Raw genomic sequence first — 43,671 nt, 5'->3', positions numbered from 1 at the left:
ATTTGGTCTGCGTCCATGACCGCCGCCTGGATCGGACGTCGACGGGTGCCGGTCTGGTCAGCACGAAAACGCTGGCGCAGCTGGCCGAACTCGAGTACGGCGAATGGCACGACAGCTGGCGACCGGACGGCACCCACGGCGATACCAGCCTGCTGACCCTGGACGCGCTGGTTTCGCTGGTTCTGGACTGGCAGAAGCCGGTAAAGATCTTCATCGAGACCAAACACCCGGTCCGGTACGGCTCGTTGGTGGAAACCAAGCTGCTGGCGCTGTTGCACCGCTTCGGTATCGCCTCACCGGCGTCGGCCGACCGGTCCCGCGCGGTGGTGATGTCCTTCTCGGCGGCCGCAGTCTGGCGCATCCGGCGCACCGCCCCGATGTTGCCGACGGTGCTGCTCGGCAAGAACGCCCGCTACCTGGCCAGCAGTGCGGCTACCGCCGTCGGGGCCACCGCCGTCGGGCCGTGGCTGCCGGCGTTGCGGGAATATCCGCAGCTGGTGGATCGCGCCGCGGCCCAGGGCCGGGCGGTCTATTGCTGGACCGTCGACGAGTACGAGGACATCGACTTCTGCCGGGATGTCGGCGTGGCCTGGATCGGCACCAATTACCCCGGGCGCAGCAAGGCCCGGTTGGAGGTCGGGCGCACTACCACCGGCAGCAGTTAGCGGCGGACCCGCTTCCGCCGATCTTTGCGGCGAGCGTCCGCAAATGTACAGAGAAAGGCCGTTCGGCCGGCATTTTGCGCGCGCTCGCCGGACGGGTTTCCGGTGGCGTGGCTGGCTAAGCCGACGACAGCGAGCCACCCGCGGCGCGTGGCGGGGCCGCTCCGGCCGGCGCCGCGCCGACCTCGCGGGCGATGAAGTTCTCCAGGTCGAACAGGTTGGCGCCAGCGCGATCGGCGACGCGCAGCAGAGTCGTCATCAACGCCACCTCTTCGATCTGTTCCTGCAGGAACCACTGCATGAACTGCTCGCCGAGGTAGTCGCACTCGTCGCGGGCTACCGCGGCCAGCCGGCTGACCTGCTCAGTGACACCACGCTCCTGGTCCAGCGCCAGGGCCAGCGCGTCGCGCGGCCGGTCGAAATGGTTTCGCACCGCGTCGACTCCCGGGATCTCCACGCGGACGTCCCGATCGAGCAGGTGTTGCACCAGCATCATCGCGTGATTCCGTTCCTCGACCGCCTGGTTATAAAAATGCCTCGCCAATTGCGGTAGATCGGAGCCGTCGAAATAAACGGCGATCGCTACATATTGCTGTGCCGCGGTGAATTCGTTGAAAATCTGTTCTTGCAATAATGCGTGAAATTTTGTCTTGGGGCCGTCAAAATCGCTCATGAAAAGCAGGCTACCGCAGGTAGAAGGGGGTTCGCAAAGAAGGCATTCCTTACTCAGGAAAGGTTTTCCTAACTAACTGTGGGATGCTGTATTGCATTAAATGAGGTCAGCTTTGCCTAAGTAAAGCGAGGCTATAAACGTCGTTACTGGTGCACGTCGGGCCCGGTGCTCGGCACCTGCGCATCGGCTTCCAGTGCGGCGAACAACTTGCGGGCCGCATCGTGGTTCCAGACGACCACCGAGCCGACGTCGCTGTCGGTGAACTCACCGATCGGAACGGTCACCGCGGTGGTCGTTCCGTGCAGGGCCCAGCCCAGCCGGGCCAGGTCCCATACGTGGTCACCGTGGTCGACGGTCAACGCGCCGGCGGCCGCACGCGGAACCGAGTACCAGCGCCACGGATTGAGCCACACCGCCGGACTGGCGGCGCGGTGCAACAGCGCCGACATGAACTGCCGCTGATTGACCATCCGGTCCAGATCCGCGCGCGGCGTGGCCCGACTCCGGACGTAACCCAACGCCGTGCGGCCGTCCATCTTCTGGCAGCCCGCGGCCACGTTGATACCGGCGAGCGGATCGTTGATGGGCTCGTTCGGACACACGGTGACCCCGCCGAGGGTGTCGACCAGGGCGGGGAAGCCGCCGAATCCGATTTCGGCGTAGTGGTCCATGCGCAGCCCGGTGGCCTGTTCCACCGTCTGGGTCAGCAGCGTTGCCCCGCCCATGGCGAACGCGGCGTTGATCTTGTCCTTGCCGTGACCTGGGATCGGGACGTACGAATCGCGCGGTATCGACACCATTGTCGGCGGCGTGCTCGATCCCAGCCCGGGTATGTGGACCAGCAGGATGGTGTCGGTGCGACTGCTGCCGACGTCGCCGCCGGTGGCCAGCTCGTGCTGCTGCTCGGCGGTGAGGCCCTGGCGGCTGTCCGAACCGACGATCAGCCAGTTGGTGCCGCGACTGCTCGCCGGCCGACCGGCATAGTCCGCCAGTACCGACTCCCGGTGCAGCTTCGCTTCGAGCCAAGCGGCCTCGCCGATGACGACCGCCAAGGCGAGTAGCGGGGTGATCAACAGCGTCAGCACGACCAGGCGACCCCAGCGGCGTTTGCGGCGCTTGTAGTGCTTGGGCGGGGCCGGCCGCGGCGCGGACCCGCCGGCCGCGACGGGCGGCGGAGGCGGGACCTCGGACGAGATCCGGCGCAGCGGCTCCGTCTGGTCGGCCTGCGGTCGCCGTGGGCCCGCGTCGCGGTGAATCACCTGTGACGGCTCCGACCGTGCGTCCCAGGGCGGGAGCGGCCTCTCAGACCGCGAAAATCGCGGCGATCGGTCACCGTTCACCCGCATAACGTACGTGTTCGGGGGCGATCAGCAATGCAGGCGGCGGAAATTGGACCCCGCCTGGACAGTCAGGGTTGTTACCGGCGCGCTCGCAGGCCGTTGAGAAATGGGCAGCCCATCAGCACCCGGATGGCCTGGCTCAGCCCGGTGATGTCGTCGACCGGCTTGTGGAACGGCAGCCGGATGTCGTGGTCGCCGTCGTTGCCTTCGACGCGAAACCGCACGCCGTACCGGTCCAGACCCAGCGGGCGGACCGGCCCGCGACGCAGTGGCGTCGGGAGCTTCGACACCAGTCGCGCGACCACGTCGTCGTGCGCGGTGGTCAAGTGCCAAAGCAAAGTCGATTCGATCTCGCAGAACGGGTCGGCCCGAGCCGCGAGCAGGTCGCCGACGCTGACCGTCTCGGCACCCGAGGCGTCGGTGACCACCACGGATGCGATCTTCAGTCGCAGCAGTGCGTACCGGGTTTCCTCCGATTCGCATGGCACTGATCGCGGTGTCTCGATTTGCAGCAAAGCCGGGTTCGGGCACTCGGTGGCGATCAGATCCAGCAGCTTGGTCACCGCGCCGGGGTGGATTTGGTGGAGGCGACCGCGGACCCACACCAGCGAACGGACCGGTTCCCGCATGGGCAACGGCGCGTAGTCGGTCAACTCCAGCAGCGCCTGCGATCCGGACACCCCGCAGTCCGGCCCGGCGCGATCGACCGGAACCGCCACGGCGAACGATCCGTCGTACAGCAAGTGGTGGACGGGCGTGGCCACCGGCTCTTCGCCGACCGCGTTCTCTGCGGCCAGCAGTGCGCCACCGGCCCGCACGCAGGCGCTGCGAATGCGTTCCGCGGTCGTCGGCGCGGGACTTGTGACCGGTAACACCATTACCTCCTGTAGATTAGGTAAGCCTAAGTTAACTTAGCGAGCTACGGGACCGCAAGGGCGGCAGGCGGCCACGCGCGATTAGGGTTGTGGGCGTGGCGCGCATCGCATACCTCGGTCCCGAAGGGACGTTCACCGAGGCGGCGCTGCTGCGGATCACGGCCGCCGGCCTGATCCCCCAGGATGCGCAAGACGGGCCCGATGCCGTGCGGCAGCTGCCCATGGAGAACACGCCGGCCGCGCTGGACGCAGTCCGTGCGGGCCGGGCCGACTACGCGTGCGTGCCGATCGAGAACTCGATCGACGGATCGGTGATGCCCACCCTGGACAGCTTGGCCAGCGGGTCGCCGCTGCAGGTATTCGCCGAGACCACGCTGGATGTGGCGTTCAGCATCGTCGTCACCGCCGGCCGCACCGCGGCTGACGTGCGCACATTGGCCGCCTTCCCGGTGGCGGCGGCCCAGGTGCGGCAATGGCTGGCCGCCCAGCTGCCCGGCGTCGAGTTGAGGCCGGCATATTCCAACGCCGACGCCGCGCGACAGGTGGCCGACGGCAACGCAGACGCCGCGGTGACCTCGCCGCTGGCCGCCGCCCACTATGGGCTCGCGGTGCTGGCCGACGGTGTCGTCGACGAGCCCAACGCCCGCACCCGTTTCGTTCTGGTTGGCCTGCCGGGGCCGCCGCCGGCCCGTACCGGGGCCGATCGCACGTCGGCGGTGTTCCGGATCGACAACGTGGCCGGCGCGCTGGTGGCCGCGCTCGCCGAATTCGGCATCCGCGGTATTGACCTTACCCGGATCGAATCCCGGCCCACCCGCACCGAACTCGGCACCTACCTGTTCTTCGTGGACTGCGTCGGCCACATCGACGACGGCGCGGTCGCCGAGGCACTCATGGCGCTGCATCGTCGTTGTGCCGATGTGCGATATCTGGGGTCCTGGCCGACGGGGACGGACGCCGGCCCAGCGGCACCGGTGCCGCCGCCGGTCGACGAGGCGTCGAACTGGCTGGCGCGGCTGCGACAAGGGAAGCCCGAGGAGTCCGGGCGATGAGCGGCCGGTTGGTGCTGCTGCGGCACGGCCAGTCCTTCGGCAACGTCGAGCGGAGGTTGGACACCCGGCCGCCGGGTGCCGCGTTGACGCCTTTGGGCCGTGATCAGGCGCTGGCGTTCGCCCAGGGTTCCGGGCCGCCGGCGCTGCTCGCGCATTCGGTGGCCATCCGGGCATCGGAGACGGCGGCGGTGATCGGTGCCGAATTCGAGCTGGCGGCCCATCAGGTGACCGGGATCCACGAGGTGCAGGTCGGGGAGCTGGAAAACCGCAACGACGACGAGGCGGTCGCAGAGTTCAACGCGATATACGAGCGATGGCATCACGGCGAGCTCGACGTGCCGCTGCCCGGCGGTGAGACCGCCAACGAGGTGCTGGATCGCTATCTGCCCGTGATCACCGACCTGCGCTTGCGCTACCTCGACGACCACGACTGGAACGGCGACATCGTCGTCGTCAGCCACGGCGCGGCGATTCGGCTGGCCTCGGCAGTGCTGGCCGGCGTGGACGCCAACTTTGCGCTGGACAACCATCTGGGCAACGCCGAGTCGGTGGTCTTGTCGCCGATCACCGATGGGCGGTGGAGTTGCGTGCGGTGGGGAGCCCTGACGCCGCCGTTCTACCCGCAGCCCGACGACAGTGCGGTTGCCGATGCGGTGGCCTCGAGCAGCGACCCGATGGGTTGAGTCAAACCGCCAGCGCGACGGATTCGGCGGCGCATTCGCAGCCGATGGCGTCGCAGTCGACGACGAACGTGTGGGGCAGCAGTTCGGGGCTCACACAGCCCGGCTCGGTGCATTCCGACCGGCCTAGTAAGCGGCCAACTGAATGGCGAATAACGGTGCCGTGGCAGTGATCTAAGCCCGCCCGGCAATCGCGGCAGCCCGTGCTCATACGCCGTTCATAGCACTGACGCCGGACGAATCCGGGATGCGACACCCGTCCGGGCGGCTTAACCCCAGCCCAATTCGTCTAACCGGTCGTCGTCGATGCCGAAGTGGTGGGCGATTTCGTGGATCACCGTGATCGCCACCTGCTCGACGACCTCGTCGTCCGAATCGCAGACCTCCAGCAGCGTCTCGCGGTAGATCGTGATGGCGTCCGGCAGTGCTCCGGCGTAGTCGGAATCGCGGTCGGTCAACGCCACCCCCTCGTAGAGCCCCAACAGCTCGTCGTCCTCGGGGTGGCGGTCGGCGACCAATATCACGACGTTGTCCATCGCGTCGGTCAGCTCGGAGGGGATCAGGTCGAGTGCGTCGGACACCAGCTCGTCGAACCGCTGCGGGTCCATCCGCACGGCCACCCGGTCAGGTCCCCGGCGGAGGCTCGGGCCCGGCCGGCGGTGGCGGGCCTTGCGGTGGCGGGCCCTCGGGCGGGGGCGGGGCCTGCGGTGGTTGCGGTGGCGCCTGCGGAGCTTGGGGGATCACCGCCGGCTGATGCGGCAGGTGCTGATTGCCCGGCGGAGTGTTGTCGGGGACGCTGGGCTGCTGCTGTGGGGCCGGCATCGGAGCTGCGACCGGCGGCAGCGTCTGCCGCTCCTCGGGGATGTCGGGCGGTGGTACCGGCGCCTGCCCGTTGATCAGCAGTGCTCCCTTGGCGCTGTTGACCAGCGTGGCCCAACCCCCGTTGCCCAGCGTCGCGCCGATGCTGCACGCGACCTCGCGGCTACCCGCCGACCAACTGGGCATCGACACGGTGGGGTAGATCAGCGTCAGGGTGGTGGTGCGCAACTTGATGGGCGCCAGGTACGCGTCGGTCATCTTGGTGCAGGAGTCCTTGATGAATCCGTCCTGCTCGGGCTCGGCGGGCACGCCATTGGGGAACTTCGCGGCCAGGTCGACCGTGCCGGTGACCTCCATCGCGTGCGGCGCGACACAGTCGACCGGCACGTCGATCGGCTGGTTGGTCGCCGGGTCGATGCTCAAGCAGGTACCGGCGGGCCAGACCTTGGACTGGTCAATGTCGGCGACCTTGCCCTTGTAGGCGATCTGCTGGTTGTTCGCACCGGGCAGCTGCAGGCCGCACAGGATGCGGCGGTCGCCGGACTGGCGCCATGCCCGGTCACCGGACCACAGCAGGCTCACGGTGAACTTGCTGTTGGGGTCGAACTTGGGCCCGAGGTAGTTGCGTACCGCGGACTCGCACTGTTCCTGGGTGATCTGCTGAATGCGGGCCGGCGACGGGGGAGCGGCGGTGGGTCCGTACTCCGAGCCGGGGAAAGTCCGCATGTCGACGGACTCGGCGACCTCGAAGCGGTGATCGTCGGCGCAGTTGACGGTGGCCGCGGAATCCGGCGCGCCATCCGGCCACATCAGGCAGCTGCCGCTGGTGGCGTGGCTGAAGGCGGAGTTGGTCCGGCCGCCGGTGCTGGGCACCGGATCGTTGTCGATGTAGCTGGCCAATCGGCCCGATCCGCTGGTGACCGAAGGAATCGCGGTGACCAGCCCGGCGATCAGCAAGCCGCCAAGCGCGGTGAGAAGCAATGCCCGCCTGGTCGCCGCCGGCGCCAAGGTATGCGGCCACTGAAACCCGTCCGACGGTTGTTCCGTCTCATCCTCTTCGGGGGGCGGGCTTTCTGGGGGGACCTGGTCTTCGAGGTCTTCGGGGTCCTCGGGCTTCTCCGGCATCGGCTCCATTCTGACATTGCAGTTCAAACTGCGTTACAAATGTTGCCGATGTGATGCATTGGGATTGCTCCGGGAGGGTGCTCTGCAACGCCGCTGCCCGGCAAAAAGTAATCTTGCGGCCGTGATCGACCTGAAGTTGCTCCGGGAAGACCCCGCCGCTGTTCGTGGCTCCCAAATCAGCCGTGGTGAAGACCCCGCGCTGGTGGATGGCCTGTTGACAGCCGACGCCGCCCGCCGGTCAGCGATTTCGGCTGCCGACACATTGCGGGCCGAACAGAAGACCGCCAGCAAGAGCGTCGGCGCAGCAACGCCCGACGAGCGCCCGGCGCTGCTGCAGCGCGCCAAGGAACTCGCCGAGCAGGTCAAGGCCGCCGAAGCCGTCCAAGCCGAAGCCGAGACGGCGTTCACCGCGGCGCACATGGCGATCTCCAACGTCATCCTGGACGGTGTCCCTGCCGGCGGGGAGAACGACTACGCGGTGCTCGACATCGTCGGCGAGCCCCCGCTTCTGTCGGACCCGAAGGATCACCTGGAGCTCGGCGAATCGCTGGGCCTCATCGACATGCAGCGCGGTGCCAAGGTGTCGGGCTCGCGGTTCTACTTCCTGACCGGGCGCGGCGCGCTTTTGCAGCTGGGTTTGCTGCAGCTGGCGCTGCAGCTGGCCGTCGACAACGGTTTCGTCCCGATGATCCCGCCGGTGCTGGTGCGCCCCGAGGTGATGGCCGGCACCGGATTCCTGGGTGCGCACGCCGACGAGGTGTACCGGGTGGAAGCCGACGACCTGTACCTGGTGGGCACATCCGAGGTGCCGTTGGCCGGTTACCACTCCGACGAGATCCTCGACCTGTCCGGTGGGCCGCTGCGGTACGCGGGCTGGTCGTCATGCTTTCGCCGCGAGGCCGGCAGCTACGGCAAGGACACCCGCGGCATCATCCGGGTGCACCAGTTCGACAAGGTGGAGGGCTTCGTCTACTGCGAGCCCGGGGAGGCGCAGGCCGAACACGAACGGCTGCTGGGCTGGCAGCGTCAGATGCTGGCGCGCATCGAGGTGCCGTACCGGGTAATCGATGTGGCCGCAGGCGATCTCGGCTCGTCTGCCGCCCGCAAGTACGACTGCGAGGCGTGGGTGCCGACCCAGGGCACCTACCGCGAGCTGACGTCGACGTCGAACTGCACCACCTTCCAGGCGCGCCGGCTGGCCACCCGCTACCGGGACAGGAACGGCAAACCGCAGACCGCGGCCACGCTCAACGGCACCCTAGGCACCACCCGGTGGTTGGTGGCGATCCTGGAGAACCACCAGCAGGCCGACGGCAGCGTTCGCGTGCCCGCGGCGCTCGTGCCGTTCGTAGGCTGCGAGGTGCTGGAACCCGTCTAGCCGCCTCGATCCGCTGCGCCCGGCTAAGCGTCGACTTTCGGCGACGCCGCGGCCGCCGCCTTTTCATGCCGCCGCTGCCGTTCCATGGTGGCGAAGTAGAAGGCGAACGGAAAAGCGAAGCTGGTGAAGAAGCTGGACAGGAAGAACAGCCAGGGGCGGCGGATGCCGCGCCGGAGCCCATCGATGATGGTAAACACCGGCATCAGAATGACGTTCGCGATCATGTAGTCCTGGTTGCCCGATCCGCAGGCCGGCGTGGCGAACTGTCCCTTCAGGAAGCTCGGATAGCTGGCCGGCCCCGAGATCAGGTTCCCCTGCCCGTGCGCGTCCATCACGAAGTGGATGTTGAACCAGTAGCCCAGCGCGATCGACGCGATGCCGGCGGTGTAATACACGCATTCCAGTGGCGAAAGCCACGGCCCGCCTTCGGGTTTGGCATAGATCTTCGGGTTGGACGCGATGATCCCGCCGATGCAGGCGAGTCCGAGCAGGAAGTGCACGATGATGGAGACCATGGGCGCAGTTTCACTCGCGCCGTCAAGTTTTGTCAATAATGTCAAAACGAGGCTATGTTACTGAAATGGTCAGGCCCGCGCAGACGGCCCGCAGTGAACGCACCCGAGAGGCGCTGCGGCAGGCCGCGGTGGTGCGGTTCCTGGCCCAGGGTGTGGAGGACACTTCCGCCGAACAGATCGCGGCGGACGCCGGAGTGTCTCTGAGAACCTTCTATCGCCACTTCACTTCCAAGCATGACTTGCTGTTTGCCGACTACACCGGGTTGACCTGGTTTCGTGCGGCGCTGGACGCCCGGCCGGCCGACGAGCCGGTCATCGATTCCGTCCAGTCGGCCATCTTCGCATTTCCGTATGACGTTGAGGCCGTGACGAAAATCGCTGCCATGCGGGGTGGCGAACTCGATCCGGGCCGGATCGTCCGCCATATCCGGGATGTGCAGGCCGACCTGGCCGACGCCATCCAGGCGCAGCTGCATCGCCGTAGCTGTACCGCGGACCAGACGCCGGATGCGCGGCTCCGCATCACGGTGACCGCGCGCTGCATCGCGGCCGCGGTCTTCGGGGCGATGGAAGCGTGGATGGTCGGCGACGACCGGTCGCTCGGTGAGCTGGCCAGGGTAAGCCACGTGGCGCTGGAGTCGCTGCGGGCCGGCTTCGCCGACACTTGGCTGGCTCATCCAGTTTCGTCATAATTGACAAAACTTTGCGGCCATGCCAGCCTGCACTTCTGGAGGTCAGGGAGATGTCTGAGACTGGGTTTGACGCGATAGTTATCGGCGCCGGGCATAACGGGCTGACCGCGGCGGTGCTGCTGCAGCAGGCCGGACTGCGGACGGTGTGCCTGGACACCAAGCTCTATGCCGGCGGGATGGCCTCCACCGTGGAGCTTTTCGACGGCTACAAGTTCGAGATCGCCGGCTCGGTGCAGTTCCCGACGTCGGCGGTGGTCATCGAGGCGCTGGGCCTGGACACCCTGCCGACCGTCGACCAGGAGGTGATGTCGGTAGCGCTGCGCGGTGTCGGTGACGATCCGCTGGTCCAGTACACCGACCCGATGAAGATGTTCAGTCATCTCAACGAGGTGCACGGGGCCGAGGCCGTCGCCGGGATGGGGGGCCTGCTGGCCTGGAGCCAGGCGCCGACCCGGGCGCTGGGCCGGTTCGAGTCCGCGACGCTGCCCAAGACCCTCGACGAGATGTATGCCTGCGCCACAAACGAATTCGAGCGCTCCACGATCGACGACATGCTGTTCGGTTCGGTCACCGACGTGTTGGACCGCTACTTTCCGGACCGCGAGAAGCACGCCGCCATACGTGGCTCCATGACGGTGCTGGCCGTCAACACCATCTACCGCGGGCCGGCCACGCCGGGCAGTGCGGCCGCGCTGGCCTTTGGCCTGGGCATTCCGTCGGGCGACTTCGTGCAGATGAAGAAGCTGCGCGGCGGCATCGGCGCCCTCACCGCACATCTGTGCCGACAACTCGAAAGTGGCGGCGGCGAAGTTCGGCTGCGCACCAAGGTGACCGAGATCCTGGTCGCCGACGGCAAGGTGACCGGAGTCCGCACCGAGGCGGGGGAAACGTTGACCGCCCCGATCGTCGTCTCCGGCATCGCGCCCGACGTCACGGTCAACGACCTGATCGACCCGTCGCTGCTGCCCGCCGATGTGCGGGAACGCTATGCGCGCATCGACCACCGCGGCAGCTACCTGCAGATGCACTTCGCGCTGGACGAGGCCCCCCACTTCGCCGCACCCTATGAGGCGCTCAACGATCCGGCCATGCAGACCTCGATCGGCATGTTCTGTACACCGGAGGAAGTCCAGCAGCAGTGGGAGGAGTGCCGCCGCGGGATCGTGCCGGCCGACCCAACCCTGGTGCTGCAGATCCCGTCGGTGCACGACCCGGACCTGGCCCCCGAGGGAAAGCACGCCGCGTCGGCGTTCGCGATGTGGTTCCCGATCGAAGGCGGCGCAGATTACGGACAGGCGAAGGTGGAAATGGGTCAGCGCGTGATCGACAAGATCACCCGACTGGCACCGAACTTCGAGCGCAGCATCACCCGGCACACCACCTTCACGCCCAAGCACATGGGTGTCATGTTCGGCGCGCCGGGCGGCGACTACTGCCACGGACTTCTGCACCCGGACCAGATCGGCCAGAACCGCCCGGGACCGAAAGGCTTTATCGGACAGCCGATTCCGGTCGACGGGCTATACCTGGGCAGTGCGGGATGCCACGGCGGACCGGGGATCACGTTCATTCCCGGCTACAACGCCGCCCGTCAGGCGCTGGCCGACGTCAAGGGCTGAGCTCTCAGGCGTCCAACCGGGCGAACTTACCGTTCCGGTACAACTTCACACACTCTGCGCGCCGGACCTTGCCGCTGGTGGTGATCGGAATCGCGCCCGGACTCACCACGACGAGATCGGAGACCGTCAGGCCGTGCGAGGTCGATATCGCGCCGGTGACTTCGCGCTTGACTTCGCCCATCCTGCGCGACACCTCCTCGGGGCTGGCGCCGCGCTTCTTGAATTCGATGATGGTGATCAGCTTCTCGACGCCGTCGTCCGCCGGGACCGCGATCGCCACGCATCGGCCGTGGGTGATCTCTTGGATCGTCGCCTCGATGTCGTCGGGGGAGTGGTTGCGCCCGTAGACGATCAGCAGGTCTTTGATGCGGCCGATGATGAACAGTTCATTTTTGGAGATGAAGCCCGAATCTCCGGTCCTCAGCCAAGGCCCTTCGGGGGTGCCCTCCGACGGGTTGGCGAGCGTTCCCTGGAAGGTGCGCTTGGACTCGGCGGGCTTGTTCCAATAGCCGATAGCGACGTTGTCGCCGTACACCCAGATCTCGCCGACGACATCGTCGGGACACTCGATATTCGTATCGGGGTCGACGATGCGTACCATCGGCGAGTTCGGCACCTCGTAACTGACCAAGGGTGTACCGCCGTCAGCGTCGCACCGCTTGGCCTGTCCACCGGACAAATCATCGGAATCGAAGTCGATGATTTTGGGCGGCTCATTCGACGGGCTCGTCGCCACGTACACCGTCGCTTCCGCGAGCCCATACGAGGGCCGGATCGTCGACTCTTTGAGATTGAAGGGCGCAAACCGCTCGGTGAACCGTTTGATGGTGGTCGGGTGAACCCGCTCGCTGCCGCTCAGGATCGTTCCCACCCGGCCGAGGTCGTATCCGGCCAGGTCAGCGTCCGACGTCTTGCCCGCCGCCAGCTCGAAGGCGAAGTTCGGTGCGGCCGAGAACGCCTGGCCCTCCCGCGCCATCAGTTGCAGCCATCGGGCCGGCCGCTGCAGAAACGCAACCGGGCTGGTGAGGATGGCCGGAAATCCCGCCATAATCGGTGCACAAACTCCTAGCACCAAACCCATGTCGTGATAGAAAGGCAGCCACGACATCAGAAAACCATCGAGCGGCGGGATTCCGCCGGTATGCGCAAAATAGCCGGAAATCAGCTGCCGAAAATTGCTCAGCAGATTTTGATAGGTGATCATTACTCCGGCCGGGGTACGGGTCGATCCCGACGTATATTGCAAATAAACGGCAGTTTGACGTCTATCATCTTCGATACCACGCGGTACCGAACGGTCCAGATCCAGCCGGTCAACCTCGATGATCGACGGCGCGGCTTCATACGGCTGCGGCGTAATATGCTGCGAAATTCCGTCTACCACAGCCGATGTCGTGAGAATGACGGTGGGCGAGGCGTCGTGTATCACCGAATTGGCCCGCTCGTCGCTGGCGCCACCCTGTGGAAGCGACAGCGGCACCGCGACGAGTCCGGCCTGTAATGCGCCCAGAAAAGCAATAATGTAATCGAGGCCCTGCGGAGCTAATATCACCGCGCGGTCACCAGGTGACGCACAACGAGCGAATTCCTGTGCAGCGTTTACCATTCGCCGATGCAGCTGCAAATAGGTAACGACTTCGGAGACACCGGCCCAGTCCTGCTCGTAATCGATAAACTCGAAAGCCGTGCCATTCGGCTTGAGATTGACGCACTGGTGCAGGATTGCGGGGATGGAAGGCTCAACCACAAGCCGACACCCTACCCCCGCACGTATGGGATGCCGCGTCCAATCAGCCTCGGCGCCCAGCACCCGCCCCTAGCGAACCGTCGCCGAAGACCCGGGCGGCAGCTCCCCACGCAATGTTGTCCAGCTGGCGGCCGACGGGTCGGTCGAAGCCGCAGCTTAGCTCCCTGACGTGCGCGTTCGCAGTCGCGAGCGGTGCCCGGGTGCCGTGCGCAACAGCGGGGCTGACTTTGCCGCGCGCCTCGATGGCCCGGGATTTTTTAGGACGGACGCACGATTTTCCGGACAGGTACTAAGCCCAGGAGTTAGGCTGCCGACAAGGAAGTTGGAGGGTTGACTTCGATGCCGGGGGCGGCGGTCTATCTGCAAAGTGGCAGTGTTCCAGCCCGGAATTATTCCGGTGGCGCCCCTTGCGGAGCCGGCGAGTAAGGAAGGGCGAACTCATCGTGGATGAACCGCGTGCTACTCAAGTTGCCGTGATCGGCATGGCGTGCCGGCTGCCGGGGGCGATCGACTCCCCGGAGAAGCTGTGGGAGGCCTTCCTGCGAGGCGACGACTTCGTGGAAGTGGCGACGAACAGGGACGGGTTCGACTACGACTTAGAGGATTTCTACGACCCGGAGCCCGGTGTGCCCGGCCGGACGATATCGAAGTGGGTCGCCCTGCTCGACGACGTCGCGGGGTTTGACGCGGAGTTTTTCGGCATCAACGAGCGGGAGGCCGCCGAGATCGATCCGCAGCACCGGTTATTGATGGAAACCGCGTGGGAGGCGGTGGAGCATGCCGGTGTCAATCCAGTGACGCTGGCCGGTTCGAGGACCGGTGTGTTCGTCGGGTTAACGCACTTCGACTACGCCTATTTGGCGGCCGACGCGGGTTACCTGGCGAGTCCCTATTCCTTCACCGGGACGAGTTTCAGCCTGGGATCGGGGCGCATTTCGTACGCGATGAACCTGCGCGGTCCTGCGGTGACCGTGGACACGGCGTGTTCGTCCGGCCTGACCGCGGTCCATCTGGCTTGCCGCAGCCTGGCTGACGGGGAAAGCGAACTTGCCCTGGCGGGCGGGGCGACGGTGATGTTGGAACCGCGCAAGTCAGCCGGGGGATCTGTGGCCGGCATGTTGTCCGCCACGGGGCATTGCCATGCGTTCGACGTCAAAGCGGACGGGTTCGTCACCGGCGAGGGCTCCATAGTCATGTTGCTCAAGCGGTTGCCCGACGCAGTGCGAGACGGTGACCGCATCCTGGCTGTGCTGCGCGGGACCGCCACCAATCAGGACGGCCACAGCGTCAACATCCAGACACCGTCGGGGGACGCGCAGGTCGAGGTGTATCGGGAGGCATTGGCCGCGGCCGGAGTGGACGCCGAAACCATCGGCATGGTTGAGGCGCATGGCACGGGTACTCCGGTAGGCGATCCGATCGAGTACTCGAGCTTGGCGCAGGTGTACGGCATCAGCGGGCCCTGTGCGGTGACATCGTCGAAGACGAATTTCGGGCACACGTCAGCGGCCGCCGGGGCTTTGGGGCTGATGAAAGCGGTCTTGGCGGTACAGAACGGCATCGTTCCGCAGAACCTGCATTTCACCGGTCTGCCCGAGGACATGGCGTCCATCGAGACGGAACTGTTTGTGCCGCAGGCGACTACACCATGGCCCACCAACGGCGGCCAGCCGCGCCGCGCGGCGGTGTCGTCCTACGGGTTGTCTGGCACGAACATGCACGCGATCGTCGAGCAGGCACCGGAGTCCGACGCTTCGATTGCCGAGACCCCCGAGGTGTCCAAGCAGCTGGTCTTCCCGTTGTCATCCACTTCCGCCGAAGAGTTGCGCCGGACCGCCGGGCGGCTGGCCGACTGGGTTGCCGAGCGGGGTGACTCCCTTCGGCTACCTGATCTGGCCTACACGTTGGCGTGTCGGCGCGGGCACCGTCCGGTGCGGACCGCGGTGATCGCCGGCAACCAGGAAGAGCTGATCGCGGCGCTGCGTGAGGTCGCCGACGGCGATATGCCCTATCAGCCTGCGGTGGGCCGAGACGATCGGGGCCCGGTGTGGATGTTCTCCGGGCAGGGATCGCAGTGGGCCGGGATGGGTGCTGCCCTGTTGGCCGGCGAACCTGTGTTCGCCGCGACCGTGGCCGAGGCGGAGCCGCTGATCCAGCGCGAGTCAGGCTTTTCGGTGACCGAGATGATGTCGGCGCCCGAGATGTCCACCCGTATCGACCAGATCCAGCCGACCCTGTTCACCATGCAGGTCGCGCTGGCGGCAACGATGAAGTCGCATGGGGTAACCCCGAGTGCGGTTATCGGCCATTCGATGGGTGAGGTGGCGGCCGCCGTGGTCGCCGGCGCGTTGTCGCTTGACGACGGGGTGCGGGTGATCTGTCGGCGGTCGCGGCTGATGGCGCGCATCTCCGGCGCCGGTGCGATGGCGTCCGTGGAACTGCCCGCCCTGAACGTGCTTTCGGAACTGACCACCCGCGGTATCAACGACGTCGTCGTCTCGGTGGTGGCCTCGCCGCAGTCGACCGTCGTGGGCGGCGACGCGCAAACGGTCCGCGAATTGGTGGCGTCGTGGGAGCAGCGTGAGGTGATGGCGCGCGAGGTGGCCGTCGATGTGGCCTCGCATTCACCCCAGGTTGATCCGATACTCGACGAGCTGATGGCGCAGTTGGCGGACCTCGCGCCCGCGCTGCCCGAGGTGCCGTGCTACTCCACCGTGTTGTACGACCCGCACGACTCGCCGGAGTGGGATGCGCAGTATTGGGCGGACAACCTGCGTCAGACGGTGCGGTTTGCTGCGGCGGTGCAGGCGGCGCTCGAGGACGGGCACCGGGTTTTCGCGGAGTTGTCGCCACATCCGTTGTTGACGGTGTCTGTCCAGCAGACCGCTTCGCCGCTGGATGTGCCGGTTACGACTCTGGCGGGGATGAGGCGAGAGCAGGAGCTGCCCTTCGGTTTGCTGCAGTTCGTCGCCGATCTGCATGGCGCCGGCGCGACGGTGGACTTCGCAGCGCTGTGTCCTGATGGCCGGCTGGTGGATGCGCCGTTGCCGACCTGGACGAAACGTCAGCTCATGCTCGACCTCAGCGGTAAGGCCATCACTTCTGATCAGGCCAACCGCGTTGCGGTGCACCCGCTGCTGGGATCACACGTGCGTCTGCCGGAGGAGCCCGAGCGCCACGTCTGGCACGGCGACGTCGGCACCGGCGCGGTGCCGTGGCTGGACGACCACCGGGTCAACAATGTGGCCGTCCTGCCGGGCGCGGCCTACTGCGAGATGGCTTTGGCTGCCGCACAAGAGGTGTACGGAAAAGCCTCCGAGGTGCGTGACGTCAGCTTCGAGCAGATGTTGATGCTCGACGAGGAGACACCGATATACGGTGTCGCGCAGGTGGTCTCGCCGGGCGTGGCCGATTTCACGGTGGAGACCTATGGGTTCGGCATGCGGCTGCGGCGGGCCGGTGCGGGTTTGCGCGCCGACGAAGAGCAGGACCAGCCGGCAGCGCGCGACATCGCTGAATTGCTGTCCGCCCACACCCAGAGCGTGGACGTCGCGGCGCTGCGGTCCGCGTTCGCGATGGTCGGTATCAACAGCGGACGCGCCTTCGAGGGGCTGGTCGCGGCGCACACCGCCGAGGGAACGAATTCGGTGTTGGCCGAGGTCCGGTTGCCCGCCGGGCTGCGCGCCCAGCAGGGCGGCTACGGGGTGCACCCCGCGCTGCTGGACGCCTGCTTCCAATCGGTGCCCGCGCATCCCGACGTCCAGGCCGCGGCCGTCGGTGGTTTGCTGCTGCCGTTGGGCGTGCGCCGGCTGAAGGCCTACTCGTCGACCCGCAGTGCCCGGTACTGCCACGTTCGCGTGGTCAACGCCGACGCCACCGGCGTCGAGGCCGACCTGGATGTGCTCGACGAGGAAGGCAAGCTCCTGCTGTGCGTGCAGGGGCTGCGGATGGGCGGTGGGGTCTCGCAGCGTGGGCGAGCGGCCCGAGTCCTCAACGAGCGGCTGCTGACCATCGAGTGGGGACAGCGGGAATTGCCCGAGGTCGAGCACGTCGACGCGGGCAAGTGGATGGTGATCAACACCGCCGAAAACGGAGACGCGCTGACCGCCGGCCTGACAGATGCGTTGAAGTCGGCCGAAGCGGAATGCACGACACTGATGTGGCCGCCGCAGGCTGACCACCAGGCCAACACCGAACTGCTGACCTCCTATCTCGGGGAGCAGCGGTTCACCGGCCTGGTCGTGGTGATGGGTCCGCAGAACGGCAACCCCGACGAGCAGTCGGGTTTGCGGGGTGAGGCGAATGTGCGGCGGATCGTGCGCATCGCACGACAGGTGTCGGAGGTCTCCGGCGAACCCCCGCGCCTATACGTGGTGACCCGGAAGACTCACACGGTGCTACCCGACGACGTGGCCAACCTCGAGCACGCCGGGATCCGTGGCTTATTGCGGGTGATCAGCACGGAACATCCACACCTGCGTCCCACCCAGATCGACGTGGACGGGAACACCGACGTCGAGCGCCTGGTGGGGCAGCTGCTCAGCGGGTCGGCGGAGGACGAGACCGCGTGGCGCGATGGCCAGTGGTACACGGCACGGTTGTGCCCCAGTCCGTTGCAGGCCGAGGAGCGGCACACCACCGTCGTCGACCACGAGGTCGGCGCGATGAAACTGCAGATCCGCACGCCCGGTGACCTGGAATCGATGGAACTCGTCGCCTTCGACCGCGTTCCGCCGGGACCGGGGCAGATCGAGGTGGCCGTCACGAGGTCGAGCATCAACTTCGCCGACGTCCTCAACTGCTTCGGCCAATTCCCGGCCTTCGAGGGCGTCCTGCCCGGGCTCGGAATGGACTTCGCCGGCGTGGTGACCGCGGTGGGCGAGGGTGTGACCGGGCACCGTGTCGGTGACCGTGTCGGCGGCGTATCGGGTACCGGCTGTTGGGCCACGTTCGTGCTCTGCAGTGCCGAACTGGCCTTCAAGCTGCCGGACGAGTTGAGCGACGACGACGCGGCGGCGATCACCACGGTGGCGGCCACCGCGTGGTGCGGCCTGCATGACCTGGCCCGGATCTCCGCGGGGGACAAGGTGCTGATCCACTCCGGGACCGGCGGGGTCGGGCAGGCGGCGATCGCGATCGCCCGGGCCGCAGGCGCCGAGATCTTCGCCACCGCCGGCAGCGACGACCGTCGACAATTGTTGCGCGACTGGGGCATTGAGCATGTCTACGACTCGCGCACGACCTCGTTCGCCGACCAGATCCGCGACGACACCGACGGCTACGGGGTCGACATCGTGCTCAACTCGGTCACCGGTCCGCTGCAGCGCGCCGGCATCGACCTGCTGACGTTCGGCGGACGCTTCGTCGAAATCGGCAAGAAGGACATCTACGGCGACACGCGGGTGGGCCTGTTCCCATTCCGCCGCAACCTCTCGTTCTACGGCTGCGACCTGGCTCTGATGTCCGCCACCCATCCGCACAAGGTGCGGGAGCTGCTGAAGACCGTGTTCGAACTGACGGCCGAGGGCAAGCTGCCGACGCCCCAGATCACGCACTACCCGTTGGACGAGGCGCACACCGCGATCCGGGCGATGGCCGGAGCGCAACACACCGGCAAGCTGCTGCTCGACGTGACGCGCACCGGGCACAGCAAGGCAGTGGTGCCGCCGGAGCAGGTTCCGACCTTCCGCAGCGATGGTGCCTACATCATCACCGGCGGCCTGGGCGGACTGGGACTGTTCCTGGCCGAGAAGATGGGCGCTGCGGGCTGCGGCCGCATCGTGCTCACCTCACGGTCGGAGCCCAGCCTCAAAGCGCAGGAGACCGTCCAGCTCATCCGTGCGACCGGCGCCGACATCGTCGTGGAGTGCGGCGACATCACCGAACCGGAGACGGCGAGGCGTCTGGTCGAGGTGGCGACGGCGACCGGGTTGCCGCTACGCGGGGTCCTGCACGCGGCCGCGGTCGTCGAGGACGCCACGCTGGCCAACATCACCGACGAATTGATCGAGCACGACTGGGCTCCGAAGGTCTACGGCGCGTGGAACCTGCATGAGGCCACCGCGTCGCTGCAGCTGGACTGGTTCTGCTTATTCTCGTCGGGCGCGGCACTCATCGGCTCACCGGGTCAGGGTGCTTATGCAGCAGCCAACAGCTGGCTGGACGCGTTCTGCCACTGGCGGCGGGCGCACGGCCTTCCGGCCACCGCGATCGGGTGGGGAGCCTGGGCCGAGATCGGTCGCGGGCAGGAGATCGCGGCAGTGGTTGCCGACGCGGGCGGTGCCATCGCCCCCGATGACGGCGCCTACGCGTTCGAGGCACTGCTGCGCTACAACCGGCCCTACACCGGCTACACGCCGATCACGGGCGGAACGCCGTGGCTGCTGGCCTTTGCTCAGCGCAGTCCGTTCGCCGAGCTGTTCAAGACCGCGGGCCAAAGTTCCGGGGGCAGCGCCAAATTGCGCGCGGAGTTGAATGCGTTGCCGCGCGAGGAGTGGCCCAGCCACCTGCGGCGCATGCTGTCCGAGCAACTCGGCCTGCTGCTGCGCCGATCCATCGACCCGGACCGGTCGCTGTCCGAGTACGGCCTCGACTCGCTGGGCAACCTCGAACTGCGCACCCGCATCGAATCCGAGACGGGAATCCGCATCAATCCCAGTGAGATCACCACCGTGCGACAGTTGGCCGACCATCTCTGCGAGAAACTGGCACCCGAAGATGCCCCCGCGGCCACGTCGGGAGAAGCCGTCGCGGTAGCCGAATCATGACGGACAGTGCATCGCGGCGTGCCAGACCGCACGGGCAACAGCACCGGAGGCCGGGTTGTTAGTAGGACCAGCACAGGTAGCAACCGTCGCCGAGTGGGTGCCGAGCCCGGGAAAGCTCGTATCTTGGGCGCCGACGGCCGCGTCGCGCGCCAAAGTCGGTGAAGCGCCGATAAGTGCCGTGCCGCCGAGCTATATCCAGGCTCGGCATCTGCGTAACTTCACCGACCAGGCCGCCCTCGGGCGGGATCACTCACGCCTGTTCATCGCGACCTGCGATGTGCTCGGGCAGTGCGATATCCGGGCGATGACGTACGTCGTCAATGTGCACCTGCGCCGGCACACCACCTACCGCAATTGGTTCGAGTACCAGGATTCCGAACACATCATTCGGCACACCATCGGCGACCCGGCCGACATCAAGTTCGAGCCGACCGTGCAGGGCGATCGCTCCGGTGCGGAATTGCGTGCCGAAGTAGTAGCTACGCCGGATCCCCTACAGTGGGATTGCTTCCGGTTCGGCATCATTCAAGGTCCGGATCGCTTCACCTTTTTTGCCAGCATCGATCACCTCCATGTGGACGGGCAGTTCGTCGGCGTCGGACTGATGGAGTTCCAGACGATCTATTCCGCGCTGGTGGCAGGTGGTCGTCCGATGCCACTGCCGGACGCGGGCAGCTACGACGACTACTGCCTGCGCCAGCGCGCGTACACCTCGTCGTTGACCAGCGACTCCCCGGAAGTAAAGGCCTGGACGGAGTTCGTCGAACTCAATGACGGCGCTTTCCCGGAGTTCCCGCTGCCGCTCGGTGATCTATCGGCGCCCTGCGCCGGCGACATGCTCACGGTGACGTTGATGGACAAACAGCAGACGGAGCAGTTCGAATCCGCTTGCGTGGCAGCGGGCGCCCGGTTCATCGGCGGCATCTTCGCGTGCATCGGCCTCGCGGTACACGAGCTGACCGGTGCCGACACCTACTGCGCGCTCACTCCCAAAGACACCCGCAGCCTTGGCGAGCTGACCATACAGGGCTGGTTCACCGGTCAGATTCCGGTCACCGTTCCCATCGCGGAGACAACTTTCAACGAGGCGGCGCTCGTCGCGCAGACTTCCTTCGATTCGGGAGCGCCCCTGGCGGAAGTGCCGATCGAACGCGTGGCGGAACTAGTGCCGTCGGTGCGCAGGCCGCAGCCCTTCTTTGCCATGGTGAATTTTTTCGACGCGAGCCTCAATGAGGCATTACCGTTGGTCAACATGCTGCTGGAACAGCATAACGTGACTAATCTCGGCGTCTACACCGACGCCAGGCTGACTTATCCGGTAAGCACAATGGTGGGCCGGCTCGATGCAACCGTTGTCACCGTCTTGTTGCCGAAGCATCCCGTCGCTCGCGAATCCGTCACCAGATATCTGGAGACAATAAAATTCATCTGCGCCCGGGTTGCCGATGGCGGCGGTTCGGAGCATCTATCAGATGTCAGTGAGCTTTTCGGGAAACCGGCGAGCTGATTTTCTACGAATTTCTAAGAATAGCGAGCTGGTAAGGCGATTTCGCTGATATCCGGACGTTCCAGGAGGTAGCGAATGTCACGGCAGACGGGGACGGTAAGCCCACCCGCTGGCGGCGGGGTCTTTGCGCGACTGAGTGCGCTGGTGGTGCGGTGGCCGTGGGCGGTGATCGGCGCTTGGATCGTGCTCGCGGGCGTGCTTTCAGTGACGACGCCAACCCTGGAAGATATCGCCCAGCGGCGTCCGGTGGCCATCTTGCCGTCCAGCGCGCCATCGTTGGCCGCGAGCCAGCAGATGAATGCCACATTTCACGAATCCGGTGCGGAAAGCATCGTGGTGGTCGTGCTCAGCGACGCCAAGGGGCTGAGTCAGGCCGACGAAGCCACCTATAAGAAGCTGGTCGACACGCTGCGCGCGGACACCCGAGACGTCGTGATGCTCCAAGACTTCCTCACGACACCGCCCCTGCGCGAGTTCATGACCAGTAAGGATCATCAGGCCTGGATCCTGCCGCTGGCCTTGCCCGGCACGTTGGAGTCCAAGCAATCGAAACAGGCGTACACGCGGGTCGACGATCTGATCAAACGCACCGTCGCGGGGTCCACGCTGAGCGTCAATGTGACCGGGCCGGCGTCCACCGTCGCCGACATGAACCGCACCGGGCAGCGGGACAAGACGCAAATCGAGTTGGCGATCACGATTTTGTTGTTCTTGATTTTGTTGGTCATTTACCGCAACCCGAGAACCATGATGCTGCCGTTGATCACGATCGGTATGTCGGTGGTGGTTGCGCAGCGCGTTGTCGCGCTGGTAGGCGTGGCGGGCCTGGGTATTGCCAATCAGACCGTGATTTTCATGAGCGGCTTGATGGTGGGCGCGGGGACGGATTACGCCGTCTTCCTGATTAGCCGCTATCACGATTATTTGCGGCAGGGTGAGGATTCGGATCAAGCGCTCACCAAGGCGTTGACCTCCATTGGCAAGGTGATTGCCGCCTCGGCGGCGACGGTGGCCATCACCTTTCTCGGGATGATCTTCACCGAATTGGGAATTCTGAAAACCGTCGGTCCGGTCTTGGGACTTTCGGTAGCTGTCGCCTTCTTCGCCGCGGTGACGTTGCTGCCGTCGCTCATGGTGCTGGCCGGGCGTCGTGGCTGGCTTGCCCCGCGGCGCGAACTGACCCGCCCGTTCTGGCGGCGTTCCGGAATCCACATTGTGCGCCGGCCCAAGACCCATTTGGTCGCCAGTGCGCTGGTGCTGATCATCCTGGCCAGTTGTGCGGGCCTGGCCCACTACAACTACGACGACCGCAAGAGCTTGCCGGCTTCTGTGGAGAGCTCGGTCGGGTATGCGGCTCTGGACAAGCATTTCTCGACCAACCTGATCATTCCGGAGTACTTGTTCATCCAATCGCCGCACGACTTGCGCACGCCGCAGGGCCTCGCCGACCTGGAGCAGATGGCGCAACGGGTGAGCCAGGTGCGGGGTGTCGCGATGGTCCGAGGCATCACCCGACCGACCGGACAATCGTTGGAGCAGGCCCGGGCGTCGTGGCAGGCCGGCCAGGTCGGCGGCAAGCTCGACGAGGGTTCCAAGTTGATCCAGGGCCGCGGCGGCGAGCTTGACAGGCTGGCCGGCGGAGCACACACGATGGCGGACAAGCTCGGCGAAGTGCGGGCACAAGTCAACCAGGCGGTGGGTACCGCGGGCGGTCTGATCGACGCTCTCTCGTATCTGTCGAACACCTTCGGCGGGGGTAGTAAGACGCTGGGCGAACTCCAGGGCGCGATGCAACTGGTCGGCAGCATGCGCAGCCTCGGCGACACCATCGGGGTGAATGCCAACTTCATCGCGAACAACTCCGAATGGGCAACCCCGGTGCTGGACGCACTGGACAGCAGTCCTGTTTGTAGTACGACGCCGCCGTGCGCCAATGCGCGCGCCGAACTGCAGCGACTGGTTGCCGCACGGGACAACGGAGCCCTGGGCAAGTTAGCCGAGCTGGGCAAGCAGTTGCAGGCGACGCAGTCCTTACAGACCCTGGCGTCGACCGTGTCGGGGCTGACCCGGGCATTGAGTACCGTCAACGGCGCGATGGGCTCGATGGGGGTGGGCAGTCCGGGCGGCATGAAAGCCAAGGTCAACTTCCTGCAACAAGGGGCCAACAGCCTCGCCGACGGCAGCAAGCAACTGGCCGACGGCGTGCAACTGCTGGTCGACCAGGTCAAGAAGATGGGTCTCGGGCTCGGTGAGGCTTCGGCGTTCCTGTTGGCGATGAAAGACACCGCGACGACGCCGGCGATGACCGGGTTCTACATTCCCCCGCAGCTGTTGTCGTATGCCACCGGCGAGACAACCGGCCCCGGAGCACTCCCGCCTGAGGCGCAGGATCTGTTCAAGGGGATGAACATCGAACAGCTGAGGCAATTTGCCTCGGCCTTCGTCTCGTCAGACGGCCGCGCGGTGCGGTATTTAGTACAAACCGATTTCAACCCGTTCAGCACGGCGGGAATGGACCAGGTCAAGGCGATCACTGCGGCCGCTCAGGGCGCGCAACCCAATACCACCCTGGCCGATGCTCACGTATCGCTCGTGGGTTTACCGGTGGTCCTTAAAGACACGCGGGACTACTCGAATCGCGATTTGCAATTCATCATCATCATGACGGTCTGCGTTGTGCTGTTCATCTTGGTCGTGCTGTTACGCGCGATCGTCGCGCCGCTCTATCTGATTGCGTCCGTGATCGTTTCGTATGTGTCGGCGCTCGGCATCGGCGTGATCGTATTCCAATTCATCGGGGGCCAGGAATTGCATTGGAGCGTGGCCGGATTAACTTTCGTGATCTTGGTGGCGGTGGGTGCGGATTACAACATGCTGCTGGTTTCCCGGTTGCGCGACGAGTCGGGGTCGGGAGTGCGTTCCGGGGTCATTCGTACCGTGACGTCGACCGGCGGTGTGATCACCGCGGCGGGCCTGATCATGGCCGCGTCGATGTACGGCCTGGTGTTCTCCAGTCTCACCAGTGTCGTTCAGGGCGCTTTTGTTCTCGGCAGCGGACTGCTTCTGGACACCTTCCTGGTGCGCACCATCTTGGTGCCGGCGATCGCGGTCTTGGTCGGGCGGGCCAACTGGTGGTGGCCGTCGAGCTGGAATATGTCGACGTGGTGGACCGCATTACGACTCAACCGCCGCCAAGCCCAGCGGCGCAAACGTAAGCCGCTGCTGCCGGATTCGGAGAAATTGCCGAGGTGGTCGGACGACGACCTGATCGGGTTCTCGCTGCGCGACGGGCTCCGGCTCTAGACCCTGACAAACCTAGAACGTGTAGCCGAACCGCGCGATGTCCTCAGCGAACAAGCGCGCCACGATATCCCGCGTTTCCGGCTGGTAGTAACTCCGGTAGTCGGGCCGGCGCAGGGATCCGTTCAGGCACCCCAGCGGAATGTCGATGCCCAGCGTTTTGCAAACGTGCGCGAAGTCGCTCTTTGCGTTCTCGAATCGTCCCACGTAGTCGACGATGAGCTCGCCGTCGGCATCGGTGATAAAGCCGGAGCAGCCGCCCGGCGAGAGCACCGGCAGCTGACGGACCCAATCTTCGAACCTGGGGCAGCGCTGCATCAGGTACGCCTCGTCGAATTGATTGCCCAGCGTGTGGTCCTCAGCGAGGCGCGCTTGGGTGTACGCGTATCTCGAGACGGCGCGGTCCCAGGGGTTGCGCACGAACGCGAACTTGAAATAGTCGTTCCAGGTGCTCTTGGGCAGTAGTTCGCGCAGTATCCGCCCGGCGACGTGGGGTTGTTCGTAGGTGGCGAGCGGGCTCAAGGGATTGAGACTTCGGAATTCCTTCAGCAGCCTTGCGCCGTCCGGATGACTGGCCAGCTGGTCCCACAGGCCGGCACCTAGCCACTCGGCCTGCTCGCCCGCCGGCAATGCCTTTGACAGCCCGTCCGTCATGGAGATGCCGGCGCACTTCGGGATGTGAATGAAGATGGCTCGCAGCGAGTGAAAGATCGGCAACGTGTCAGCCTCCCAGAATCGACTGCAACCCTAGGTGCGAACTACCACATCACGACGGCTGTCGCCCGCGTATTCACGGAAAATCATGGGGTGATTCATGCCGAAGGGCCGGGCCGCACGTAGACGCCGCGGTCGGCCGACCGCGAACTGCCTTGCCGTGCAACCGGATTGAGCGCGTGCGGCTACTTCGAGGCTTTGGACAGCACCCCGGCGAGCTTCAACAAGTTGCTCTTGGAACCGGGGCCGACCTTGGGAGCCCCGATGCTCTTGGAAGTGGCTGCGCCGGGGAGCGCGCTCTTAGCCCCACCAGCGCCACCGACGACCTTTGAGGCGAGGTTGGCGATGTTGAAGAGGGAGGAGGCGCCAGTGAGTGCGCTGGTGCCGGCGTTGACGCCCATAAAGGTGCTTTCGAGCGGGATGGTGATGGCCGGGATGATCTCCCCGGGTCGGGTACCGCTGCGTTGTCCGAACGGCCCTCCTGGCTCCTTCGGGCCGTAAGCGCTATCGATCATGGGGTGTAGCACGGCGCTGAGGGGCCCCACCGACTCCGGGGGCAGGTGACCCATCTCCACCAGCGCCTGAATGATCGGCAATTCGGTCGTGATCAGATAACGCGTCGTGGTGCCGCCCATCGGGCTGCGTGTCACGGTGATGTCTTCCGGCGGAACGGTAGCCGGGTCCGAGAACGCCGTTTTGGTGTGGGCGTACATCCCGATTCCCAGGAATGCATTGATATCCGCGAGCGGATTCCCGAAGCGGGTGGGCGGGTTGGAGAAAAGGTCGTAGCGGCTCGCAATCTCGATCGAGTCGTACTGACTGTCCACCGGGGGTGCGACCGTGTAGTTCAAGATCGGAACGTACTTGCCGACCTTGAACACCCGTCGCGCAAACCTGCCGGGGTCGCCGGCTTTGATGAACGTCAGGTCGCCCGGAGGAGGTGCGGCGGGATCGTGCGCCAGCCGTGCTTGTTCCTCATCGAGCACGAATGTGCCCTGGGACAGTCCGGTTACGGCGGTGGGGCCCTTCGAGCGCTTGATCGCCGCGTCGAGGTTGGTGGCGCCGGAATCCAGCGACTGACCGAGAGTCGGCGAATGCATGCCGGTGACCGGCCAAATGGCGCCCGGGTAAGGAACGACCGACCGGGGAGCATTGCGGTCGGGAAGATAGTTCTGGCCGATCCTCTTCGTCATCGAGGGCTCGTAGCGATAGAACTTCTTGAACAGCCCGCCGGCGGGCGCGGTTCCGGGCACGATCAACACCTGGTCGTTGTCGTCGGCTGCCGCGACGCCATCGTTGAAAAGTGCTGTCGTACTTAGCAATCCTGCGGCCACCGCAGCGACGAGCAACTTATTCATGACTCCCCCTCAGGGCCGATGTACGCCAGCCGCGTTCACGATGGGACCAGGGGCCCCACCAAGGCCGCGCGTTACCGACGGCCGCCACTGGATGTGTTAGGGATGCTACACGGGTCGGGCGGGTCCCGAGGCGAAAATGACGAGATAGGCACGGTATTCGCCGGGCGGCTGTCGACCGCTCACAGACCGCTCACAGACCGCTCAGAGACCACTGATGCCGAGCGCGAGCATGAAGCAACCCACCCCGGCGAGCAGGATCGCGACCTCGCGCCGGCTGCGAGACCGCAGCCACTCGTGCAGCCGGGCCATGAACTCACGGGTCTTGCGCGGCGCCACCAGAAAGCTGAGCAGCGGAATCTCCGCCATCGTGAAGGCGACGACGGTGAACATCAGGACGGCCAGCACCTGCGCGTCGGGCGCCGCCTTGGACGCGAGAATGACCGCGATCGCACCCAGGAAATTGGCCGACGGCAACGCGGTCATCAGCCCGCTCACGGCCGCCACCAGCAGCGAATCGCCCTGCAGGAAATCCCGCGCGCGTTGCCACTGTTTCCGCAGGCCGGTCGGTGGCTCGCCCTCCAGCAGGGCCACCCCGGCGTCGCCTCCGGTGGTGGCATTCGCGGGCACCCGGCTGAAGCGAGCCGAGACGTTGGAGGCCACCAAACCCGCGATGATCAGGACGATCACCCCGGTTGCCAGCTGGACGTTGGGGACGGTGAAGTGCGGGTTCCCGACCAACGGAGTGGCCCGAAGGACGAAGAGCGTGACCAGACCGACGCTCAACCCCATCGTGAAACCGCCGCACAGAAAGACGAGCAGCTGCAGCATCGGGCGTGGCCGGTTCAGCATGAGCACCGCTAAACCGAGCCGCACCGGCTCGAAGATCACCGAGATCGCCATGACGAGCACGGTGGTCCACATGATCGGGAACCGTACTCCACCAGCGCCGCTCAGGGGGGCTAACCTGCTTCCCGGCGCAGGCCGGCGAATTTAATACAGGTCGTGTCGTCGAATATTTCGCGATGCGGATAGCCTCGCGGAGCAGCCATCCGACAAGCCAAGATCGACCGGCGTCGGCGATGCCAGCTAGTTATACAAGCTGACTTGTTTCGCCATTAGCGCCCCATCTGGACGGTTGGGGGGTAATGTCACACGGACTACCTGATGGTTCTCGGGGTGTGGGCGCTAGGGGGCTCCTGTCGTCAGCGCGGACGCGCATGGGGTCGCCAGAAACTTCGGGCTGCGGCGGGGTGACTGACGTCGAACTGTCCTTTGGAGTCCACTGGCGTGGAGGTACAGGAGGATACGTGTTCGGCATAACAACACTTCACGACTGGGTGCCGGACTCCGGCAAAGTCGTCTGTTGGCACGCGTCACCCGCTGCGGATGCAAAAGCCCAGCAAGCGCCAGTCAGTGCAGTCCCACCCAGCTACCAGCAGACCCAACATCTTCGGCGTTTCGGCGAGCACCAGTCGCGTGGTCTCGATCTCTCCCGGTTGATGATTTTCACCTGGGATTTACCGGGTCGGTGCGACATCCGCGCCATGAGCTATGCCATCAACGCGCACCTTCGCCGGCACGACACGTACCACAGCTGGTTCGAGTACGGAAACGGCGACCACATCGTGCGACACACGTTCGCCGACCCGCAGGACATTGAGTTGGTCCCGGTTGAGCACACGGACATGACGCCGGAAGAACTGCGCGACCACATTGCGACACCACATCCGCTGCAGTGGGATTGCTTCCTGTTCGGGATCATTCAGAGCCGCGACCACTTCACCTTCTACGCGAGCATCGCGCATCTTTGTGTCGACCCGATGATCGTCGGGGTCTTGTTCATGGAGATCCACATGATGTACGGGGCCCTGGTGGCCGGCGACGGTCCGGTCGAATTGCCCGAGGCGGGCCGGTATATCGACTACTGTGCGCGGCAGCGCAAGGAGACGTCGGCGTTGACGGTCGACTCGCCCAAGGTGCGCGGGTGGCTCGAGTTCGCCGCCGAAAACGGCGGAACTCTGCCCTACTTCCCGTTGCCCCTTGGTGATCTGTCGGTGCCGTGGTCCGGAAAGCTGGTGACGGCAAAGCTTTTGGACGAGAACCAGAGCGAGCGATTCGAGTCCGCGTGCGTGGCGGCGGGTGCTCGTTTCAGCGGTGGAGTACTCGGCTGCGCCGCCCTCACCCAGCGCGAATTAAACGGTCTTGAAGCCTTTTCCGTGGTGACCACCACCGATACCCGCAGGACGCCAACGGAACTCATGACGACCGGATGGTTCACCGGACTGGTTCCGATCAGTGTCCCCGCCGGCGCAACGTTTTTCGAAGACGCTGCGCGTGCCGCACAGCTTTCCTTCGACTCGGGGGTAGAGCTGGCGACCGTACCGTTCGATCGGGTACTGGAGTTGGCGCAGCCTGAGATGAAGCTCGGCAGGCCGCGGCCCGGGAATTTTGTGATGTCGTTCCTGGATGCGAGCATCGCGCCGCTTTCCACCGTCGCGAACTCCGACTTGAACTTCAGGATCTACGACGAAGGCCGGGTTTCGCATCAAGTCTCGATGTGGGTCAACCGATTCCAGCACGAGACCACGGTGACGGTCATGTTCCCGGACAATCCGATCGCCGGCGAATCCGTCATGCAGTACCTCGCAGCGATGAAATCGGTGTATGCCCACGTCGCCGACGGCAGGCGCAACCGCGTCTTCGCGCACTCGGTCAGGTGCGCTTCTAATCGCGCTGACGTAGGAGCTCGTCCAGGAGTGCGGTGAATTCCTCCGGGCGCGCCGGCGTGAAGGAGGGACTGAACCGGTGCCCGGGTATTTCCAATGTGATCAACGTCGACTTGAACGGCCGGTGCACGTCTAACGGCAGCCAGCGACGCAGGTCTGACGTACCCCAGATGCGAAACCGCTGCATGAACAGGCCCAGCGACTCTGTCTGGTACCCGCGGATTCTGTCCAGCGCGATCACCTTCGACGTGCCGTCGGGAAAGTGGTAGCGGCGCAACGTGATCGCTTCTCGATCCAGTTGGACGAGGCCGTCGTCGTAGATTCCGGTCATGCGCGCGCGCTCCGCAGCTGATGACCGCGTGAGGTCAGGCAGCGGCCGTCATCCAGCCGCCACTGCCATCCGTGCAGGTTGCAGGTCAGCGTGTTGCCTTCCACCACACCGAATTTCGACAGATCAGCTTTGAGGTGCGGGCAGCGGCGCTGAATCTCCCAGCCGTCCAGGGTGATCGATGCGGAGTCATCGTGCGTCTCGGCGAACCAGCCGTCGGCGTAGGCGATCCGCTCGTCGGTCAGGCACTTGAAGAACGTGTAGAGGTATTCGTTGTAGCCGCCCACCCGCCAGGCCCGGAAGCGGGTGGACAAGAAGATGGTGTTCACCCAGTCCGGTTCCTGGTCACGCAGCACGGTGCGGACCAGCTCCGGCGCAATCTCAAAGCCGTAGCGGACCTTCTCGTCGGGAATCCGTTCGCGCACCGTCCGTTTCGGGAAGTCGAGAATCACCGTCTCGGGCCCGATCACCAGCTCGACGGGGTAGCCGATGCCGTCGCAGATCTCGTTGCTTTGCAGCATGATCGGCTCGAACAGCGCGCGCAGCGGCTCCAGCAGCGACTCCCCGGTGGCGGGGGCCCAGCTCGCCCGCTCGGCCGCCAGGACGGGCGCCATCCGTTCGGCGTAGTCGGCGATGTACGCCGACTTGCCGGTGGTGAAGATGGCCTCGACCTGTTCGGTGGGCAGTGGATGGCGCAGCGAATTCAATGTCGTGCCAGTGAAGTCCGCGGTCGAGCCGGGCATCATCAGCAGGCCCCGGTCGTGCCCGTGGGCGCGCATCTGGTCCAGGAACACCATCTGGTCGGGGAAGATATTGGCCGGGTCACCGCGATCGTCGTTCAGCTGACGCAACTCCGGGTCCAAAAAGCACGGCGGTCCCGCCGACGGCACCACCCAGGTGGCACCCACCTGGGCGATGTACAGGCGGGCGCGGTCCATCTGGCGTTGCCGTTTCTGGGTGGCGAAAGCCACCTTGGCACGCTCCGGCATGTCGTAGACCATCGGGTACCAGATCGCTCCGGAGTACTGCAGCAAATGGACGTCGACGTCGCCGAAATCCGCCGCGAGCACGTCCAGGTCGACCGGCCGGGCGTCGTTCATGTTGAAAACCGTTGTGTCGCCGTCGGAAACCACCAGTGCCGAGTCACCGATCGGGCCGTCGGCCGGCGCGCGCAGCGCGATCACCATGATGTCCAGCTCACCCTTGGGCCCGCCGAGCCGGTGCGTGACCGAGTCGGTGGTCTCGAAGAATCGGTGAAACCCTAACTTCTGCAGCTCATTTCGCAGGTCAGGTACCGGGAAGTCGGGCAGCAGCACCACCGCGTCCTTGTTGACGTGCGCGGCCAGGTGCTTGGCGTCGAAGTGGTCCCTATGAAGGTGCGAGACGTACAGGTAGTCGCAGTCGCCCAGGGCATCCCAATCCAGCGTGCTGTTGTCCGGGAACGGGAACCAGGACGCGAAGTAGGCCGGGTTTACCCACGGGTCGCACAGGATGCTGCCCGCGCGGGTCTGGATCAGAAAGCCGGCGTGGCCGACGCTTGTGACCTGCACAAATACCTTTCAGAGGACGTTTCTGGACTGGTTCGGGGTTGCATCGAGCTTAGCCTGAGGCTTAATCCTCGGCCTGCCACAGCCGCCGGTAGTAGTCCAGGCGCGCCGGGTCCGGCTCCACCCCGTAGGCGGTGAAGAACTCTTCCTCCGACGAGCGTCCGGGGTAATTCCAGTCCAACGACAAGGTGGCCACCGCGAGATCGGCCCAGCGGTCGGCCACCCCGAGAAGGTCGAAGTCGACATGCCCGCAGCAGCGTCCGTCGTCGTCGATCAACGTGTTGGGCGAGCACGCGTCGCCGTGGCAAACCACCAGTCGGTCGATCGGCGGCGGCTCACCCAGGCGTGCCCGACTTTCCGCCGTCAGCGGCTGCAACCGGCGACTGGCCGACCAGTCGAACGGGCATGACCGCACCGGCAACCGGTCGTGCAGGCTGCGCAGCCCGGTCCCGATCGCGCGCACCGACACGTCGGGTGACGCCAGCCAGCGGGGGTGTACCGCGGACAGCCCGGGCAGCCCGCCGGTGCGCAGCCACGCCCAGTCCCCGTCGACCCCGACACCCAACACCGGTGGCACCGTCACGAACGCAGCCGCCCAGCGCAGTCGGCGCGCCTCGTCGGCGAAGTCGCAGGCACTGGCCGTCGGGGCGACCTTGATGAATTCAGTGCGGACGATGAACTCCGTGCCCGAGCCCACCCGGAAGGTGACGCCGCCGAGTTCGTTGGCCCAGACAGCGCGCACTGTCCGCCCCGCAGCAAATCGGTGGACGACGGCGGGCACCGGGGGCGGGGATGACGGGACGGACAAGGTTGCCTCTTTCACCACTTCGGGCCACTTCGGGCCACTTAGGACAGGGCCGGGCCCAGAGCATTAGGCTGAATGGCTGTGGAACCGGTGTATGGGACTGTCATTCAGATTGTCCGTTTGATCTTTCGTATACAGGGTCTGAAGATCACCACTTCGGGCGTGGAGAATCTACCTACCAGCGGCGGCGCCGTCATCGCAATCAACCACACCGGCTACCTCGACTTCATGCTCGCGGGTTTGCCCACCTACGAGCAGGGCCTGGGCCGCAAGGTTCGGTTCATGGCCAAGCAGGAGGTGTTCGACCAGAAGATCACTGGTCCGATCATGCGCAGCCTGCGGCACATCCCGGTGGACCGGTCATCCGGGGCCGCCTCCTACGAAGCCGCGGTCAGGAATTTGAAGGACGGTGAACTGGTCGGCGTCTATCCCGAAGCGACGATCAGCCGCAGCTTCGAGATCAAGGAGTTCAAATCGGGTGCCGCCAGGATGGCGGTCGAGGCCGGCGTGCCGATCATTCCGCACATCGTCTGGGGTGCGCAGCGCGTCTGGACCAAAGACCACCCCAAGAAGCTGTTCCGACCGAAGGTGCCGATCACGGTACTGGTCGGCGAACCGATCGAACCGACACTGGGCATCGCCGAACTCAACGGACTTCTGCATTCGCGCATGCAGCATCTGCTGCACCGGGCGCAAGAACAGTACGGACCCCATCCGGCCGGCGAGTTCTGGGTGCCGCACCGGCTGGGCGGCGGGGCGCCGACCATGGCCGAGGCGGCCCAGTTGGACGCCGAAGAAGCAGCGATGAGGGCCGCGCGCCGCGATCAGCGGGCTGGAGCATCGGAACAGTGAGGAGAGCGTGGAGCCCACTTACCGCACGCTGGTGATCCTCGCCCGCTCGCTGGTTCTGGCAACCGGAAGCCGGATCAGCTACAGCGGTGTGGAAAACATTCCCGAGCGGGGCGGCGCCGTGATCGCCATCAACCACACCAGCTATGTCGACTGGCTGGCCGCCGGGCTGGCGATCAACCGCGCGCACCGACGGATCCGGTACATGATCAAGGCCGAGATGCAGCAGGTGAAGGTGGTCAACTTCCTGATCAAGCGCACCAAGACCATCCCGGTGGACCGTAGCTCGGGGGCCGGCGCCTATGCGGTGGCGGTGCTTCGGCTGCGCGAGGGCGAGCTGGTCGGGGTGTATCCGGAGGCCACGATCAGCCGCAGCTTCGAGCTCAAGGAGTTCAAATCGGGGGCCGCCAGGATGGCCGCCCAGGCGGATGTCCCGATCGTCCCGTTGATCGTGTGGGGTGCGCAGCGAATCTGGACTAAAGACCATCCAAAACAGCTGGGCCGCAAGAAGATTCCCGTCAGCGTGCGGGTGGGCGCGCCGTTACGGGCTGGCGCGGACATCGCGGCGACCAATGCGGCACTGCGTGAGTCGATGACCACGCTGCTGTACCAGGTGCAGCAGCGGTACCCGCATCCGGCCGGGCAGTACTGGGTGCCGCGACGACTTGGTGGCGGCGCCCCGACGGTGGCGGACGCGGCGCGGATGGATGCTGATGAGCTCGCGGCCAAGGCCGCCGGCGGACACCACAGCAGTAGGCGTGGAAGGAGCAGTTAACAGATGGCAGAGCCGTTCTTCCGGATGATGGAGTTCCTCGTCCCGTCGGTAATGACGGTGAACGGAACCAAGATCACGTACCAAGGCCTGGAGAACATTCCAGCGCGCGGCGGCGGTTTGATCGCCCTCAATCACACTAGCTACGTCGACTGGATTCCCGCGTCGATCGCCGCCTACCAACGTCGGCGCCGGCTTCGGTTCATGATCAAGGCCGAAATGCAAGAGGTGAAGGCGGTCAACTACGTCATCAAACACACCCAGCTGATCCCGGTGGACCGCACGGTGGGGGCCGAGGCGCTGGCCGTGGCGGTGCAGCGGCTGCGCGAGGGTGAAATCGTCGGTCTGCACCCGGAGGCGACCATCAGCCGCAGCTTCGAACTGCGGGACTTCAAGACCGGCGCCGCCCGGATGGCGCTGGACGCACAGGTGCCGTTGATTCCCATGATTGTCTGGGGTGCGCACCGCATTTGGCCGAAGGACCATCCAAAGCACTTGTTCCGCAACAAGATTCCGATCACGGTGGCGGTTGGCACACCGTTGCCGCCGCTGGGTACTCCCGAAGAGCTCAACGCGCAACTGCGCGAAGTGATGAACACGATGCTGTACCGGGTCCAGGAGGAATATCCGCATCCGGAAGGGGAGTACTGGGTGCCGCGACGGCTGGGTGGCGGTGCGCCAACCCGGGACGAGTCCCAGCAATTCCGCATCGCCGAATTGACCGAGCGGTTGCAAAAGCGCGGACACGACGGCGTGACGCGGTCGCCCCGCGGCGAAGGCGGCCAAAGCTGACGACACCGCCGGCGCTCATCGCGTGCGACGTCGACGGCACCCTATTCGACGACGACGAAACCATCAGTCCGCGGACCCGCGCCGCGGTGCAGGCCGCTGTGGGCGGGGGTGCGCACTTCATCCTGGCGACCGGCCGCCCGCCGCGCTGGGTGCGCCCCGTCGTCGAGGCGCTGGGCTTCGCACCGATGGCGGTGTGCGCCAACGGCGCCGTCATCTACGATCCGACGACCGACCGGGTGGTGTCGGCGCGCACCCTGTCCGTCGACGCTCTGGCCGAGCTGGCCGAGATCGCGGCCCGGGCCATCCCCGGTGTCGGGCTGGCCGTCGAGCGGATCGGCGAGCGTGCACACGACACCGCGACCCCGCAGTTCGTCAGCTCGCCGGGATACGAGCACGCCTGGCTGAACCCGGACAACACCGAGGTCTCGTACGAAGACCTGCTCAGCGCGCCGGCGATCAAGTTGCTGATCCGCAAAAGCGGTGCGCGCAGCGCGGACATGGCCGCCGAGCTGGCCAAACACGTGGGGATCGAGGGCGACATCACCTATTCGACCAACAACGGGCTGGTGGAGATCGTGCCGTTGGGGATCAGCAAGGCCAGCGGCGTGGCCGAGGTCGCCCGGCCGCTCGGGATAACCGACCGCGAGGTGCTGGCGTTCGGTGACATGCCCAACGACGTGCCGATGCTGCTGCAGGCCGGTCATGGCGTGGCGATGGGTAACGCTCACCCCGACGCGTTGAGCGCGGCCGACGAGGTCACCGCCCGCAACAACGAAGACGGTGTCGCGCGGGTGCTCGAGCGCTGGTGGTCATAACGGTTTTTGCTATCCGCACCGCGCGGCGATGTGAAAGACTGCCGGTCGTGCCTGCCTTTCGTCCTGTCTTCACGGTTGTGAAGTCCGTCGGCGTTGCGCGGGTCGCGATGACTGGACCCGGGGACGGCTAGTGGATTCGGAAGAAGACCCGCCGGCCGGCGGTGCCAAACACCGCCGCTCGAGCAGGGGACCCGGGGCCCCGAGGCCTGCGTCTGGCTCGGACGACGACACCACTTTTGCGGTATCGCTGCCGCCGGTCCCGAGCTTTGGCGAACAACCTCCGCTGGTCACACCGGTACCGCCGACTTTCGGTTCGGAGTCAGACGAGCCCGGCAAGTTTGCCTCTGGCGGCAGCGTTGGATTTCAGGACGCGGCAACCACGCGACCGCGTCCGCCGACGCCCGCCGAATTGCGCGCCCGCGAGAAGTTCGCCAAAAAAGAGCAGGAGATCGAGGAAGCGCGCCTCGCGGCGGAGGAAAAGCGCAGGAAGCGCAACCGCCGGCTGATCGGCGCCGGGGCCGGCATCGGGGTGGTCGGTGTCGTTGCGGGCCTCGGGTATTGGGCGTTGTCGGCGCCCACCGTCACCGCGCAATGCGTCCGGGACGACCCGAACGGGACGCCGGTGATCGTCCCGGACAGCTACTGCACCGGTCATACCTCGGGGCTCAACGGCTTCTTTTACTACGGCGGACACCAGTATCGCTACTACTACGGCAGCTCGGGGGGCATCGGTTCGCGGCCGATCGGTGGATCGACGGTGCGACCACCGGGCGCGACGATCAGGACCGGGTCGGGCACCACCATTCAGCGTGGTGGGCTCGGCGGCAAGTTCGGCGGCGGGAGCAGGGGCGGCGGCTCGTGAAGCGCTGCAAGACCCAGCCGCGTCCCAACTGGCGCTCGATCGTGGAATCGCAAGGACTGGTGTACGGGACGCCGGCCCGCGACGCGAGGGGAAGGGACCGCCCGTACTGGGACGAGTCGGTCTATTACGAATTCGACATGGACGAGATCCTCGCGCTGGAAGCCGATGTCGAACTGCTGCACTCGATGTGCCTCAACGCCGTCGAGCAAGTGGTCTTGATGGAGCGATACGCGGATTTCGGTCTGCCGGAATGGAGTTGGCAAGCCATCGGCGAATCCTGGCGCCGCTCCGACCCACATGTATACGGTCGCTTCGATCTGCGCTACGACGGGCGCAGGCCGGCGGTGCTGCTCGAGTACAACGCGGATACGCCGACCACGCTGCTGGAAGCCGCGATCCTGCAATGGTATTGGCTCAAGGACAAGTTCCCCGACGACGACCAGTGGAACTCGCTGCACGAGCAGTTGGTCGATCGCTGGAAAGTGGTCGGTGATTTGCTGCCCAGCGGTGAGCTGCACTTCACCTGGTCGGGTGTGGAGGCGACCGGCGAGGATCAGATCACAACCACCTACATGCAGGAGACCGCAGCCGAAGCGGGTTTCCAGACCGTCGGATTGATGATCGAGGACCTCGGGTGGGATTCCGCGCTGTCGCGGTTCGTCGACCTGGAGGAGGACTCGATCCACGCGGTCTTCAAGCTCTACCCGTGGGAGTGGGTGCTCGACGACGAGTTCGGCAAGAATGTGGTTTCCAGCCTGCCGGCGACGGCGTGGATCGAACCGCTCTGGAAGACGCTGCTGTCGAACAAGGCGATCTTGGCAGTGCTGTGGGAGATGTACCCGGGGCATCCGAACCTGCTGCCGGCCTACCTCGACGACCCGCACGAGCTGACCGAATACGTTCGCAAACCCAAGCTCGGCCGCGAGGGAGCGAACATCACCGTCGTTGGCGCCGGACTGGAGACCGCGACCGGCGGGGTCTACGGCGAAGAGGGCTTCGTCTACCAATTGCTGGACCCGTTACCGCAATTCGACGACATGCGGCCGGCGCTGGGGGCGTGGCTCGTGGGGGATTCGTCGGCCGGACTCGGCATCCGCGAGACTGCCGGACTGGTGACCGACGATGGCGCAGCTTTTGTCCCGCACCGGATTCCTTTGAGATGACCGCAACGAACGGAGACCATCGATGACGACAACCACCGTGGCGCTGTCGGGCTATTGGGATGCGGGTTACTGGAATGTGCTCGGCCGCGGGGTCGGTGCGATCGCCCTGTACTCGATCGTCGGCCTGGTGCTGATGATCCTCGGGTTCTACGCGATCGACCTGACCACCCCGGGACCCCTGCGCAAGATGGTTGACGAGGGGAAGCCGAACGCGATCGTCGTCGCTGCCGCGGGGATGGTCAGCATGGCGCTCATCGTGGTGCTGGCGATTTACGCGTCTTCGGGAAAGCTGTTGGAAGGGCTGGTCGGGTCCGCGATTTTCGGGATCGTCGGGATCATCGCGCAAGTGGTGATGATGAGGGTCGCGACCCTGGTGATCGGCATTGACATGGACGCGTTGTTCGAGGCCGACGAGTTCGGCTATGACTCGCTCATAGTGGCGGCCGCGCAGTTCGCGCTCGGCATTGTGGTCGCGGTCGCGATTCTCTAGCGAGCTGCGGGCAATAAGGCACATCCCGATTTCCCCAGGCGAACAGTTTCGGCAGAACACTCAATCGCTCAACCTGCTGGTCGTACCATTTGCTAGCCGGGTGGTCGGACTCTTTCGCCGGACCGCGGCGATATTTCCGGTAACGCCGAACACGGAGGTCGGGCAACAATGTCTTCTTTCACTTTCGCGGCCAGGGCGATCGCGATCACCGCATGCAGCGGCGCCGCTCTTCTCGGATCCACGGCCTATGGGGTCGCCGATCCCGGGGACACATTGATGGGAATGCTGCCCGACGGCTTCACCTCGGCTAATTGCCAAGAGAACACCAAGAGCGCTTCCTCGCTCGAACGGGTGACCTGCGACAAAAGCAGCGACCCCAGCGGACCATCGAGGGCCGTGTTCTTGCGATACGGGAGCGTGGATGACTTGGCAGCCCAATTCAAGAGCGCCGGCGACAACGGATACACGGTGGCGTCGTCCTGCCCAGGCGGCAAGGCTTCCCCTGGCACATGGAGTCCGGGCAGCTCCAATCAGACCGGTGGTCAGGTCGAGTGCGCGACCAACGTCGACGGCCAACCCGCGGTGATTTGGACGGACAACGCCAAGCTGAGGCTCGCTGTCGTCGAGGGTTCAGACATTTCCAGCCTCTATCAGTGGTGGGCCCACAAGTCCGGCTGACAGAAGGGATTACCGGCCGGCACGAGACCGCAGCGCTTTGGGTGGAACCGTGGCTGCGATCAGGGAGGCGGCGTCGATGGTCTGCGGCCGGTAGGGCAGCGTCGCCAACCGGGCCGACATGACCGAGACCGGGTCGGCCTCGAATTCGGCCAAGCCCGACAAGAACGCCCACTCGTGTTCGACGCTGCCGAAATAGACCACCGTGCAGAAGGTTTCGTGAAACCGCTGCCACGACCACTGCAGCGACTCGTTGCGCCACAGCGTCGGGCAGCCGGCCTGGAATACGACGACACCACCGATGTCGCGGCATTTTTCGAGAAAGTCGGCTTCGTATAACCGGTTGTGCTGCGCGAGCCCGGTGCGCTCGTCGGGAAGGTCGACAACCACGATGTCGTACGGCACGGTGCAGCGGTCCACGAAACTCCAGCCGTCGCTGTAGTGCACGCTGATCGGGCCGAGTCCGCTTTCCGCCCTGAGCAATTCGTCGGTCGAGTAGCCGTAGGGCAGATGCTGCGCGCACAGCCGGACGGCTCGGCGGTCGATGTCGACGTGATCGACGTGTGTCGCGCCGGCGGCGACCGCCAACTGGCTCACCACCCCCTCGCCGGAGCCGATGACGAGCACGCGCTGGATCCGTTCGGCCAGCAGCAGCGCCGGCACCAGCAGCGCCTCGTGATAGACGAGCTGGCTGAACTCGGTGCTCTGCCGCTCGCCGTCACCGAACAACGCGACACCCTGTTCGGTGCGGCCGATCACCAGATGCTGGAACTCGGTTCGCATGTCGCACAGCACCTCCGAGAGGTGCCAGCTTCGGGTGAGTCCGGGTGCCATCGGTTCGACGATCTCCCTGCCCTGCGTTTGGCCCGCGAAATAGGTTGGCAGCGGTTGAAATCCATTGAACGATACTGACGCATAGCTAGCGGTGTAGGCGCCGGCATCCTCGACTGTCACGCGATCGCCGGGCCGCAGCGTGACCGGAAGCGGATACCGCTGGTAGAGCACGTCGTCGCCGTCGCACGTCGGCCCCGCGACCACAGCGTCCTCGACAAGATCGTCGTCGCGGCCGGTCCGTAACCGGTACCGGATGTACTCGTTCTCGGTTTCCGCGAGGCCGCCGTAGCGACCGACGTCGAGGTACACCCAGCGCTGCCCGTCGGTGCCGGCGCGCACCGATACCACCTCGCAGCAGATGGCGCCCGCCGAACCCACGATCACCCGTCCCGGTTCCATCACGAGTTGTGGTGGATTCGTCCCGAAATGGCGTGCCAGCGCGGAGCTGATGGTATCGGCGACCAGTTCGAGCTCGGGCGCGCCGGTCGCATACGCAAGGGGGAATCCGCCGCCGATGTTGATCGTGGTCAGGTCGCCCTGAGCGTCGAAGATCGATGCAGCACAACGAATTCCAAGCCCCCACGCGGCCGGGTCCAGCTGCTGCGAGCCGACGTGAAAGCACAGCCCCTCCGGTCGCAGACCCAGCGCTCGGGCCTGGTCGAGCAGAGCCGGGGCGTCGGCGGGAGCACACCCGAACTTGTGGCCGAACGGCGTCACCGACGACGGAAAAGCCGGTGCGATACGGCATTCCACGCCCGAGCCGGGGGCATGTTCGGCGATGCCGGCCAGGCCGTGCTCGGTGTCGAACGCGAACCGCCGCACTCCCCGCGAGTGCGCGTGGGCTATCTCTGACGGTTTCTTGACGGTGTTGCCGAACGTCAGAAGCCGGCCGTCGATACCGGCCGCGGCGCACGCATCGATCTCACCGACCGACGCGACGTCAAAGGCCGCGCCCTCTGCCGCGAGCAGACGCAGGATGGGTTCGGCCGGATTGGCCTTGACCGCGTAACGGATCCGCGCCTCGGGAAGAGCGCCCCGCAGCGTCCGGAAATTCTCCCGGATCCGATCTAGATCGATGGTCAGATAAGGCGTCTCCGGCACACGTCGCAGCCTAGGGGACCGGGTGCGCGGGTAGCGAGAAGTGTTCGGGTGGGACGGTCGGACCGCTCGGTTGCTGGGTGGACAGCGACGTGGTGATCCCGTCGACGACCTCGGTGACGTTGCCGGTCAGCCGCTCGAAGTTCAAGGTTCCGTGCCCGAAGTTCTGCGTGATCTGCAGCGGCTCTTGTATTTCCGCGCTGGTCGGCAGGCCGAGGGGGCCGCGTTCAAAGCTCAGCGAGGCCCAGGCGTCGTAGATCGCGCCGGTGACCGGTTGGGCACCGGTCTCGGGCGACCAGTACATCGCGCCCTTGGCGAACGTGGCGTAGCGGGTCGCGCCCAGTCCGCTCGCCTCCGGCGACGTCGGCGCGCCCAGCACGCTGTTCATGCCGCCGATCGCCTGCCAGTGCTCGTAAATCGCGCCACCCTGCAGGGCCTTGATCAACTCCTCGGGCGGGTCGTTGAAATGCGATGCGATGTCCCGGATCTCGTCCATCAGCGCGTAGGCGGCATTGCCCGGGCAGTCGGTGTTGCCGACGTCGCGGTGGGTGAAGATGGTGGGCAACTTCGCCAGGGACCCGGCTGGAAAGGTGGTGAAGTGACTACCCGTCGACTCCAGCGCCACCGTCCCCTTGGGATCGATGTTGTCCATGCTCAGGCGCCAGCCGAGCAATCGGCCCACGGCTCGGATCTGCAGCGGCGTCGGCGGCACGTCGTCGAAGTTGCCGATCATGGCCACGCCCCAGGTGTCCCGGTTGAAGCCGCCGGTATGGAAACCCTCGACGGGTTTGGTGAGCCCGCCGGCCATGCCCTCGAACACCTGGCCGTATTTGTCGACCAGCGCGTTGTACGCGATGTCACACCAGCCCAGTGTCTTGCTGTGGTAGGTGTAGATGGCCTTGACGATCCCGGCCGACTCTTGCGGTGAATAGTCGTTGCTGCCGGCGGTGTGGTGGACGACCGCGGCGCGAATCCCTCTGCCGTACTGCGGAGTACCGCAGCGCAACGACTCGTCGGCGCCCCACTCGGCCCGGCTGATGATGCTGGGCGCCTGACCCGGCAGTATCACCCCGGTCGGCGGCGTCCACCGAGATCCGGCGGGTGCCTGCGGCGGGGAAATGAGTACCGCCGAGATGTTCTGGCCGAAGGGCTGTTCCTTGGTGGCGGGCTTGTATCCCAACCCGGCGCTATCGGGCGCCGATCGTCCTGTCGGTCCCTGCGTCACCGCGGCATCGACCGGGCGGGTGATCGCGATCTGCACAGTCGTGGTGGTCCCGACGAACACCGGATCTGTACTGCGGGGCCCCTGAGCGGGCGCCTCGGTGGGTCGTGGGTCGGGCGCTTCGGTTTCGTACTCGGTCTGGTACCAGGGCCCCCACGAACCGTCGTTCCGCTTCGCGCGCACCCGCGTCGAGGTGCCGGTCAGGTCGCCGGTCAGCGCGACCAAGGAGAACGGCGTGTCCTGCGTCAGTTCGCGAACCGTGACACCGCCACCGAGCCCGATCAGCGGCCGTTCGGCGAGTTGGGTGTCATGAGCCGGCGGCGGGGCGGGGGAGCTTTGCCGCGCCGGATCCACGATGCACGTGACGATGACGGCGGTCGCCGCGATAGCGGTGAGCAGCATCGTCGGCGCGCGGCTACGGGACGGCACCAGCTGATGTTACGCGTGTGTCTATTGTTATTTCTGAGTCGACACGGTATGTACCGGCAACAACCCTTCGACGGCACCGCAGAGGTTTGGTAGCTGGGCGGGGTGCTGGATCCCGGCTTCAATACCGCTCTGCGGTGCCGTCAGGTGACAGGTCCCCGTGGCTCCTAGCCGCCGGGCAGCGCTTCGACGGGCGCCGCGGCCAGGCCGGGCATTGCCGCAACAGGTGCGGCCGCGGCGGGTGCCAAGGCTGCGGCGCCCGCGGCCCCCGGTAGTGCGGCGGCCCCCGGTAGTGCGGCGGCGCCTGGCAGTGCGGCGGCCCCCGGTAGCGCACCGGCGCCGGGCAGTCCGGCGCCCGCCAGACCGGCGGGTATGGAGGGTGCCGGGATGCCTCCAGTCGGTAGGCCGGCACCCCCGGCGCCGGGTGCGCCGCCCTGAATGCCCTGCATGATCGCGGGCATTATCAGGCCCTTGAGCAGGTCGATGGCCTGACCGGCGCCCAACTGGTTGGCGGCTTGCATCAAGTCGTTGATCAGCCCGCCGCCACCGCTCGGAGCGCCCGCCGCAGCTGGGGAGGCTCCCGGCAGACCTCCACCCAGGCCGCCACCAGCCAGCGACGGGTCACCCAGGATCGGGTAGGTGCCGTCGGCGCCCGGGTCCAATCCGCCCGGGGAGGTGATCGGCACTTCGCCCGGGGCGCCGATCGGCGAGCCGATGGCCGGATTCGCCCCGGTGGGCGCGGTGGTCAAGCTTGGGGTCACGCCGGCCGGGCTGGTCAGCCCGGGGTTCGACAGCGCCGGGTTGAGCCCGGCCCCCGTCGTCGGCGTCAATGTGGTACCCGGCGCGGCCAGAGACCCCGGTGTCGCGCCCAGACCCGGGCTGCCCAGACCCGGTGTCGCACCCAGACCCGGGCTGCCCAGACCCGGTGTCGCACCCAGACCCGGGCTGCCCAGACCCGGTGTCGCACCCAGACCTGGGCTGGTCAGGCCTGCGGTGCCGGGAGTCGTCCCGGTCAGGCCGGGCACCCCCGGCAGGTTGATGCCGAACTGCGACAGCCCCTGAGTCAGGGCGCTCATCAGCTCGTTGGGCAGGTCGGTGATCGCCGCCGCCCGTTTGAACTCGTGATGTTCGGTCGGTTTGACGGACGGGGTTGCTTCGTAGACAAGGAAATATGCGCAAGGACTCGCGACTGCCAGGGCGGCGGCCGCGCTCAATGCTGTCGAAAGCTTGCGTCGGCGTCGGTTCGGCACGGAAGTCTCCTCAATCTGGACCCTTAATCGGGACTATGTTTTGTGCGGTCCGTCTCTGCCCGTCACGCATGGCATGAACCTCACACGTTCGATGGTACGAGTGAGGTTGGTGTGACTAGAGTGGCGATATCGAATCGTGAGGCAATCGCGACCTTGTTGGCAGCGATCGGTTCCGGACCGCGTCACGGCCATCC

General features: G+C 65.8%; 34 protein-coding genes and 1 pseudogene. 18 read left to right on the top strand and 17 right to left on the bottom strand.

What is annotated here, in order from left to right; genetic code table 11:
- Positions 1–665: glycerophosphodiester phosphodiesterase family protein (locus VML93_RS09050; RefSeq protein ID WP_325609796.1), on the top strand; the 665-nt coding region annotated here is incomplete at its 5' end.
- A gap of 115 nt (positions 666–780) precedes the next feature.
- On the opposite strand, the gene VML93_RS09045 is transcribed toward VML93_RS09050, so the two are convergent.
- The 3 genes from VML93_RS09045 to VML93_RS09035 all read right to left on the bottom strand — a co-directional run bounded on the left by VML93_RS09045 (position 781) and on the right by VML93_RS09035 (position 3,550).
- The gene (locus VML93_RS09045) at positions 781–1,335 is read right to left on the bottom strand and encodes a ferritin (protein WP_325609794.1); all 555 of its coding nucleotides are present in this window, start codon (positions 1,333–1,335) and stop codon (positions 781–783) included.
- Between the two features lie 143 nt (positions 1,336–1,478).
- The gene (locus VML93_RS09040) at positions 1,479–2,675 is read right to left on the bottom strand and encodes an LCP family protein (RefSeq protein ID WP_325609792.1); all 1,197 of its coding nucleotides are present in this window, start codon (positions 2,673–2,675) and stop codon (positions 1,479–1,481) included.
- Positions 2,676–2,752: 77 nt separating this feature from the next.
- Complete coding sequence (locus VML93_RS09035; protein WP_325609807.1) at positions 2,753–3,550, bottom strand: DUF2470 domain-containing protein; 798 nt, start codon at positions 3,548–3,550, stop codon at positions 2,753–2,755.
- A gap of 95 nt (positions 3,551–3,645) precedes the next feature.
- On the opposite strand from VML93_RS09035, the gene pheA reads away from it, so the two are divergent.
- Positions 3,646–4,602, top strand: a complete 957-nt coding sequence (pheA, locus tag VML93_RS09030) for a prephenate dehydratase (RefSeq protein ID WP_325609790.1) — start codon at positions 3,646–3,648, stop codon at positions 4,600–4,602.
- Positions 4,599–5,285, top strand: coding sequence for a histidine phosphatase family protein (locus VML93_RS09025; RefSeq protein WP_325609788.1), 687 nt, complete (start codon positions 4,599–4,601; stop codon positions 5,283–5,285). Before pheA ends, VML93_RS09025 begins: the two co-directional genes overlap by 4 nt.
- A gap of 1 nt (position 5,286) precedes the next feature.
- Here the strand turns inward: VML93_RS09025 and VML93_RS09020 are convergent, their stop codons facing one another.
- From VML93_RS09020 to VML93_RS09010, 3 genes and pseudogenes are all read right to left on the bottom strand, one after another.
- On the bottom strand, positions 5,287–5,493 hold the full coding sequence (locus VML93_RS09020) for a hypothetical protein (RefSeq protein WP_325609786.1): 207 nt from the start codon (positions 5,491–5,493) through the stop codon (positions 5,287–5,289).
- Positions 5,490–5,902: pseudogene (locus VML93_RS09015) on the bottom strand (metallopeptidase family protein). The gene VML93_RS09020 and the pseudogene VML93_RS09015 overlap by 4 nt, the downstream one beginning before the upstream one ends.
- A gap of 4 nt (positions 5,903–5,906) precedes the next feature.
- Complete coding sequence (locus VML93_RS09010; protein WP_414686311.1) at positions 5,907–7,235, bottom strand: septum formation family protein; 1,329 nt, start codon at positions 7,233–7,235, stop codon at positions 5,907–5,909.
- A gap of 112 nt (positions 7,236–7,347) precedes the next feature.
- Between VML93_RS09010 and serS the strand changes: the two genes are divergently transcribed.
- Positions 7,348–8,604, top strand: coding sequence for a serine--tRNA ligase (gene serS / locus VML93_RS09005; RefSeq protein WP_325609780.1), 1,257 nt, complete (start codon positions 7,348–7,350; stop codon positions 8,602–8,604).
- 23 nt (positions 8,605–8,627) lie between these two features.
- On the opposite strand, the gene VML93_RS09000 is transcribed toward serS, so the two are convergent.
- Positions 8,628–9,119 (bottom strand): DUF2834 domain-containing protein, encoded by a 492-nt coding sequence (locus tag VML93_RS09000; RefSeq protein ID WP_325609778.1) that lies wholly within the window; start codon positions 9,117–9,119, stop codon positions 8,628–8,630.
- A 65-nt stretch (positions 9,120–9,184) separates the two neighbouring features.
- Between VML93_RS09000 and VML93_RS08995 the strand changes: the two genes are divergently transcribed.
- Both VML93_RS08995 and VML93_RS08990 read left to right on the top strand, forming a co-directional pair.
- Positions 9,185–9,811, top strand: a complete 627-nt coding sequence (locus VML93_RS08995; protein ID WP_325609776.1) for a TetR/AcrR family transcriptional regulator — start codon at positions 9,185–9,187, stop codon at positions 9,809–9,811.
- Positions 9,812–9,861: 50 nt separating this feature from the next.
- Positions 9,862–11,430: an NAD(P)/FAD-dependent oxidoreductase gene (locus tag VML93_RS08990; protein WP_325609774.1), complete on the top strand. Its 1,569-nt coding sequence runs from the start codon at positions 9,862–9,864 to the stop codon at positions 11,428–11,430.
- 4 nt (positions 11,431–11,434) lie between these two features.
- Here VML93_RS08990 and VML93_RS08985 read toward each other — a convergent pair whose 3' ends face one another.
- Positions 11,435–13,177: an AMP-binding protein gene (locus VML93_RS08985; protein WP_325609805.1), complete on the bottom strand. Its 1,743-nt coding sequence runs from the start codon at positions 13,175–13,177 to the stop codon at positions 11,435–11,437.
- Between the two features lie 443 nt (positions 13,178–13,620).
- Here VML93_RS08985 and pks2 point away from each other — a divergent pair, with 443 nt between their 5' ends.
- From pks2 to VML93_RS08970, 3 genes are all read left to right on the top strand, one after another.
- Positions 13,621–19,944, top strand: coding sequence for a sulfolipid-1 biosynthesis phthioceranic/hydroxyphthioceranic acid synthase (gene pks2, locus VML93_RS08980; protein ID WP_414686310.1), 6,324 nt, complete (start codon positions 13,621–13,623; stop codon positions 19,942–19,944).
- A 55-nt stretch (positions 19,945–19,999) separates the two neighbouring features.
- Entirely contained in the window at positions 20,000–21,451 is a 1,452-nt protein-coding gene (locus VML93_RS08975; RefSeq protein WP_325609772.1) for a condensation domain-containing protein, read from the top strand.
- Between the two features lie 75 nt (positions 21,452–21,526).
- The gene (locus tag VML93_RS08970; RefSeq protein ID WP_325609770.1) at positions 21,527–24,754 is read left to right on the top strand and encodes an MMPL family transporter; all 3,228 of its coding nucleotides are present in this window, start codon (positions 21,527–21,529) and stop codon (positions 24,752–24,754) included.
- A gap of 12 nt (positions 24,755–24,766) precedes the next feature.
- Here VML93_RS08970 and VML93_RS08965 read toward each other — a convergent pair whose 3' ends face one another.
- From VML93_RS08965 to VML93_RS08955, 3 genes are all read right to left on the bottom strand, one after another.
- On the bottom strand, positions 24,767–25,468 hold the full coding sequence (locus tag VML93_RS08965; protein ID WP_325609768.1) for a sulfotransferase family 2 domain-containing protein: 702 nt from the start codon (positions 25,466–25,468) through the stop codon (positions 24,767–24,769).
- Positions 25,469–25,650: 182 nt separating this feature from the next.
- Positions 25,651–26,823, bottom strand: coding sequence for a PE-PPE domain-containing protein (locus VML93_RS08960; RefSeq protein ID WP_325609766.1), 1,173 nt, complete (start codon positions 26,821–26,823; stop codon positions 25,651–25,653).
- A gap of 201 nt (positions 26,824–27,024) precedes the next feature.
- Positions 27,025–27,744: a GAP family protein gene (locus VML93_RS08955; RefSeq protein WP_325609764.1), complete on the bottom strand. Its 720-nt coding sequence runs from the start codon at positions 27,742–27,744 to the stop codon at positions 27,025–27,027.
- A gap of 386 nt (positions 27,745–28,130) precedes the next feature.
- On the opposite strand from VML93_RS08955, the gene VML93_RS08950 reads away from it, so the two are divergent.
- Positions 28,131–29,588, top strand: a complete 1,458-nt coding sequence (locus VML93_RS08950) for a condensation domain-containing protein (RefSeq protein ID WP_325609762.1) — start codon at positions 28,131–28,133, stop codon at positions 29,586–29,588.
- Here the strand turns inward: VML93_RS08950 and VML93_RS08945 are convergent.
- From VML93_RS08945 to VML93_RS08935, 3 genes are all read right to left on the bottom strand, one after another.
- The gene (locus VML93_RS08945) at positions 29,548–29,880 is read right to left on the bottom strand and encodes a hypothetical protein (protein WP_325609761.1); all 333 of its coding nucleotides are present in this window, start codon (positions 29,878–29,880) and stop codon (positions 29,548–29,550) included. The two genes, VML93_RS08950 and VML93_RS08945, sit on opposite strands and share 41 nt — an antisense overlap.
- Positions 29,877–31,427, bottom strand: coding sequence for an MBL fold metallo-hydrolase (locus VML93_RS08940; RefSeq protein ID WP_325609759.1), 1,551 nt, complete (start codon positions 31,425–31,427; stop codon positions 29,877–29,879). The genes VML93_RS08945 and VML93_RS08940 overlap by 4 nt, the downstream gene beginning before the upstream one ends.
- Before the next feature lie 61 nt (positions 31,428–31,488).
- Entirely contained in the window at positions 31,489–32,232 is a 744-nt protein-coding gene (locus tag VML93_RS08935; protein WP_325609757.1) for a phosphotransferase, read from the bottom strand.
- Between the two features lie 78 nt (positions 32,233–32,310).
- On the opposite strand from VML93_RS08935, the gene VML93_RS08930 reads away from it, so the two are divergent.
- The 8 genes from VML93_RS08930 to VML93_RS08895 all read left to right on the top strand — a co-directional run bounded on the left by VML93_RS08930 (position 32,311) and on the right by VML93_RS08895 (position 38,650).
- Positions 32,311–33,081, top strand: a complete 771-nt coding sequence (locus VML93_RS08930) for a 1-acyl-sn-glycerol-3-phosphate acyltransferase (protein ID WP_325609801.1) — start codon at positions 32,311–32,313, stop codon at positions 33,079–33,081.
- A 7-nt stretch (positions 33,082–33,088) separates the two neighbouring features.
- The gene (locus VML93_RS08925) at positions 33,089–33,853 is read left to right on the top strand and encodes a lysophospholipid acyltransferase family protein (RefSeq protein WP_325609756.1); all 765 of its coding nucleotides are present in this window, start codon (positions 33,089–33,091) and stop codon (positions 33,851–33,853) included.
- A 3-nt stretch (positions 33,854–33,856) separates the two neighbouring features.
- Positions 33,857–34,642: a lysophospholipid acyltransferase family protein gene (locus tag VML93_RS08920; protein ID WP_325609755.1), complete on the top strand. Its 786-nt coding sequence runs from the start codon at positions 33,857–33,859 to the stop codon at positions 34,640–34,642.
- Positions 34,639–35,457 (top strand): HAD family hydrolase, encoded by an 819-nt coding sequence (locus VML93_RS08915; protein ID WP_325609798.1) that lies wholly within the window; start codon positions 34,639–34,641, stop codon positions 35,455–35,457. Before VML93_RS08920 ends, VML93_RS08915 begins: the two co-directional genes overlap by 4 nt.
- A gap of 130 nt (positions 35,458–35,587) precedes the next feature.
- Positions 35,588–36,319, top strand: coding sequence for a hypothetical protein (locus VML93_RS08910; protein WP_325609753.1), 732 nt, complete (start codon positions 35,588–35,590; stop codon positions 36,317–36,319).
- Complete coding sequence (locus VML93_RS08905) at positions 36,316–37,482, top strand: glutathionylspermidine synthase family protein (protein ID WP_325609751.1); 1,167 nt, start codon at positions 36,316–36,318, stop codon at positions 37,480–37,482. The genes VML93_RS08910 and VML93_RS08905 overlap by 4 nt, the downstream gene beginning before the upstream one ends.
- 22 nt (positions 37,483–37,504) lie before the next feature.
- Positions 37,505–37,972 (top strand): DUF350 domain-containing protein, encoded by a 468-nt coding sequence (locus VML93_RS08900; protein WP_325609749.1) that lies wholly within the window; start codon positions 37,505–37,507, stop codon positions 37,970–37,972.
- Between the two features lie 168 nt (positions 37,973–38,140).
- A complete protein-coding gene (locus VML93_RS08895) occupies positions 38,141–38,650 on the top strand; it encodes a hypothetical protein (RefSeq protein WP_325609747.1) in 510 nt (169 codons plus the stop codon).
- A gap of 9 nt (positions 38,651–38,659) precedes the next feature.
- On the opposite strand, the gene VML93_RS08890 is transcribed toward VML93_RS08895, so the two are convergent.
- The 3 genes from VML93_RS08890 to VML93_RS08880 all read right to left on the bottom strand — a co-directional run bounded on the left by VML93_RS08890 (position 38,660) and on the right by VML93_RS08880 (position 43,477).
- Positions 38,660–40,582, bottom strand: coding sequence for an alanine racemase (locus VML93_RS08890; RefSeq protein ID WP_325609745.1), 1,923 nt, complete (start codon positions 40,580–40,582; stop codon positions 38,660–38,662).
- Positions 40,583–40,592: 10 nt separating this feature from the next.
- The gene (locus VML93_RS08885; RefSeq protein WP_325609743.1) at positions 40,593–42,230 is read right to left on the bottom strand and encodes an LGFP repeat-containing protein; all 1,638 of its coding nucleotides are present in this window, start codon (positions 42,228–42,230) and stop codon (positions 40,593–40,595) included.
- 164 nt (positions 42,231–42,394) lie between these two features.
- Positions 42,395–43,477 (bottom strand): PirG, encoded by a 1,083-nt coding sequence (locus VML93_RS08880; protein WP_325609741.1) that lies wholly within the window; start codon positions 43,475–43,477, stop codon positions 42,395–42,397.
- Positions 43,478–43,671: the final 194 nt, after the last annotated feature.

This window comes from Mycobacterium sp. (assembly GCF_035499775.1).
Classification (GTDB): domain Bacteria; phylum Actinomycetota; class Actinomycetes; order Mycobacteriales; family Mycobacteriaceae; genus Mycobacterium.
This window is presented reverse-complemented; position numbering and strand designations above follow the sequence as displayed.

Excerpts from the sequence above, each read along its gene's own strand:
- VML93_RS09045 (WP_325609794.1), bottom strand. The coding sequence starts at position 1,335 with ATGAGCGATTTTGACGGCCCCAAGACAAAATTTCACGCATTATTGCAA.
- VML93_RS09025 (WP_325609788.1), top strand. The coding sequence starts at position 4,599 with ATGAGCGGCCGGTTGGTGCTGCTGCGGCACGGCCAGTCCTTCGGCAAC.
- VML93_RS09020 (WP_325609786.1), bottom strand. The coding sequence starts at position 5,493 with ATGAGCACGGGCTGCCGCGATTGCCGGGCGGGCTTAGATCACTGCCAC.
- VML93_RS09010 (WP_414686311.1), bottom strand. The coding sequence starts at position 7,235 with ATGGAGCCGATGCCGGAGAAGCCCGAGGACCCCGAAGACCTCGAAGAC.
- VML93_RS09000 (WP_325609778.1), bottom strand. The coding sequence starts at position 9,119 with ATGGTCTCCATCATCGTGCACTTCCTGCTCGGACTCGCCTGCATCGGC.
- VML93_RS08995 (WP_325609776.1), top strand. The coding sequence starts at position 9,185 with ATGGTCAGGCCCGCGCAGACGGCCCGCAGTGAACGCACCCGAGAGGCG.
- VML93_RS08990 (WP_325609774.1), top strand. The coding sequence starts at position 9,862 with ATGTCTGAGACTGGGTTTGACGCGATAGTTATCGGCGCCGGGCATAAC.
- VML93_RS08970 (WP_325609770.1), top strand. The coding sequence starts at position 21,527 with ATGTCACGGCAGACGGGGACGGTAAGCCCACCCGCTGGCGGCGGGGTC.
- VML93_RS08960 (WP_325609766.1), bottom strand. The coding sequence starts at position 26,823 with ATGAATAAGTTGCTCGTCGCTGCGGTGGCCGCAGGATTGCTAAGTACG.
- VML93_RS08955 (WP_325609764.1), bottom strand. The coding sequence starts at position 27,744 with ATGTGGACCACCGTGCTCGTCATGGCGATCTCGGTGATCTTCGAGCCG.
- VML93_RS08945 (WP_325609761.1), bottom strand. The coding sequence starts at position 29,880 with ATGACCGGAATCTACGACGACGGCCTCGTCCAACTGGATCGAGAAGCG.
- VML93_RS08920 (WP_325609755.1), top strand. The coding sequence starts at position 33,857 with ATGGCAGAGCCGTTCTTCCGGATGATGGAGTTCCTCGTCCCGTCGGTA.
- VML93_RS08900 (WP_325609749.1), top strand. The coding sequence starts at position 37,505 with ATGACGACAACCACCGTGGCGCTGTCGGGCTATTGGGATGCGGGTTAC.
- VML93_RS08895 (WP_325609747.1), top strand. The coding sequence starts at position 38,141 with ATGTCTTCTTTCACTTTCGCGGCCAGGGCGATCGCGATCACCGCATGC.